Here is a 57,671-nt window from a genome sequence, read left to right as displayed (position 1 = left end):
GGAACCAGGCCGCGCGCCTCCGCACGCCCGTGCTCGGTGAGGGGCACGTCGGTCCTGCCGGTGTGCCGCCCGGACCGCGACCATTCGGTCTGCCCGTGCCGGACGAGAAGGAGGTCACCCATGTCACCCATGTTGGCACGGCGGCACAGGGCGCTCCGCAGTCGGCACTGCGCCAGACGGCCGCTCGTTCCGCCGCCGGGGCCGCCGGCCCGTCGGAACCCGGCCCGCGAGGCCGGCCGTGGCCGGTCCTGCCGCAGAAGCCCGCTCAGCTGCCAGCTCCCGCAGCCGCCGCGGGCCCCGCCGCCGCGGCTGCGGGGCCCGTGGGTCGTGGCGGGTCGGGGCGGCGGTGTTCCGGGGTGCGTGGGGGTCAGGTGCCGGGGTGGACCAGCGTGTGCTCGGTGCCGAGGGCCTTGGTGCCGGTGTCGGCGTACAGCGTGGTCTCGCCGTCGGACCAGCGCACGATCAGGTCGTTGCGGGAGCGGTCGTGGCGGAAGTCGCCGGCCGTCAGCACCTGGGCGTGCTGGAAGAGGCTGTTCGGGCCGAGCACCCGGGACCTGGTGCCGAGCCCCGTGGCCGAGGTGTCGGTGTACGTGTCGAGCGCGCCGTCGGACCAGCGCACCAGCAGGTCCCCGGCGGCCGTGCCGCCGAAGTCACCGCCGGTCAGCAGGGCGGCCTTGGTCCAGGTGCCGTTCGCCGCGATGAGCCGGGTACTCGTGCCGAAGCCGCCGGCCCCGACGTTGGGATAGAGGGTGAGCCTGCCGTCGGCCCAGCGGACCAGCAGGCCGGTGCCCCCGTCGCTCCGGAACGGTCCGGCGGCGAACTGGACGGCGTTCGCCCACGCGGAGCGGGGTGCCGCCATCCGGATCTCCCGGCCGAGGCCGGAGGGGCCGGGCTGCGGGTAGAGGGTGACCTCGCCGTCGGACCAGCGCACCAGCAGGCCGGCCCGGTCGCCGCCGCCGAAGGTGCCGCCGGTGAGGGTCCGGGCGTGCGTCCAGGTGGTGTTGGCCTTCTCCAGCCGCTTCTCGGCCCCGAAGCCGCCCCGGCCGTCGCCGGGGTGCAGGGTGACCGAGCCGTCGGACCAGACCACGAGGAGATCGCCGTGCCGGTCGCCGGTGTAGTCGCCCGAGGCCATGAGCGCGGCCTTGCGCCAGCGTGCCGCGCCGCCCGCCAGCGTGCCCTTCAGGCCCCGGTACGCGGGCAGGTCGGCGGGCGGGGTCTGGTCGGCGACGGCGTCGGCGAGGAGGTTCTCGGCGTCCGCGCCGAACGCGGTGCCGTAGCTGATGTAGTCGACGTTCGCGTCGTTGCCGCCGCCGTTGTAGCCGCCGAGGTTGCCGATGACGTGTCCCGTGCGGGCGTCGTCCTTGTAGTCGGTGATCCACGGGCTGCCGGACACCCCGCCGTAGTAGCCTCCGCAGGTCATGGACAACTGCCGGTAGCCGCGGAGCTGCTTCGTCGGGACGGTGCACTTGACCGCGCGGCCGGCGCTGTTGTGCCGGTAGGCGGGATAGCCGACGACGCTGACGCCCCGGTGGACGTAGCCGGAGGGCCGGGTGAAGGTCAGCCCGCCGCCCACGGCGTCCTGGAGGGAGACGCCGCGCTGGTTCGCGGAGACCCGGGCGAACGCGGTGTCCAGGTCGGAGGACGCCCCCTTGGTGGTCGTCGATCCCCGGTCGGGCTTGTACCGGGGATCGATGAAGACCCGCTGGATGTGGAAGATGCCGTACGGCTGGCGGTCGGGCGCCGCGCCCTTGACGAACTTCGGCACGAAGACGTAGTCGCTCTTCATGCTCAGCGCGCAGTGGGCCGCGGTGAGCACGATGTCGCGGGCCGGGGTGTCGATCACGCTGCCGGTGCAGTGCCAGGTGGTGCCGCCCGGCCCGTCGGAGCCGAAGAACGTGCCGACCAGCCGGGTGCCCTTGAACAGGGTGCCCTTCGGCCGGGCCGCCGCCGCGGCCGCCGCCCCCGGCGTCGACGGCGTGTGCCGCACCGCGTCCAGCGGCCGGGACCCGGCCATGCGCTCGGCGGTCCAGAACCGCGCGGCCTCCCGTGCCTCCTGCCCGGCGGACGGGCCCGGCGGCGACGCCGCTTGCGCGGCCGGCGCCGTGAGCCCGATGGGCGCCGCACACAGCACGGCCACGGCGGCCCGGCGCATTCGATACGAGAACAACGGTGCTCCCCCTGGTCTGCTCGATCGGGACCAGGGGGAGGGACCGCGGCGCGCGCTGGTCGAGGCCATGCGCCGAATGACGTGCGAAGCCCCCCTGGCCGGCCCCACCGCCGGAGACGACGGGACACGTGATCTTCGCACAGGTACGCGAAACAAGCGCGGCCGGACCGCCGCCGAGCCGCCGCTACCGCGCTGCGCGCCCTCCGTCAAGTAACGAGTAGTCGGGGCTGGGGCGCCTCACCGCTCCCGGGAGACGGTGGCAGCCGACCGTCCCCGCGAACCGCCGCCGCGGACGCGAACCGGAAAGGAGACGGGATGTACCGCTGGCTCGGCTCCTGCGCCGCCCGTCGCCCCTGGTGCGTGCTGCTCGCCGCCCTCGGATTCCTCGTCCTGTCGCTGCTCGTCGGCTCGTCGGCGACGGGCCGGCTGAAGACGCAGGGGTACGACGACCCCGCCTCCGACTCCAGCTTCGCGGCCCGGGTGACCGCGCCGTACCAGGGCGTGTCCGCGAACCTGGTCGTCGTCGCGCGGGCCCGCCACGGCGGAGTCGACGCTCCCGCGGCACGCAGCGAGGGACGCGCACTGACCCGGCGCCTGACCGCCCAGCCGTACGTGAGCGACGTCTCCTCCTACTGGAGCGGCGGGCCGGCGGAGCTGCGCGGCCGCGACGGCCGCTCGGCGCTGTTGGTCGCCCACGTCGACGGCGACGGCGACCAGCTCGGCCCGCGCGCCGAGCGGGTGCGCGCGGCGCTGTCCGGCCGGACGGCCCTCACGGTGCACGTGGGCGGCACGGCCCTGGCCGACCACGAGATGCAGGAGCTGGCCGCCTCAGACCTGAAACGGGCCGAGGCCGTCGTCCTGCCCGGCACCCTTCTGCTCCTGGTCCTGGTGTTCGGCAGTGTGATGGCGGCGGCCCTGCCGCTGCTGATCGGCGTACTGGCGATCGGCGGGACCCTGCTGGCCCTCAGCCTCATCGGCGGCGTCACCGATGTGTCGGTGTTCGCGCTGAACCTGACCACCGCACTCGGACTCGGCCTGGGCATCGACTACGGGCTGCTGATCGTCTCCCGGTTCCGGGAGGAACTGACCGCCGGGCACGAGCCCCGCGAGGCCGCCCGGCGAACGGCATGCGCCGCGGGCCACACCATCTTCTTCAGCGCCGCCACGGTCTGCGCGGCGCTGGCGGCGCTGCTGCTCTTCCCGCCGTACTTCCTGCGCTCCTTCGCCTACGCCGGCATCAGCGTGGTGGCCGTCGCCGCGGTCGCCGCCGTGACGGTGCTGCCGGCGCTGCTGGCGCTGCTCGGCCGCCGCGTGAACGCGTGGGCGGTGCCCTGGCGCCGCAGGACCCGGGCCGGTTCCGCCTCGCGGTTCTGGCAGCGGCTGGCACGGTGCGTCGTACACCGCCCGGTGCTCGCCGCACTGCCGGTGCTGGCCCTGCTGGCGGTGCTCGCGGCCCCGTTCACCCACGCGGGCTTCGCGACTCCCGACGACCGGGCGCTGCCCCGGACCACATCCAGCCGCCAGACCGGTGACCTGCTGCGCGGCGACTTCGACCGGGGCAGCGCCGACGCCCTCACGGTGTTCTTCACCAGCCGTACGCCCCGGACCGCGCCCGACTACGCACCCGGGCTGTCCGCACTGCCCGGCGTGGCCGAGATCGTCGGACCGTACGGAGTGTGGCGGCACGGCGTCCGGGTGGCCCCTCCGGGCTCCGCGGCGACCCGCCTGCTGCCGTCCGGTCCCGGCGCTCCCGCGCTGTTCTCGGTGGTGCCGGCGGCCGACCCGCACTCGAACGCCGCCCAGCGCCTCGTCCGTGCCGTCCGCGGGATGCCGACGCCCGCGGACAGCGAGATCCACGTCGGCGGTCCGAGCGCCGCGCTCGTCGACGCGAAGGACACCATCGCCGGGCGGCTGCCCCTCGCCGCGGCCGCGATCGCCGGCAGCACCTTCCTGCTGCTGTTCCTCTTCTCCCGCAGCCTCCTGCTGCCGCTGAAGGCGATCGCGCTGAACTGCCTGAGCCTCGCCGCGGTCCTCGGCGCCATGGTGTGGGTCTTCCAGGACGGGCACCTGCGGACGCTGCTGGGGTTCACGCCCGGCCCGCTCAGCACGACCATGCCGGTACTGCTGTTCTGCGTCGTCTTCGGGCTCTCGGTCGACTACGAGGTCTTCGTGCTGGCCCGCATCAAGGAGGCGCACGACGCCGGACACGACACCGCCGACGCGATCGTGACCGGTGTGGCCCGCACCGGCGGCATCGTCACCACGGCGGGCGCCCTGCTCGCCTTCACGCTCCTCGCCTTCGGTACCTCCCGGGTGGCCCTGCTGCAGTTCTTCGGGATCGGGGCGGGCCTGGGCGTCCTGCTCGACGCGAGCCTCGTGCGCGGTGTCCTCGTGCCGGCGTTCATGCGACTCGCCGGCGGACTGAACTGGTGGGCGCCGTGGCCCTTCGGCGGTCGGTCCGGGCCGGCTCAGGAGCCCTTGCACCGGCCCGCCCCAGGCACGGCACCGGCACACCCGCCGCCACCGCCGCCCGGAGGCCGACGGTCACCGCCCCCGTCCCCGTCCCCCTGTCCGTCCCCGTCCCCGTCCCCCTATCCGTTCCCGTCCCCCCACCGCCCCTCCCGAACCGGCTGCCCGCACCGGGCACCAGAACAGAAGCAGGTCTCCCATGAATGACATCGCCGTCGTCGGCCTCGGCTGCCGCTTCCCCGGCGCCCACGGCCCTCGCGCCTACTGGCAGCTCCTCCTCGGCGCGCGCCCGCGGTTCGCCCCCGTCCCGAAGGAGCGCTGGAACCACGCCGCGTTCCACGACCCCGTCGACCGGTGCGCTCCGGACACCGCCTATACCGACCAGGTCGCCTTCCTCGACGGAGTGGACCGCTTCGCCGCCTCGCACTACGGTCTGCCACCCCGCCGCGCGGAGGCCATGGACCCGCAGCACCGGCTGATGCTCGATGTCACCCGCGAGGCCCTCGACGACGCGGGGCTCGGCCGGGGCGGCTTCGACCGGGACGGCACCGGCGTCTTCTTCGGCCTGTCGGCGTCCGACTACCGGGAGCTGATGACGGCGAGCCTGAGGGCACGCGGCATCGCCCAGGGTTCTTCCGACCCCGCCCTCGCGCGGGCGATCGAGGACCGGGCCGTGGCACGGCTCGCGGTCGCCGACTCCTTCGCCCTTCCGGGAAGCCTGGTCAGCATGGCGCCCGCCGCCGTGAGCCGGCACTTCGGGCTGGGCGGGCCCAGCTTCGCCGTCGACGCCGCGTGCGCCGGCTCACTGATCGCCCTGGAACAGGCGGTACTCCACCTGCGCCAGGGCACCTGCACCACTGCCGTCGTCGGCGGCGTCTACCTCAGTCTCACCCCGGACAGCCTCGTGGGCTTCTCCCGTCTCGGCGCGCTGTCGGCCCACGGGGTGTGCCGCCCGTTCGACGAACGGGCCGACGGCTTCGTCCTGGGCGAAGGTGCCGGCGCGGTCGTCGTACGTCCCCTGAAGGACGCGCTGGCCGCCGGTGACCGTGTCTACGCCGTCGTCAAGGGCATCGGCTCGGCCAACGACGGCGTCACGCCCGGCCCCCTGAGCCCCACGCCGGAAGGACAGCTGCGGGCCCTGCGCCGCGCCTACGCCGACGCGGGCCTGCCGCCCTCGGCCGTCGGATTCATCGAAGCCCACGGCACCGGCACCACGGTCGGCGACCGCGTCGAGGTGGAGGCGCTGCGCCGGCTGCGCGCCGAGTACCCGGACGAGGACCCCAGCCTGAGCTACCTGTCCTCGGCCAAGGCGCTCATCGGGCACTCGCTGTCCGCGGCGGGCATCGCGGGGCTGATCAAGACCGCCCTGGTGGTGCACCACCGTACGGTCGTGCCCCAGCCGGACTACACCCCCAACCCGGCCCTCGGGCTCGACGCCGCCGGCCTGCGCGTCGCCGGCACCGTCCGGCCGTGGCCGGACGGCGGCGCCCCGCGGTGCGCCGCCGTCAGCTCGTTCGGCTTCGGCGGCACGAACGTCCACGTGGTCCTGCAGCAGGCACCCGTCCCCGTACGGCGGCCGGCGCAGGCCCAGGCCGCGCCCGAACCCCAGCTCGCCCTGGTCTCGGCGGGCAGCCCGCAGCTGCTCCAGGAACACATCGGCGAGCTGCTCGCCGCCCTGGAGCACACGCCCGGCGTCTCGATGGCGGCACTGGCCCACACCCTGGCCGGCCGTGCGCCGCTGCCCAGCAGGCTCGCCATCGTGGCCGCCGATGCCGCCGGGTTCACCGAGCGGCTGCGCCGGGCCCGGCAGCAACTGGCCGAGGGCACCCGGGGCGACCTCGGTGACGGTGCCTTCGCCGCCGACGCACCCCTGCCGCCGGCCGGGCGCCGGGTGGCCTTCGTCTTCCCCGGACAGGGCAGTCAGCAGCCGGGCATGCTGCGTGACCTCCACCGGAGGTTCGCCGAGTTCCGCCGCGTCGTCGGCGTGCTGGGCGGCGTGGCGGGGACCGACGTGTCCGGTCTGCTCTACGGCGACCGCCCGCCCGAGGAGGTGCGGCGGCGGCTCGCCGCCACCGAGGTGTGCCAGCCGGTGCTCGGCACCGTGCAGATCGCCGCCCCCCGGCTGCTGGCAGCGTGCGGCGTGGCCCCCGACCTCGTACTCGGCCACAGCCTCGGCGAGTTCGCCGCGGCCGCGGCGGCCGGCTTCCTCACCGACGAGGACACCCTGCGGCTGCTCGCCCACCGGGGTGCGGTGATGCAGGGGGCCGAGGCCGAGTCCCGTGGCGGGATGCTCGCCGTGCAGGCCGACAAGCACACCTGCCGGCGGCTCGTGCGGGGCATCGACGACGTGTGGCTCGCGTGCTTCAACCACGCGCGCCAGATCGTGGTGAGCGGTACCGAGGAAGGGATCGCGGCGCTGCGGCGGGTCTGTGCCGAGGCGGGGATCGCGGCCTCCGTCCTGGAGGCGTCCAGTGCCTTCCACTCGCCGCGCCTGGCCCGGGCCGACGACGCCGTGCGAACGGATCTCGCCCGCCGCCCCCTGGGCACGCCCCGCCTGCCGTTCGTGTCGGCCGTGAGCGGCACGGTGTGCGGCGAGCCGGGGCGGCTGCGGGAACTGTGGGCGCGCCACACCTCCGGGCCGGTCCACTTCGGCGACGCCGTGCGCAGCGCCTACGACGCGGGCGCCCGTGTCTTCCTCCAGGTGACGGGGGGCGGGTCGCTCCTCGCCTCCGTCCGCCGCAACCTCACCGACCACGCCGATGTCCACGTCGTCGCCGGTACCGCGCCGGACGACGCGTGGGGCTTCCCCCGGGCCCTGGCCAGGCTGGCGGTCCTGGGTGTCCCGGTCGACCCCCGGTCCCTGGTGCGGAAGGACGACCGCCGGCCACTGGACCTGCCGGTGGCCCGTCTGGAGGAGCGGTCCTACTGGGTGCGCCGCCCGGGTCCCGGCCGGAAGCCGGACATGGCCCGGCCGCCCGTCCAGACCCCGCCCCGCCCCCGGTCCGCGGCCGACGATCCGGCCGACGATCCGGCCGTCCGGTCATCCGGCCCCGCGACCGACCGCACCGCCGACGCCACCGACACCCCGGCCCAGGAGGCCCCGATGCGCGAACTGCTCGACCTCATCCAGCAGCAGGTCACCGCCCTCAGGCAGCTGAGCGACACGCTGCCCGTCACGGCCACGGCCGACGCCCCGCCCCGGCCCGCGGCCGCCGCTCCCGGGCCACTGTCCCCGCCGGCTCCCTGTCCGGCCCCCGAGGCCGAGGACCCCGTGCTCGAGCACATCGCCCGTGTCAGCGCCTTCCCGGTGGAGCGGCTGCGGGCCGGTCAACTCCTGGTCGACGACCTCGGCTTCGACTCGCTGATGCTGACCGACCTGTTCGCCTCACTGAAGGCCCGCTGGCCCTCGCTGACGATCGACGAGCGGTGCGCCCGGCCGACCGTCGGGAGCGTCCAGGCGATGATCGGGGAGGCCGCCCCGGAGGCCGGCGCCCCGCCGCCCGAGGAGCAGCGGCGCATCGAGTGCTTCCCCGAGGTCACCGCACACCACGCGCGGATCGGCGTGCTCGGTGAACTCCGGCTGCCGAACCCGTACTTCCTGGTCCACGACCGCGGCATGACGGACCGGACGGTCGTCGACGGCCGGGAACTCGTCTCCTTCTCCGGGTACAACTACCTGGGCCTGGCCACGCACCCGCAGGTGGTCGAGGCCGTCAAGGAGGCCGTGGACCGGTACGGCACGTCGGCTTCCGCCAGCCGGCTGCTGTCCGGCACCCGTCCACTCCACCTCGACCTGGAGGGCGAACTCGCCCGCACCCTGGGGGCCGAAGAAGCGATCACCCTGACCGGCGGGCACGCCACCAACGTCACCGTGATCGGGCACCTCGTCGGGCCGGGGGACCTGATCGTCCATGACGCGCTCGCCCATGACAGCATCTTGCAGGGCTGCAGGCTGTCCGGCGCGACGCGGCGGCCCTTCCCGCACAACGACGCGGCGGCCCTGGACGCACTCCTCGCCGGGATCCGCAACCGGTACCGACGGGTACTGGTCGTGGTGGAGGGCGTGTACAGCATGGACGGGGACATCGCCGACCTGCCGGGCCTGGTCGCGGTCAAGCGCCGGCACGCGGCGCTGCTGATGGTCGACGAGGCGCACAGCATCGGTGTGCTCGGTGCCACCGGGCGTGGTGTCGGCGAACACTTCGGCGTCGAGCGCCCGGACGTCGACCTGTGGATGGGCACCCTGTCCAAGTCCCTGGCGGGGTGCGGGGGTTACGTCGCGGCCGGTCGTGCCGTGGTCGGCTATCTGCGCTACACCGCGCCGGGCTTCGTCTACAGCGCGGGCATGACTCCCGCCGACTCGGCCGCCGCACTGGCCGCGCTGCGGCTGATGCGGGCCGAACCGGAGCGCCTCACCCGGCTCAGGGAGAACGCGGCGCTTTTCCTGCGCCTGGCCCGCGAGGCGGGCGTCGACACGGGCAGCAGCGAGGGCACGCCGATCGTGCCGTGTGTCGTGGGAGACTCGGTGCGGACACTGCGGCTGGCCCGCGCGCTCTTCGAACAGGGCGTCAGCGTCAACCCGATCCTGCATCCGGCGGTTCCCGAAGAACTGGCCCGGCTGCGGTTCTTCCTCACCAGCGCGCACACGCCGGAACAGATCCGGTACACGGTGGCGGTGCTGGGGGAACAGCTGCGGAGGGCCGGCGGCGCGCAGATCGCCCCCGCCGCGTGACGGGCGGACACCGCTCGCTCGCGCCGACGGCGTCCCCGTAGCCGCCGGGGGACCGCGCCTACTGCCGGTACCCTCCGAGGAACCTGCCGATCCGGCCGATCGCCGCCTCCAGGTCGTCCGCGTGCGGCAGGGTCAGGATGCGGAAGTGGTCGGGGGAGGGCCAGTTGAAGCCGGTGCCCTGGACCACCTGGATCTTCTCGCGCAGCAGGAGGTCCAGGACGAACTTCTCGTCGTCGTGGATCCTGTGCACCTTGGGGTCGATGCGCGGGAACGCGTACAGCGCGCCCTTGGGTTTGACGCAGGACACGCCGGGGATCTCGTTGAGCCTCTCCCAGGCCACCGTCCGCTGTTCGTGCAGCCTGCCGCCGGGCCGGGTGAGTTCGTGGATGGACTGGCGTCCGCCGAGGGCTGCCTGGATGGCGAACTGGGCTGGGGCGTTGGCGCACAGCCGCATGGAGGCCAGCATGGTCAGCCCCTCCAGGTAGTCCCGGGCGTGCTGCTTCGGGCCGGTGACCACCAGCCAGCCGCTGCGGAAGCCCGCCACCCGGTACGTCTTGGAGAGGCCGCAGAAGGTGAGGACGACCAGGTCGGGGGCGAGCGCGGCGGCCGAGTGGTGGACGGCGTCGTCGTACAGGATCTGGTCGTAGATCTCGTCGGCGAACACCATCAGGCCGTGCCGGCGGGCCAGGTCGAGGATGCCCTCCACGACCTCCTTGGGGTACACCGCGCCGGTCGGGTTGTTCGGGTTGATGATGACCACGGCCTTGGTGCGGTCGGTGATCTTCGACGCCATGTCGGCCAGGTCCGGGTTCCAGTCCGCCTGCTCGTCGCACAGGTAGTGGACCGCCTTGCCGCCGGCCAGGGTCGTCACCGCCGTCCAGAGCGGGAAGTCCGGCGCGGGGATGAGGATCTCGTCGCCGTCCTCGACCAGGGCCTGGACGGCCATGGAGACCAGCTCCGAGACGCCGTTGCCCAGGTAGACGTCGTCCACGTCCACTTCGAGGCCCAGGTTCTGGTAGCGCTGGGCGACCGCGCGGCGCGCGGAGAGGACGCCGCGGGAGTCCGTGTAGCCGTGCGCCTGCGGCAGCATCCGGATCATGTCCTGGAGGATCTCCTCCGGCGCCTCGAATCCGAAGGCCGCGGGATTGCCGGTGTTCAGGCGCAGCACGCTGTGCCCCGCCTCCTCCAGCGCGTTGGCGTGCTCGATCACCGGGCCCCGGATCTCGTAGCACACCTCGCTGAGCTTGTTGGACTGCCGGAACTCCATGCGCCCCTCCGGAAACTCGTGTTACTTGGTTTTACCAAGTGAGAGCTTGGAAAGTCCAACAACATGTCTAGACTGCGTCGCATGCCACCTCGCCGAAGCTACGACCAGTACTGCTCCGCAGCCCGCGCCCTCGACCTCGTCGGCGACCGCTGGACCCTGCTGATCGTCCGGGAGCTGCTCGCCGGTCCCCGCCGCTACACGGACCTGCACGCGGATCTGCCCGGCGTGAGCACGGACGTACTCGCCTCACGGCTGAAGGACATGGAACGGGACGGCCTCGCGACCCGACGGCGACTGCCGCCGCCGGGTGCCGCTTACGTGTACGAACTCACCCCGCGCGGACGGGAGTTGCTGCCGGTGCTCCAGGCGCTGGGCCGGTGGGGCGAGGGGGAGCTGGGCGAGCGCGGGCCCACCGACGCGGTGCGCGCGCACTGGTTCGCCCTGCCGCTGCTGCGCGCCCTGGACGGCGAGGGTGTCGTCGAAGTCACCCTGGAGGAAGGCGAATTCCACCTCCACGTCGGTGCGGAGGGCGGGCCGGTGTACGGCGACGGGCCCGCGCCGGGCGAGCCGGACGCGCGGCTGGCGATGGACGCGGAGACCTGTGAGTCCCTGGCGCGTGGCGAGTCCGGCCTGCGGGACGCGGTGCGGAACGGGCGGGTGACGGTGTCCGGCGACGGCACCCTCGCCAAGGCGCTGCGGGAGGCGTGAACGCCCGGCACCCGTAGAGACGGGAGGCCCGCCGGCGAGCGGGCCTTCCTTCGCGGTCCGCTGCCGGAGGCGTGAACGCCGGCGCGCGGAAAGACGGGAGGCCCGCCGGTGAGCGGGCCTCCCTTCGTGGTCACACCTGCGGTGGCACGTTGCCCGGCCGCCCCGACCCGCGCGTCAGCGCGTACCCGCCGATCCCGGCGAGGGCCGCGAGCACGGCGCCGATCGCGGTCCACACCCAGCGGTCGGACCACCAGCCGGAGGACCAGCCGTCGTCCGAGCCGAAGCTGGAGAGCACCGCGGTCTTCGAATCGTCCCCGTCCGCCTCGGACTTGACGGCGATGCCGGGGACCAGCGGCTTGCCCAGCCTGCCGTCCACGGCCGCCGCGCCGCCGATGTCCTTGGAGTCGACGCGCACCTCGGCGCCGACCGGCTGGCCGAGGTCCGAGGCGCCGAGGCCCACCACCGTGAGCCGGACGTAGTACGTGCCGGGCAGCGGGTCGTTGGCCCACGGCTCTGCCCAGCCACGCACCGTGCGCAGCACACAGGCCAGTTCGACCGAGGAGGCGCCCTGTGCGGCGGTGCGGGTCGCGGCGCCGTACTGGCAGGCCTGGCGGCGTCGCAGCCCGTCGTACACGTCCAGCTGCCAGGTCTGCGAACCGTGCGTGTCCGGGAGCTTCACCGTCGCCTCGACAGTGGGGCGCTGCCCGGTGTCGGCGGGGAAGGACCAGTACAGGTAGTCACCGGCGGAGCCGGAGGCGGTGGCCCGCTGTCCCTGCTCGATCTCCGTCGCCGTACGGAACGAGGTACCCGCCTGGGTGGGTGACTTGCCGTCGCCGGAGGCGCTCGGGGAGGGCGAGGGGTCGGCGGCGGCCGGCCCGGCGGCCAGCCCCAGCGCCAGCAGCGCGGCGCCCAGCACTCGTGTGATCCGCATCAGTTCGTCCTCCAGACCGCGACCCGCCAGCGCGACAGCCAGCCCCACAGCAGACCGGCCAGGAAGCCGATCAGCACCAGCGCGCCGAGCAGCCACCAGCCGCGGCCGAGACCGAAGGCGGCCACGTCGTGGTGCCCCGACGGCCCGTCGACCACGTCGACGGTCATCTCCAGCGGCAGACCGGGCGTGGTCTTCACGCCGGAGGCCGCCGAGAACGACTGGGTGACCTGGAGACACACCGTCTCCGCGGCCGCCGTGTCGTCGCCGCCGTCCGCCTTCGGGTAGCGCAGGCCGGTGGAGATGACGTCCGTGCGGCCGGTGCCCGCGGCCTCACCGCGCACGATCTCGCGGCCGTGCTCGGTCACCGCCCGCAGCAGCACGCCGTAGTGCGGACCGACGGCCCGGTCGTCCGCCACGCTCACCGAGGCGCGCAGCTCCTGGCCGGGCTCGACGGCCACCTTGTACCAGCGCTGCTGCCCGAACTCCTCACGGTCGGTGTACAGCCCGGACTTGAGTGCCGGCGCCTTCTCGCAGCTCTCCGCGCCCTCGGTGGCCACCGGCGTCACCACCGGATCGGCCGCCCGGTCGACCAACTGGCCCACGCGGTCCGACAGTTCCTCCTTGTGCCGGACGTCGGTGTAGGTGCCGCCGGTCGCGTCCGCGATGCAGCTGAGCTGGGCACGGGTCTTGGCGTCCGGCACCAGGCCGAGGGTGTCGATGGTCAGCCCGATGCCCTTGGCCGCTATCTCGCGGGCCACCTCGCACGGGTCGAGCGGCTGGCAGGTGTCCTCACCGTCACTGATCAGGACGATACGACGGGTGCCGGAACCGCCGTTCAGGTCGTCCGCCGCCTTCAGCAGCGCGGGCCCGATCGGGGTCCAGCCGGTCGGCGCCAGGGTCGCCACGGCCGTCTTCGCGTCGGTCCGGTTCAGCGGGCCGACCGGGTAGAGCTGCGCCGTGTCCTTGCAGCCCTCCTTGCGGTCGTTGCCGTGGTAGTTGGCGCCGAGCGTACGGATGCCGAGCTGGACCTCCTCCGGGGTCGCGTCCAGCACCTCGTTGAACGCCTGCTTCGCCGCGGCCATCCGGGTGCCGCCGTCTATGTCACGGGTGCGCATGGAACCGCTGACGTCCAGCACCAGTTCGACCTTCGGGGCGGCCTGTTCCGTCTCGTCGGCGACCGCGCCGGCGGGGAACGCGATCCCGGCCGTCAGGGCGGCGAGCAGGGCGCAGACGCCTGCCGCCAGCCGTTGTCTTCTGATCATCGCCGGATCCTATTGATCAGATACGTCGGACTACAAAACGCCGGGTGACGATCGCACGCGCGCCCCGCCACACCCCCGTCCGGCCCCTGCGGCGCCCTGGTCCCCAGGGCCCCTCGTTTGGATCATGCCGGCTCGCGGGCCCTGGCACCGTGGGGCAGCTGCCCCCATCACCAGACCGCGCTCCCTGATCCGGCCTGATCCAAACGAAAGACCCTGGGCCGCGCGGCCGCGCCGGGCCGTCGCCGGACATGACGCGAAATCAGCCGGTCACCGGGAACGGAGTCGCGCAAGGATGGGGCAGGGCCGTCCAGATGTCCCCGGCGTGGCCGGGCGAGAGCCGCATCAGGGTCAACGCTTTCGCCGGCAGCGGGCCTTCGCGCAGCGCGATCAGGTCCGAGGTGGCGGGAAGGCCCGGCAGGACGGTCTCGAGGGCGGCGGCCAGCGCCGGACCCGAGCCCGCCGTGCCCGCCAGCGCGCCCGCCACCAGGGAGCCGAACAGCTTGCGGCGCAGGGCGGTCTCGTCGTCGGTGATCAGGCGGCCGGTGACGGCGGGCGGGGTGATGCGGTGACGGGCCAGGCGGGCGGGGCTGATCCGGATGTCCGCGAGGTCGCGGTAGACCAGGCGCAGGGGAGTGCCGTCGGGCGACAGGATCACCAGGAGGTTCTGGCCGTGCGCCTCCAGGGCCACGCCGAGATCCAGCAGGCGCAGGCCCACCGTGAGCGCCAGCCGGGCGAACGCGGCCAGCCAGGCGGGGGAGTCGGGCAGGGACGTGGTGGCGAGGGCCGCCACCGGCAGGACGCGTTCGCCGGGAGCGGCGTACACCGCCGGCGACTCCCGCAGCAACGCGGCCAGGTCGGGGGAGTGGGCCGTGACCGCCCCCAGCGTGCGGGTGATGTGCAGCAGCCCGCCGGTGCGCGCGGCCAGGTCCTCGGCGAAGTCGGACAGGGGCGCCGCGACCCGTACCGAGTAGGGGGAGATGTCCCGCACCGACGAGGTCAGCCGGGCGCTGAGCGCGGTCTTCACATGCGGGCCGCCGGGCAGCGCCAGGGTACGCAGCGACATCAGCGGACGGGCCGGCCGCCAGGCGTCGACCGGCCGCCGGAGGACATGAGCGGCCTGCCAGGGGTGCACCGGCAGCAACAGCCGGTCACGGGAACGGAGTTCCGCGGGCCAGTCACCGGACAGCAGACAGTCGGCCGCCGGTACCGGCACCGTGCCCAGAGCGACCACGGGCCTGTGCTCCGGCCCGTACGCCAGCTGCTCCGCCACCGAGAAACCGGGCCGGGAGCGGCAGTTCGGATGGAACGGGTGCCCGTCGACCACTCGTTGCTCCCACTCCCAGTCCTGGTCCGGCCACTCCTTCGGGTGATCGGCGGCCGCCCGGGACAGCGCCAGCGAGGCCACACTCCCGGCCAGTTCCGCCGCGAACGCGGACGCGTGCGGCACCCCGAGCGCGGCCGTCAGCCGAGCCGGATCGTCGTACCGCTCCCGGTCCAGGCGCACCGCGGTGACGTACGCGCTGGTGGCGTACGGGTCCGCGGGCGGCCCGTGCAGGGTCCGGCCGTCGGCGAGGCGCAGGGCGAGGCCGTGCGTCCCCGGCGCCCGGGCGGTGAGCCACGGCAACGGCTCATGGGCCAGCGCCCGCCACAGCCGGGTCAGCACGGCGGCGCGGGCACCGGGCAGCTCCGCCGCGTACCGGGGCAGCAGACCGGGCCGGACGGCGGCCAGCTCCTCGGCGATCTCGGCCTCGGCGATGGGGGGACGGTGCACGGCAGGGCTCCTCGGGTACGCGGGCACGGCACGATAGTCGGGGACTGCCGGGGACGACAGCCATACTGATCATCACCGGCCCCGGACGGCGCACTGGTGTGCGCGGGGACGACCGCGGGCCCTGGACGACGGACGAATGGAACGCGTGGACCTCACACCCCCCACCGGCGAGACCGGCCGCCGCGCCGCCGCGACCAGCGGCGAGGCCGACCGCCGCGCCGACGCGGCTACCGGCGAGGTTGGCCGCAGCGCCGACGCGGCCACTGGCGAGGTTGGCCGCAGCGCCGACGCGGCTACCGGCGAGGTTGGCCGCAGCGCCGACGCGGCTACCGGCGAGGTTGGCCGCAGCGCCGACGCGGCCACTGGCGAGGTTGGCCGCCGCGCCGACGCGGCTACCGGCGAGGTTGGCCGCCGCGCCGACGCGGCTACCGGCGAGGTTGGCCGCAGCGCCGACGCGGCTACCGGCGAGGTTGGCCGCCGCGCCGACGCGGCCACTGGCGAGGTTGGCCGCAGCGCCGACGCGGCTACCGGCGAGGCCGGCCGCCGCGCCGACGCGGCCAGCGGCGAGGTCGGCCGCAGCGCCGACGCGTACGCGGCCGCGCCCCTGCTCAACTGCCTGCTGCGCGAGGTCGCCGAGCCGCTCCCGGACGCGGCCGGGGACCGCCGCGTCCACCGGCTGCCGGGCGGACGCCTGCTGCGGGTGCGCGCCGGGCGGCGCCCCTCGGACCCCGAGCTGTACACGGCCGGGACCTGGCGCCGCATCGGCCACCCGGAGCTGGTCAAACTGGTCGCCGAGGAACTGCGCCGGTACACCGGGCTGCCCGGCGGCGACCTGCCGGCCGAGATGATCGACAGCCGGGACACGGTCGCCGCCCTGCTCACCGCCCGCGCCCGGGCCACCCCGCCCGGGGACCCGTATCTGCGTTCCGAGCAGTCCCTGCTCACCGGCCATCCGTACCACCCGGCCCCCAAGGCGCGCGGCGGCGGCCCGGCCGCCTCCTGGCTGCCGTACGCCCCCGAGGCGCACGCCCGGTTCCCGCTGGCGCTGCTCGGTGTCCGCGAGGACCAGGTGGCCGAGGAGGGCGACACCAGTGCCCTGGACGCGCTCGGCACTGCCCCGCCCGGCTACCGGCTGCTGCCCGCCCATCCCTGGCAGCTCGACCTGACCGCCCGCGAGCTGGCTCCCGCGTTCGCCGACGGCCGGCTGCTGCGGCTCGGCACCACCGCCTTCGACACCTGGCCCACGGCCGCCGTCCGCACGGTGTACGAGCCCCGTCGCGATCTGTTCCTGAAGTTCAGCCTGGACGTCCGCATCACCAACGACATCCGCCGGCTGTGGCGTCACGACCTGCGGAAGCTTCGCCGTACCGACACCGCCGCCAGGCACGCCTTCACGGAGCGCGGCCGGTCCGCGGCCGGGGACGCGCTCGTGGAGCGGGGCCGGTCCGCGGCCGGGGAGGCGCTCGTGGAGCGGGGCCGGTCCGCGGCCGGGGAGGCGCTCGTGGAGCGGGGCCGGTCCGCGGCCGGGGAGGCGCTCGTGGAGCGGAGCCCGTCCGCGGCCTGGCTGAGCGACCGTGGCTACCGCACTGCCGCCTTCGCCTTCGAGGAGCTGGCCGTGCTGGTCCGGGACGGGCTGCGCGGCCACCTCCTGCCGGGCGCCACCCCGCTGCTCGCGGCGGGTCTCGCCGAGGGCTTCGAGGGCAGCCCGCTGGCCGCCACGGCCGATCCGGACGGCTGGTGGGAGGCGTACCTGCGGCAGGTCGTACCGCCCGCCCTGGCCGCGTTCGACGTCCACGGGGTGGTGCTGGAGGCCCACCTCCAGAACACCCTCGTCGCCGTGGACGCGGCCGGCACGCCCGTGCAGGCCCTGTTCCGCGACGCCGAGGGCGCCAAACTGCTGCCGGACGTCACGCGGGCCGCCGGCTGGGAGCGGCTGGTGTACTGCCTGGTCGTCAACCACCTCACCGAGATCGCCGGCGCGCTCGCCGACCACCATGGGCTGGACCCGTGGCCCGCCGCCCGCCGCGAACTCGCCCGCCACGACCTTCCCGAGATCCCCGCCCTGCTCACCGCGCCGACCCTGCCCGGCAAGACCAACCTGCTGCTGCGCTGGACGGGCGCGGACGGCGCGGACGCCCGCTACCTGCCCTTCCCGAACCCCCTGCGAACCCCCTGACCACCGCCGGAGGACAAGGGAAGCGCAACCGGCCACGAACGGCGTCCAGTGAGGCGCCCGCCGCCCCGCAGGGCCGCGTGGAACAGCGCGACCGACCACGACGCGCCCGCCGGGGGACGGCCGGTGTTCAGGAGGGGGCGGCCGGTGTGCAGTGGTACGCGACGCCGATCTCCGCGATCTCCGCGAGGCACTGTGGCGGGGTGGCCGCCGCCCCGCAGGGCCGCGTGGAACTGCGCGACCAGCCACGACGCGCCCGCGGGGGACGGCCGGTGTTCAGGAGGGGGCGGCCGGTGTGCAGTGGTACGCGACGCCGATCTCCGCGAGGTCCGCGAGGCGCCGTGGCGGGGTGGCCGCCGCCCCGTAGGGGCGCGGGGAACTGCGCGACCGGCCACGATGCGGCCGCGGGGGACGGCCGGTGCCCAGCGGTACTCGTGTTCTTCTCCGCGAGGTGCCGTGCCCCGTAGGGGCGCGGGGAACTGCGCGACCAGCCACGACGCGCCCGCGGTCGATGGCCGGTGCCCAGCGGTACTCGCTTCTCGCCGGTGCCCAGCGGTGCTCGGTGTTCCTCTCGCCGGTGTTCAGGCGGTGCTCGGTGATCTTCTCGTCGGTTTTCAGGAGGGGCGGCCGGTGTGTGGTGGTGCTCGGCGTCGGTCTTCGCGAGGCGTCTACCCTGGCCGGTGTGCTGCGCGACGTGACTGCTGTTCGATACGTGACCCCCCTGCGGTCCGGCGGCTCCGTGCCCGGAGTCGTCGAGGCCGACGACCTCGGCACGTACGTCGTGAAGTTCACCGGCTCGGCCCAGGGCCACAAGGCACTGGTCGCCGAGATCATCGTCGGGGAGCTGGCCCGCGCGCTCGGACTGCGCTTCCCGGAACTGGTCCTCGTCCACTTCGACCCCGCCGTCGCCGCCGCGGAGCCGCACCAGGAGGTGCGCGAGCTGCACAGCGCCAGCGCGGGTCTCAACCTCGGCATGGACTACCTGCCGGGCGCAAGGGACCTCACCCCGGACATCGCCCGGGTCTTCCCGGTGGACCCGCTGGAGGCCGGCCGGATCGTCTGGCTGGACGCCCTCACGGTCAACGTCGACCGCACGGTCCACAGCTCCAACCTGATGGTCTGGCCCACGTTCGGCACCGCGCCCCCGCGGCTGTGGCTCATCGACCACGGTGCCGCCCTGGTCTTCCACCACCGCTGGGACACCACCGCCCCGGGCCGCAGGTACGACTTCCGGCACCACGCACTCGGCCGCTACGACCCCGACGTGCGGGCCGCCGACGCCGAACTGGCGCCCCGGGTGACAAAGGAGCTGCTGCGCGGCATCGTCGCCGAGGTGCCGGACGCCTGGCTCGCGGAGGACGCCGGGTTCGCCACACCCGACGACGTCCGGGACGCCTACGTCGGCTATCTGCTGGACCGCGTCCGGCTCTCGCCCGAGTGGCTGCCCACCGACTTCCCGAGCAGCGAGGAGCTCGCGGCCGAGGAGGCCGCCCGCGCGGCGAAGACCGAGGCGGGCCGCCCGGACTGGCTGAAGCGGGTCCCCGACCTGCACGGCAAGCCGGCGGCGGAACAGGACTGGTCGACGCACCTTGGGTGACCCGGCCTCCCGGAGCCCGCGACGGTCGGTTCCCCCGGTAGACGGCCGAGCGGCCCGGGGAAGGCTCCCGGGCCGCTCGGTGAGATCCTCGGCGAGATCCTCGTGCGGGTCAGTCCTCGAGGTCAGCCCTTGAGCTGCTGGTACGCCGGCAGCGTGAGGAAGTCGGCGTAGTCCTCGTCCAGGGCCACCGTCAGCAGCAGATCGTGCGCCTCCTGCCAGTGGCCGGCCGCGAAGGCCTCCTCGCCGATCTCCTTGCGGATGGCGTCGAGTTCCTCGGCCGCGACCTTGCGGGCCAGCTCCGGCGTGGCCCTGTCGCCGTTCTCGAACTCGACACCGGCGTTGATCCACTGCCAGATCTGCGAGCGGGAGATCTCGGCGGTGGCCGCGTCCTCCATGAGGTTGAAGATGGCGACCGCGCCGAGCCCGCGCAGCCATGCCTCGATGTAACGGATGCCCACCTGGACGGCGTTGACCAGGCCGTTGTACGTCGGCTTGGCGTCCAGCGAGTCGATCGCGATCAGCTCGGCGGCCTCGACGCGGACGTCCTCGCGCAGCCGGTCCTTCTGGTTGGGCTTGTCGCCGAGGACCTTGTCGAAGGACTCCATGGCGATCGGCACCAGGTCGGGGTGAGCCACCCAGGAGCCGTCGAAGCCGTCGCCGGCCTCCCGGTCCTTGTCGGCGCGGACCTTCTCGAAGGCCACCTTGTTGACCTCGGCGTCGCGCCGGGACGGGATGAAGGCCGCCATGCCGCCGATGGCGTGCGCGCCGCGCTTGTGGCAGGTGCGGACGAGGAGTTCGGTGTACGCCCGCATGAACGGGGCGGTCATCGTCACCGCGTTGCGGTCCGGCAGGACGAACCTGGCTCCGCCGTCACGGAAGTTCTTCACGATGGAGAACAGGTAGTCCCAGCGGCCGGCGTTCAGCCCGGCGGCGTGGTCGCGGAGTTCGTAGAGGATCTCCTCCATCTCGTACGCGGCCGTGATCGTCTCGATCAGGACGGTCGCGCGGACGGTGCCCTGCGGGATGCCGACGTAGTCCTGCGCGAAGACGAACACGTCGTTCCACAGCCGGGCTTCGAGGTGCGACTCGGTCTTCGGCAGGTAGAAGTACGGCCCCTTGCCGAGGTCGAGCAGCCGCTGGGCGTTGTGGAAGAAGTACAGGCCGAAGTCGACGAAGGCGCCCGGCACCGGCGTGCCGTCGGCGTCGACGAGGTGCCGCTCGTCCAGGTGCCAGCCGCGCGGGCGCATGACGACGGTCGCCAGCTCCTCGTCCGGCCGCAGGGCGTACGACTTGCCGGTGCGCTCGTCGGTGAAGTCGATGTTCCGGGTGTAGGCGTCGATCAGGTTGGCCTGGCCGAGGACGACGTTCTCCCAGGTGGGAGCGGAGGCGTCCTCGAAGTCGGCGAGCCAGACCCGGGCGCCCGAGTTAAGCGCGTTGATGGTCATCTTGCGGTCGGTGGGGCCGGTGATCTCGACGCGCCGGTCGTTCAGCGCGGCCGGGGCCGGGGCGACCTTCCAGGAGTCGTCCGCGCGGATCGCGGCCGTCTCGGGGAGGAAGTCGAGCGTGGAGGTGCGGGCGATCTCGGCGCGGCGCTCGGCCCGGCGGGCGAGGAGTTCGTCACGGCGCGGGGTGAACCGCCGGTGCAGCTCCGCCACGAAGGCGAGCGCAGCGTCCGTGAGGACCTCTTCCTGCCGGGGCAGGGGCTCGGCGTCGACGATGGCCAGCGGGGACGGCGCTGGTGCGGACATGAGCTGTCACTTCCTTCAGCGGTGGCACCGGGTGCCAAGTGGCACGAATAGGACAGTGAGCGCCCACTGTGCGGTCGGACGCTTCTGAACAGTGGATACTAGTTTCCTCATCGTGGAACTTCAATGGTTTGTTGATGTCGAGATTCTCTGGGTCGAGGCAAGGTGGCGCTCGGTGCCACCCCGTTCACTCAAGGTGGCTCAGGTCGGCCTCGGTGTCGATGTCGTACGGCTCGGCGACGTCCCCGCACTCCACGAGCCGGATCCGGGCCTCGTGCGCCATGAGGTAGGCCCGCGCCCCGCGGTCCCCGACGGCCGTCTCCGCGATGCCCGCCCAGTGGGCGGAGCCGAACAGCACGGGGTGGCCGCGTACCCCGTCATAGGCGGCCGAGACCAGCGTTTTCTCGTCCTCGTAGGCGCCGAGTACCCGGCCCGCCGCGGCCGCCCCGATGCCGGGCTGGTCGACCAGGCCGACCAGGGCCGCGTGCACCCCCGTCCCGGCGAGCGAGGCCAGTCCCGCGCGCAGCGAGGATCCCATGCCCTGCGCCCAGTCCGGGTTGTCCACCAGGACACAGCCGGCCAGGCGGGCACGGCCTCGCACCTCGTCCGCCCCGGCGCCCAGCACCACATGGATCCGCCCGCACCCCGCCGCGCGCAGCACGCCGACCGCGTGCTCGACCAGGGGCCGCCCCCGGTGCGTCAGCAGTGCCTTGGGGCGTCCGCCGAGCCTTCTGCCGCCGCCCGCCGCGAGCAGCAGCCCCGCGACATCCCCCTGAAGATCCCGCTTGTCCGTCATGGGTCCTGCATACCCGACGGCGGCGGAACCGGACGGATTTTCCGGGCCCGGTTCCGTTGGGCTGAATTTCGGTCCGCGCTGTGGCGCTCCCGCACGGTGTGGCGTTTACTGTCCCGCGCACGACGGCGTGCCAGGGGGAGGGCTGTGTTGCGGAGCTTGGGGCAGAGGCCGGTGACCGGCAGCGACGAGGACCCGAGGGTGGCGGAACTGCGGAGCGCGGTGGCCCGGCTGCGTCGCGAACTCGCCGCGTTACCGTCCGACTTCCCCGACCGGGGCATAGCCGAGAACGAGCTGGCCTCCCTTGCGGCCATGGCCTCCGGCGGCGCCCCGGAGACGCCGCGCCTGCGCGGCAGCCTGTTACTGATCGCGGCGGCGATCGGCTCGGTGAGTGCGCTGGCCCGGGGCCTCAGGGGTGTGCGCGAGGCGGTGGATCTTTTCGGTGAACCGCCGCGTACCTGAGGGCGTGTGCCGCGCGGGCCCGCTCAGGGATGCGGGAAGCCGCGCGACCGGCCGCGACGCACCCGCACCCGCACCCGCCCGGGAACGGAGCGGACCGCGCTCCCAGGGCCGCTCGTTCGGATCAGGCCGGATCCGAACGAAAGAACCTAGGCGCCCGAACTGGCCAGGGCCTGGGACAGCTCGAGGGCGATCTGCTGGAGGACCGGCACGATCTTGTCGGTCGCGGCCTCGGTGACCCGCCCGGCCGGCCCGGAGATGGAGATCGCCGCGGCCGTCGGAGAGTCCGGCACGGACACCGCGAGGCACCGCACCCCGATCTCCTGCTCGTTGTCGTCGACGGCGTACCCCGTCTGCCGCACGTCCTCCAGCGCGGCGAGGAACCCCTCCGGCGTGGTGATGGTCTTGTCCGTCGCGGCCGGCATCCCCGTACGGGCCAGCAGGGCCCGCACCTCCTCGTCCGGCACCCCGGCCAGCAGGGCCTTGCCCACACCGGTCGAGTGCGGAAGCACCCGTCGGCCCACTTCCGTGAACATCCGCATCGAGTGCTTCGAGGGCACCTGGGCGACGTACACGATCTCGTCGCCGTCGAGCAGTGCCATGTTCGCCGTCTCGCCGGTCTCCTCCACCAGCCGGGCCAGGTACGGCCGCGCCCAGGTGCCGAGCAGCCGGGAGGCGGACTCGCCGAGCCGGATCAGCCGGGGACCGAGCGCGTACCGCCGGTTGGCCTGCTGGCGTACGTAGCCGCAGGCGACCAGCGTGCGCATCAGCCGGTGGATGGTGGGCAGCGGCAGCCCGCTGGTCGCGGACAGTTCGCTCAGGCCCACCTCGCCGCCCGCGTCCGCCATCCGCTCGAGCAGATCGAAGGCGCGCTCCAGGGACTGCACCCCGCCGGCGGCGGAGGGCTTCGCGGAGTCGGTGGTGCTGGCGCTGGACGTCGGCACGGCGCGTTCCTTTCGATACTGACGGGAGGGCAGAAGCCTACCCGGCAGCCGGTTGACTCCCCGCTTGTACATAGCTACGTTCTGCCTGCTGGAATTCTAATTCCGCCTTATGGAAACGTCCAGAGGGGGAGCCCGGTTACCGTGCCCGGGAGTGCGCCTCTTGACGGCGGAGAAGTGGGAGTGAAGACTCCTTCAACAGAACGTTGAATTCCGTTACGTGGGTGTAAGTCCCGTTTCCCGGGCGTACAACGGCGGTGTAGAGAGGGGTTCGGGTGTCCGACGCTGAACTGGTGCTGCGCTCGACGCGCGTGATCACTCCGGAAGGGACGAGGCCCGCCGTGGTCACCGTCTCCGCCGGGAAGATCACGGCCGTCCTGCCGTACGACGCCGGCATACCTGCCGCGGCACGGCTGGAGGACGTCGGCGACCACGTGCTGCTGCCCGGCCTGGTCGACACCCACGTGCACGTCAACGACCCGGGCCGCACCGAGTGGGAGGGCTTCTGGACCGCCACCCGCGCGGCGGCGGCCGGCGGCATCACCACCCTCGTGGACATGCCCCTCAACTCCCTGCCACCCACCACGACGGTGGACCACCTGCGGGTCAAGCAGGACGTGGCCCGGGACAAGGCGCACATCGACGTCGGCTTCTGGGGCGGCGCCCTGCCCGACAACGTCAAGGACCTGCGCCCGCTGCACGACGCCGGCGTCTTCGGCTTCAAGTCCTTCCTGTCCCCGTCCGGCGTGGACGAGTTCCCGCACCTCGACCAGGACCAGCTCGCCCAGTCCATGGCGGAGATCGCCGGGTTCGACGGGCTGCTCATCGTGCACGCCGAGGACCCGCACCACCTGGCCGCCGCCCCGCAGCACGGGGGCCCGAGGTACGCCGACTTCCTCGCCTCCCGCCCGCGCGACGCCGAGGACACGGCCATCGCGAGCCTCGTCGCGCAGGCCCGGCGGCTGAACGCCCGCGTCCACGTGCTGCACCTGTCCTCCAGCGACGCCCTGCCACTGATCCGCGCCGCCCGCGCCGAGGGTGTCCGCCTCACGGTGGAGACCTGCCCGCACTACCTCACCCTCACCGCCGAGGAGGTCCCGGACGGCGCCAGCGAGTTCAAGTGCTGCCCGCCCATCCGCGAGGCCGGCAACCAGGACCTGCTGTGGGAGGCACTGGCCGACGGCACCATCGACTGTGTGGTCACCGACCACTCGCCCTCCACCGCCGACCTGAAGACCGACGACTTCGCCACCGCGTGGGGCGGCATCTCCGGCCTCCAGCTCAGCCTGCCGGCCGTCTGGACCGAGGCCCGCAAGCGCGGCCACGGTCTGGAGGACGTGGTCCGCTGGATGTCCACGCGGACCGCCGCCCTGGTCGGCTTGGACGCGCGCAAGGGCGCCATCGCCCCCGGCCGCGACGCCGACTTCGCCGTCCTCGCCCCCGACGAGACCTTCACCGTCGACCCGGCCGGCCTCCAGCACCGCAACCGGGTCACCGCCTACGCCGGCAGGACCCTGCACGGCGTCGTCAAGTCCACCTGGCTGCGCGGCGAACGCATCGTCGCCGACGGCGAGTTCACCGAGCCGAAGGGCACGCTGCTCAGCCGCCCCCAGTGAGCCTCCCCCCGTTCTCGGCTCCGCCCGAGAAAGGCCCCACCCGCACCCCGCCGACTCCAGAAAGGACCCCCTGATCACCGTGACGGCGATACCCAGCTTCACCGGCGACGCGAACCCCTACGGAGGCGGCGACCCGTACGCGGACTACCGCACCGCCGACTTCCCCTTCACCCAGTACGCCAACCTCGCCGACCGGCAGCTCGGCGCCGGTGTCATCGCCGCCAACGACGAGTTCTTCGCCCAGCGGGAGAACCTCCTGGTGCCCGAGCGGGCCGAGTTCGACCCCGAGCACTTCGGGCACAAGGGCAAGATCATGGACGGCTGGGAGACGCGCCGCCGGCGCGGTGCCTCCGCCGGCCACCCGTGGCCGACCGCCGAGGACCACGACTGGGCGCTGGTCCGCCTCGGCGCGCCCGGGGTGATCCGCGGGATCGTCGTCGACACCGCCCACTTCCGCGGCAACTACCCGCAGGCGGTCTCCGTCGAGGGTGCCTGCGTACCCGGCTCGCCCTCGCCCGAGGAGCTGCTCTGCGACGACGTGAAGTGGACGACCCTGGTGCCGCGCACCCCGGTCGGCGGGCACGCGGCGAACGGCTTCGCCGTCTCGGCCGAGCAGTGCTTCACCCACCTGCGGATCAACCAGCACCCCGACGGCGGCATCGCCCGTCTGCGGGTGTACGGCGAGGTCGTCCCGGACCCCGAGTGGCTCGCGGTCCTCGGCACCTTCGACGTGGTCGCCCTGGAGAACGGCGGCCAGGTCGAGGACGCCTCCAACCTCTTCTACTCCCCGGCCACCAACACCATCCAGCCGGGCCGCTCCCGCAAGATGGACGACGGCTGGGAGACCCGCCGCCGCCGCGACCAGGGCAACGACTGGATCCGCTACCGGCTCGCCGCCCAGTCCCGGATCCGCGCGGCCGAGATCGACACGGCCTATCTGAAGGGCAACAGCGCCGGCTGGGCGTCCGTGTCCGTCAAGGACGGCGAGGACGGCGAGTGGACCGAGGTCCTCCCGCGCACCCGCCTCCAGCCCGACACCAACCACCGCTTCGTGCTGCCCGAGCCGGCGGTCGGCACCCACGCGCGGATCGACATCTTCCCCGACGGCGGCATCTCCCGCCTGCGCCTGTTCGGCTCCCTGACCGAGCAGGGCGCGAGCGGCCTCGCGGCCCGCCACCAGGAGCTGGGCGGCTGATCCCCGTCCACACGCGCGCGTGGGGCGCCCCGGCCGGGACAGCACCGGGGCGCCCCGCGCGTCACCCGTGGTGAACCAGGTCACCTGGGGTTCACCATGTCGCCCGTGGTGAACCTGTCACCTGGGTTCACACACGTCGCCCGTGGTGAACCTCGTCACCCGTGTGAACCCGCCCGCCGTAGCGGAACTCTTCCGTCCACCTCTCGCGTTGTCTCCCACGTGACCCTTCAGCAAGAGATCGTCGGCAACGCCATGCAGATGGCGGTCGTCAACCTGTACCCCGGCCAGACCGTCTACTGCGAGGCCGGAAAGTTCCTGTTCAAGACGTCGAACGTGACCATGGAGACGCGGCTGTCCGGGCCGTCGGACAACGGCGGGCGGCCGGCGAACGGCTCGGGCGGCGGCATGGGCGGCATGCTGCGCCAGGCCATGGGCACCGCCATGCAGGTCGGCCAGCGCATGCTCGCCGGCGAGTCGCTGGCGTTCCAGTACTTCACCGCCCAGGGCGGCGAGGGCACGGTCGGTTTCGCGGGCGTACTCCCCGGTGAGATGCGTGCCCTGGAGCTCGACGGCACGCGCGCGTGGTTCGCCGAGAAGGACGCCTTCGTGGCCGCCGAGTCCTCCGTCGAGTTCGGCATCGCCTTCAGCGGCGGCCGGACCGGCATGAGCGGCGGCGAGGGCTTCGTCCTGGAGAAGTTCACCGGGCGCGGCACGGTGATCATCGCCGGCGCGGGCAACTTCATCGACCTGAACCCGGCGGACTTCGGCGGCCGTATCGAGGTCGACACCGGCTGTGTGGTCGCCTTCGAGGAGGGCATCCGGTACGGCGTCCAGCGCGTCGGCGGCCTCAACCGCCAGGGGATCATGAACGCCGTCTTCGGCGGCGAGGGCCTGTCGCTGGCCACCCTGGAGGGCGACGGGCGGGTGATCCTCCAGTCCCTCACCATCGAGGGCCTGGCCAACGCCCTGAAGAAGGCCCAGGGCGGCGACAAGCAGGGGCCGACCGGGGGACTGTTCTCGACACACTCCGGCTGAGCCGATCAGCTCCGGGCCCCGCGGGGTCGAGCCGTTGACAAGCACGTTCCGGCGGGCCGCCCCGAGCACGGGTCCCGCGCCCTGCAGGACGGGGCCTGAGCCGGCCGCCGGCCGCGGAGACGGCAGGAGGCCCGGCCGCACTCGGGGCCGGGCCTCCAACGGGTCGCGCCGCTCCTCGAACCGGTCCGTGGGGGGACTCAGCAGCCGTAGTCGATCAGGTCGAACGAGGCGTAGTGGTCCGCCGTGTAGTAGTCCTCCTGGCGCTCCTCGCCGGTGACGACGCGGCGCGCGCCGCGAGTGGGGGAGCCCGGCGTGATCACGGTGTACTCGTGGTAGTAGCCGCTGGACCGGCTGGGCAGGACGCCTTCGCGGTTCGAGAAGACGGTCCCGTCCTGCGAGTACGGGTAGGGACCGCCCTGTTCGATCAGCTTCAGCGTGTCGTGCGCCTGGGAGGGCAGGTCGCCGTAGCAGACGCTGCCGACGGACCGGGCGGCGGCGTCCGCCGTGGTGGCGGAGACGGTGCCGCCCACGAGGAGGGCGGAGAGGAGGGCGGCTGCTGCGCCGATGCGTGTTGCGCGTGGGGGGAATCTCATGGCCCTCATGGTGACGCGCGTAGAGCATGGCATGTCAATGACAATCACTCAGGGTTCGCCGGTAGGTCCGATCAATTCTCCGCGCGTTCACCCGAGCCCCATCATCCCCACGCGGTCCCCACAACTGCCCCGGTTCAGCCGGCCCTTCCGACGCTCTCCGCGGCGGCGAACAGAGCGAACGCGAGCACCACGAGCGCGATGCTCGCGTAGACCTCGTAGCCGTCGAGGAAGCCGATCCGCTGCACGACGCCCACCTGCCAGTCGGTGAACTCGTGCACGATGCCCATCACGCCCTGTGCCAGGGCGACGAATCCGAGAAGCTCCAATACCTGTTTCACGCCACGACTCTCGCCCCGCGGCGCCCTTCGGCGCATCGGCCGAGGGAAGAGCGCCCGGCATCGAAAGGCTGCGCTCGCGCCGGCGGGCGGCGCCGAAAGTACACCGCGGTGCGACTTTGGTCGGTGATCCCGGGCGATCGGTCGGCGATCCGGGCCACGGGGCGGCGGCGGCACGCGATCCGTGCGTAGATTTGTCGGCCGTGAGCGATGACGAGCAGGCGCGGGCGCCGAGAGAGTTCACGGGCCGCCGGTGGCTGTTCCCGTCCGCGCTGGTGCATGAACTGGACCCGGACGCCGGGGCCCCCGGCCGACGGCCGCGGCGCACGGCGCGCGACTGGGTCGTCGACTTCTTCTGCTTCCTCCTGGCCGTCGGCATCGGCCTGGCGGCGGCGCAGTCCCTGCCCGAGGAAGCCGGCCTGCCGCACCCCCTTGCCGTCCTCGACCAGACGCTGGGCGCCCTCTCCTGCGGTGCGGTCTGGCTGCGCCGCCGGTGGCCGGTGGGGCTAGCCGTCGCCATGATCCCGGTCGGCCTGCTGTCCAACACCTCGGGCGGCGCGGCGATGGTCGCCCTGTTCACCCTCGCCGTGCACCGGCCCTTCCGGTACGTCGCCTGGATCGGCGGCGTCGGCCTCGCGCTGGCCCCGCTCCTCTACTGGGTGCGGCCCGACCCCGACCTGCCCTACCTCGGCGTCGTCACCTTCACCACGCTGCTCACCGTGTCGATCACCGGCTGGGGCATGTTCGTCCGCTCCAAACGGATGCTGATGCTCAGCCTCCGGGACCGGGCGCACCGGGCGGAGACCGAGGCACGGCTGCGTGCCGAGCAGGCACAGCGCCTCGCCCGTGAGGCCATCGCCCGAGAGATGCACGACGTGCTCGCCCACCGGCTCACCCTGCTCAGCGTGCACGCGGGCGCTCTGGAGTTCCGGCCGGACGCGCCCCGCGAGGAGGTCGCGCGCGCCGCCGGGGTGATCCGGGAGAGCGCCCACGAGGCCCTCCAGGATCTGCGCGAGATCATCGGCGTACTGCGGGCCGGCGAGTCCGACGAGTCCTCCGGCGGGCGTCCCCAGCCGACGCTGGCAGCGCTGGACGCGCTCGTCGCCGAGTGCCGCGAGGCCGGCATGGAGGTCGCCCTCGACCACCGCGTCGCCGACCCGGCCGCCGTCCCCGTCTCCGTCGGCCGCACCGCCTACCGGATCGCCCAGGAGGCCCTGACCAACGCCCGCAAGCACGCCCCCGGGACCGAGGTCGCGGTCCGTCTCACCGGCGCCCCCGGCGACGGCCTGACGGTCACCGTCGCCAACCCCGCGCCGCCCCCCGAGATCCCGCCCGTGCCCGGCTCCGGCCAGGGCCTGATCGGCCTCACCGAACGGGCCACGCTGGCGGGGGGACGCCTGGAGCACGGCACGCGTCCCGACGGAGGGTTCGAGGTGCGGGGGTGGCTGCCGTGGCCCCCCTGAGGGACGCCTCGTCCGCCTGCCCGCGCGCACATCCGGCGCGTGGGGCCGTAGCCCTGAGGGTCGTCGTCTCCGGGTGCGTGCGCGCCCATCCGGCGTTTGGGGCCGTAGCCCTGAGGGTCGTCGTCTTCGGGGGCGTGCGCGCCCATCCGGCGTTTGGGGCCGTAGCCCTGAGGGTCGTCGTCTTCGGGGGCGTGCGCGCCCATCCGGCGCTTGGGCCCGTAACCCCCAGGGACGTCGTCTCCGGGTGCGTGCGCGCCCATCCGGCGCTTGAGCCCGTCGCCCCGAGGGACGTCGTCGTCCCCGCGTGCCCGCAGGCCCGTCCGGCATGCGGGGCCGCCGCCCTGAGGGCCCTCGTCCGCGCCGGCCCGCACGCGGACCCGGTACGCGTGCGCGTGCCGCCCGCCGTAGGCCGAATCCCCCGTCCCCCGCTCCCCGATCATGATTACGTGACCCCATGACTGCGACGCCGATCAGACTCCTCCTCGTGGACGACGACCCCCTGGTACGCGCCGGTCTGGCGCTGATGATCGGCGGGGCCGAGGACATCGAGGTCGTCGGGGAGGCCGCCGACGGCGCCGAGGCCGACGAACTCGTGCGGCGGACCAGGCCGGACGTCGTCCTGATGGACATCCGGATGCCGTCGGTGGACGGGATCACCGCGACCCGACGGCTGCGCGCCAGGCCGGACGCCCCGCAGGTCGTGGTGCTCACCACCTTCCACGCCGACGAACAGGTGCTGCACGCCCTGCGCGCCGGCGCCGCCGGCTTCGTACTCAAGGACACCCCGCCCGCCGAGATCGTCGCCGCCGTGCGCCGGGTCGCCGCCGGAGACCCGGTCCTGTCGCCCGCCGTCACCCGGCAGCTGATGCGGCACGCGGCCGGCACCGCGGCCGACGCCCGGCAGACCCGCGCGCGGGAACGGCTCGCCGTCCTCAACGACCGCGAACGCGAGGTCGCCGTCGGCGTCGGCCGCGGACTCGCCAACGCCGGGATCGCCGCCGAACTCTTCATCAGCGTGGCCACCGTCAAGGCCCACGTCTCGCGCATCCTCGCCAAGCTCGGCCTCGACAACCGGGTCCAGATCGCGCTGCTCGCCTACGACGCCGGGCTGCTGGAGAGCGAGGACGGGCACTAGCCGGACGCCGTACGCGTTGTCCCAATGACGGCCGACGGCCGTGGCCTCGGGCAGGCCCTAGGGGAGGACATGGAACGAGTGATCGACCTGACGGGATCGGCCGACGTACTGCGCCGGGATCCGCACCCGGTGTACGCACGCCTGCGCGAACAGGGGCCCGTGCACCGGGTCCGGCTCGCCATGCCGGGCGGGGACTGGGAGACCTGGCTCGTCGTGGGATACGAGGAGGCCCGGGCCGCCCTCGCCGACCAGCGGCTGGCCAAGGACATCGCCAAGCTCGGCACCGTACCGCTGGACGAGCAACTGATCGGCAAATATCTGCTGGTCGCCGACCCGCCGCAGCACACACGTCTGCGCGGCCTCGTCACGCGGGCCTTCACCGCGCGCCGGGTCGAGCAACTGCGCCCGCGGATCCGGCAGATCACCGACGGCCTGCTCGACGAGATGCTGCCGCACGGCCGCGCCGACCTCATCGACTCCCTCGCCTACCCCCTGCCGATCACGGTCATCTGCGAGCTGCTCGGCGTGCCCGAGATGGACCGCGCGGAGTTCCGGATGATCTCCACGGAGGTGGTCGCGCCCACCGGTGCCGATGCCGAGCACGCCGCGATCGTCCGCCTCGCCGAGTACCTCGACGAGCTGATCGAGGACAAGCGCTGCGCCGGACCCACGGACGACCTGCTCAGCGATCTGATCCGCACCACCTCCGAGGACGGCGACCGGCTCTCCGTGCGGGAACTGCGGGGCATGGCCTTCCTCCTGCTCGTCGCGGGCCACGAGACCACGGTCAACCTCATCGGCAACGGCGTGCTCGCCCTGCTCACCCATCCCGCCCAACTGGCGGCCCTGCGCGCCGACATGACCCTCCTCGACGGAGCGGTGGAGGAGACGCTGCGCTGGGAGGGCCCCGTGGAGAACGCTACGTTCCGGTACGCCGCCGAGCCCCTGGAGATCGCGGGCGTCGGCATCGCGCAGGGCGACGACGTGCTGATCGGCCTCACCGCCGCCCAGCGCGACGGCGCCCGCTACGCCGACCCGGACCGCTTCGACATCCGCCGTGACACCCGCGGTCACCTCGCCTTCGGCCACGGCATCCACTACTGCCTGGGCGCACCCCTGGCCCGCCTGGAGGGCAGGACCGCGATCGGCACCCTCCTGGAGCGCGCCCCCGGCCTCGCCCTGGACGGCGAGCCGGGGGAGTGGCTGCCGGGCATGCTGATGAGAGGCGTGCGGAGCCTGCCGGTGCGGTGGTAACAGGCGCCGGTGGCCCGGTGGCCCGGTGGCCCGGTGGCCCGGTGGCCCGGTGGCCCGGTGGCCGGGTGGCTCGGTGATCGGGTGGTCCGGTGGCCGGGTGGTCCGGTGGCCGGGTGGCTCGGTGATCGGTGATCCGGTGGCCCGTGCCCGGGTGGTGGCCGGGGTGCCGGGTCCGTGGGCGACGCTCAGCCGGGCGCCGGGTCCGTGGGCGACGCTCAGCCGGGCGCCGGGTCCGTGGGCGACGCTCAGCCGGGCGCCGGGTCCGTGGGCGATGCTCAGTCGTGCGACGGCCGGGGCCGGTCCGGGATCTCGGTGAGGGCCACCGGGCGCCGGTTTTGGCGGGAGATCTCGCAGGCCTCGGCGATCCGCAGCGCCTGCAACGCCTCGTGGCCGTCGCACGGGTTGGCGCGTTCGCCGCGGACCACCTCCACGAAGGCGTTCAGCTCGGCCTCGTAGGCGGGCCCGAACCGCTCCAGGAACCCCGCCCACGGCTTGTCCGCCGGTGGCGGCCCGGTCGGTTCGGTGGATGCCAGGGGCGTGCGGTCGTCCAGGCCCACCACCACCGTGTCGCGCTCCCCGGCCAGTTCCATGCGGACGTCGTAGCCGGCGCCGTTCAGCCGGGTCGCCGTCGCCGTGGCCAGCGTGCCGTCGTCCAGCGTGAGCAGGGCCGCGCCCGTGTCCACGTCACCGGCCTCGCGGAACATCGCGGGACCGGCGTCCGACCCGGTGGCGTACACGTCGGTCACCTCCCGGCCCGTCACCCAGCGCAGCACGTCGAAGTCGTGGATCAGCGTGTCCCGGAACAGCCCGCCGGACAGCGGCAGCCACTCGGCCGGGGGCGGGGACTGGTCGCAGGTCATGGCCCGTACGGTGTGCAGCCTGCCGAGCCGGCCCGTGGCCACGGCCTCCCGGGCGCCGGCGTAGCCCGCGTCGAACCGCCGCTGGAAGCCCATCTGAAGGACGGTCCCGGCGGTCTCCACGTCGGCGAGCGCCTGAAGCGTGCCCGGCAGGTCCAGCGCGATGGGTTTCTCGCAGAAGACCGGCAGGCCCGAGCGGGCCGCCCGGCCGATGAGTTCGGCGTGGGCCGCCGTGGCCGTGGTGATCACCACGGCGTCCACGCCCCACTTGAAGATCTCGTCCACGCCCGGCGCGACCGTCTCGCCCAGCCGGTGCGCCAGCGCCTGCGCCCGCGCCGGGTCCGCGTCGGTCAGGATCAGGGAGCCGACCTCGCGGTGGCGGCTGAGCGTCCTCGCGTGAAGGGTGCCGATGCGGCCCGTACCGATGACCCCGATGCGCATGGAAACAAAGTGAGGGCGGACCCCGTACGCTGTCAATGCGTATGTCCGGACAACCGAACTACACGACTTCCCGTCAACCATGCACGGGGCTACGCTCGGCCCGTGCCGAAACCAGATGTGGACCCGACCGTGTCGCTCGACCTCCGTGTGGACCGTAGCTCCCCGGTGCCGTTGTACTTCCAGCTCTCCCAGCAGCTGGAGGCAGCCATCGAACACGGCACCCTCACCCCGGGCAGCCTGCTGGGCAACGAGATCGAGCTGGCCGCGCGGCTCGGCCTGTCCCGGCCGACCGTCCGTCAGGCCATCCAGTCCCTCGTCGACAAGGGGCTGCTCGTCCGGCGCCGGGGCGTGGGCACACAGGTCGTGCACAGCCAGGTCAAGCGTCCGCTGGAGCTGAGCAGCCTCTACGACGACCTGGAGGCGGCCGGCCAGCGCCCCGCGACCAAGGTGCTGGTCAACACGGTCGTTCCGGCCTCCGCCACGGTCGCCGCCGCGCTCGGTGTCACCGAGGGCGGTGACGTCCACCGCATCGAGCGGCTCCGTCTCGCGCACGGCGAGCCGATGGCCTATCTGATCAACCACCTGCCCCTGGGCCTGCTGGACCTGGACACCGACCAGCTGGAGGCCACCGGTCTGTACCGGCTGATGCGGTCCGCCGGGATCACCCTGCACAGCGCCCGCCAGTCCATCGGCGCCCGAGGCGCCACGGCCGCCGAGGCCGAGCGGCTCACCGAGGCCGAGGGGGCCCCGCTGCTCACCATGCAGCGCACCACCTTCGACGACACCGGCCGCGCGGTCGAGTTCGGCGACCACACCTACCGCCCCAGCCGCTACTCCTTCGAGTTCCAGCTGCTCGTCCGGCCCTGAGGGAGCCCCGGCGCTCCTCGCACCGTCCGGACGTCTTTCGTCGCAATGTCCGGACAATGCGACCGGGCGTGGTCCCCCGGTCGTGTCATGCGCGTTCCCTGTGTTCGATACTGGAGCGTTTGGGGCTGGTGAGGTCACCGCCGGCAGGCACCGACGGTGAGGTCGCCCGCCCCTCACGCACGTCGGAGCAGCAAGAGCACAGCAAGAAGGGCACGGCCTCGTGGCACGGTTTCGGACCTGGGTAGGCATAGCGCTGGCGGGGACACTCTCCGTGTCCCTCGCGGCGTGCAGCAGCACCGGAGGCAAGCGGGCGGAGGACGCCCGCAAGGCCGCCGCGGCCCAGGGGAGAGCGGCGGTGAACACCCCGCGCTGGACCTTCGCGATGATCACTCACTCGGGGGACGGCGACACCTTCTGGGACATCGTCCAGAGCGGCGCCAAGCAGGCGGCGATCAAGGACAACATCAACTTCCTGTACTCGCACGACGACGAGGCCCAGCAGCAGGCCCAGCTGGTGGACGCCGCCGTGGACAAGAAGGTCGACGGCATCATCGTCACCCTCGCCAAGCCGGACGCCATGAAGGCCGCCGTGGCCCGCGCCGAGAAGGCCGGCATCCCGGTGATCACGGTGAACTCCGGCTCCGAGGAGTCCAGGGCCTTCGGTGCCCTCACCCACATCGGCCAGGACGAGACCATCGCCGGCGAGGCCGTCGGCGACGAGCTGAACCGGCGCGGCCGGAAGAAGGCCCTGTGCGTGCTGCACGAGCAGGGCAACGTCGGCCACGAGCAGCGCTGCGACGGCGTCGCCGAGACCTTCCGCGGCACACTGCGCAAGCTCTACGTCAACGGCACCAACATGCCCGACGTGCAGTCCGCGATCGAGGCCAAGCTCCAGGCCGACACCTCGATCGACTCCGTCGTCACCCTCGGTGCGCCCTACGCCGACACCGCCGTGAAGGCCAGGACGGACGCGGGCAGCAAGGCCGAGATCGACACCTTCGACCTCAACGCCAAGGTCGCGGCCGCGCTGAAGGACGGCACCCTCGGCTTCGCCGTGGACCAGCAGCCGTATCTCCAGGGCTACCAGGCCGTCGACCTGCTGTGGCTGTACAAGTACAACGCCGACGTCCTCGGCGGCGGCAAGCCGGTCCTGACCGGCCCGCAGATCATCACCAAGGACCAGGCGTCCGCGCTGGCGGAGTACACCGACCGGGGCACCCGATGACCGCGACCGTGGACCGCACCGACGGCAAGACGGCCGACGAGAGGATTGCGCCGGCCTCGGTCCTGCGGACCCTGCTCGCCCGCCCGGAACTGGGCTCGGTCGTCGGCGCCCTGGCCGTCCTCGCCTTCTTCGCCTTCGCCGCCGACGGCTTCCTGCGCGCCTCCAGCCTCAGCACGGTCCTGTACGCCTCCTCGACCATCGGCATCATGGCCGTACCGGTCGCCCTGCTGATGATCGGCGGCGAGTTCGACCTGTCGGCCGGCGTCCTCGTGACGTCCTCCGCGCTGATCTCGTCGATGTTCAGCTACCAGATGACGGCGAACACCTGGGTCGGCGTCGGCGTCTCGCTGCCGGCCACCCTCGCCATCGGCGCCTTCAACGGCTTCGTGCTCACCCGCACCAAGCTGCCCAGCTTCATCGTGACGCTCGGCACCTTCCTGATGCTGACCGGCATGAACCTCGGCCTCACCAAGCTGATCGACGGCACGGTCTCCACCAAGACCATCGGCGACATGGAGGGCTTCTCGAGCGCCCGCGCCGTCTTCGCCTCGACGATCACCCTCGGCGGCGTCGACTTCAAGGTCACCATCCTGTGGTGGCTGGGCCTCGTCGCCCTCGCCTCCTGGATCCTGCTGCGCACCCGCACCGGCAACTGGATCTTCGCCGTCGGCGGCAACGAGGACGCGGCCCGCGCGGTCGGCGTCCCGGTCGCCAGGACCAAGATCGGCCTCTACATGGGCGTCGCGTTCGGCGCCTGGGTCTCCGGCCAGCACCTGCTCTTCTCCTTCGACGCCGTCCAGTCCGGCGAGGGCGTCGGCAACGAGCTGATCTACATCATCGCGGCCGTCATCGGCGGCTGCCTGATCACCGGCGGCTACGGCAGCGCGGTCGGCTCGGCCGTCGGCGCCCTGCTCTTCGGCATGACCAGCAAGGGCATCGTCTTCGCCGAGTGGAACCCCGACTGGTTCAAGTTCTTCCTCGGAGCGATGCTGCTCCTCGCGACCCTGCTCAACGCCTGGGTCCGCAAGCGCGCGGAGGCCACGAAATGACCGAGACCGAGACGCGCCCGGCCCTGGTGGAGCTGTCCGGGGTCGGCAAGCACTACGGCGGCGTCCGCGCCCTGGAGGGAGTCTCCCTCCAGGTCCACGCGGGCGAGATCACCTGCGTCCTCGGCGACAACGGCGCGGGCAAGTCGACGCTGATCAAGACCATCGCCGGCCTGCACCGGCACGACACCGGCACCCTGCGCATCGAGGGCGAGGAGATCCGCCTCGCCTCCCCGCGCGAGGCCCTGGACCGGGGCATCGCCACGGTCTACCAGGACCTGGCCGTCGTCCCCCTCATGCCGGTCTGGCGCAACTTCTTCCTCGGCTCCGAGCCCCGCACCGGCGTCGGCCCCTTCAAGCGCCTGGACACCGGCCTGATGCGCCGCACCACCCGGGAGGCGCTGCTCCGCATGGGCATCGACCTGCGGGACGTCGACCAGCCCATCGGCACCCTCTCCGGCGGTGAACGCCAGTGCGTGGCGATCGCCCGCGCGGTCCACTTCGGCGCGAAGGTCCTGATCCTGGACGAGCCGACGGCGGCACTCGGAGTGAAACAGTCCGGTGTGGTCCTGAAATATGTGGCCGCGGCACGGGACGAGGGCCTGGGCGTCGTCTTGATCACCCACAACCCGCATCACGCGTATCTGGTGGGCGACCGGTTCGTCCTCCTGCGCCGCGGAACGATGGTGGGCAATCACACACGGGACGAGATCACCCTGGACGAGCTGACGCGGCAGATGGCCGGCGGCTCCGACCTGGACGTCCTGCGCCACGAACTGCAACGGGGCTGAGGAGACGGGGGGCCGCGCCGGTGCGCGGTCCCCCGCCACACGGGCGCGATCGACCACGACCGACCGCACCCGGCACGGCTCGCGCACCCCCGCCTCCCGTCCCGTACAGCACCCCTACCGGCGGTGAGGCACAATCGACCAACGATGAGCACCTACCGCGACCTCACCGCCCCCATCGGCTCCCGCCGGGCCCCTGTGCTTCGCACGGTCGGGACACGGGAACGCCGATCCCACCTGACAGCACCCCGTGTGCCCACGGTCGGCATCGACATCGGCGGCACCAAGGTCATGGCGGGCGTCGTGGACGCCGACGGCAACATCCTGGAGAGGCTCCGCACGGAGACCCCGGACAAGTCCAAGAGCCCCAAGGTCGTCGAGGACACCATCGTCGAACTGGTCCTGGACCTGTCCGACCGGCACGACGTGCACGCGGTCGGCATCGGCGCGGCCGGCTGGGTCGACGCCGACCGCAACCGCGTCCTGTTCGCCCCGCACCTGTCCTGGCGCAACGAACCGCTGCGCGACCGCCTCGCCGGCCGGCTCTCCGTGCCGGTCCTCGTGGACAACGACGCCAACACCGCCGCCTGGGCGGAGTGGCGTTTCGGCGCCGGGCGCGGCGAGGACCACCTCGTCATGATCACCCTCGGCACCGGCATCGGCGGCGCCATCCTGGAGGACGGCCAGGTCAAGCGCGGCAAGTTCGGCGTCGCCGGCGAGTTCGGCCATATGCAGGTCGTCCCCGGCGGCCACCGCTGCCCGTGCGGCAACCGCGGCTGCTGGGAGCAGTACAGCTCCGGCAACGCCCTGGTCCGCGAGGCGCGCGAGCTGGCCGCCGCCGACTCCCCGGTGGCCTACGGGATCATCGAGCACGTCAAGGGCAACGTCGGCGACATCACCGGCCCGCTGATCACCGAGCTGGCCCGCGAGGGCGACGCGATGTGCGTGGAGCTGCTCCAGGACATCGGCCAGTGGCTCGGCGTCGGCATCGCCAACCTCGCGGCCGCCCTCGACCCCTCCTGCTTCGTGATCGGCGGCGGCGTCAGCGCCGCCGACGACCTGCTCATCGGCCCCGCCCGGGACGCCTTCAAGCGCCACCTCACCGGCCGCGGCTACCGCCCCGAGGCCCGCATCACCCGCGCCCAGCTCGGCCCCGAGGCCGGCATGGTGGGCGCCGCCGACCTGGCCCGGCTGGTCGCCCGCCGGTTCCGCCGGGCCAAGCGGCGCCGGGTGGAGCGCTACGAGCGCTACGAGCGGTACGCCCAGGCCCGCCGCGACCGGGACAGCGCATGACGCCGTCGCTGCCCCACCAGGGCGGCCCGCCGGACGAGCGGGGACAGCACGCCGAGGACCCGCGCCACAAGGCCAGGCGCCGGGCGCTGACCCTGCTGATCATCGTGCTGCTCATCGGCGTCCCGGCCGGCTACCTGGTGATCTCCGCGAACCAGAGCCGCAACAGCGGCAAGGACAAGGAGGCGAAGTACTCCGCCACCGGCCTCACCGCCGGCTGGCCGTCCAAGGTGCAGCGCCGCCTCTACCAGGTGCCCGTCCCGCTCCCCGCCGACGACATCGCCTACTACGAGACGAACAACTGGAAGACCAGCCGCCTCTACGTCCAGTTCCGCACCAACCCGGCCGGCCTGGACAGCTTCCTGGAGGGCATGGGCCTGCGCCGGGAACAGCTGAAGAAGGACTACGTCGCGGTCGGCGAGCGGGACCGGAAGGTCAGCGGCTGGACCTTCTCCGGCGACGGCCCCTGGTGGGGTCTGACCCACGAGGACAAGAACCCGGCGCCCACCCAGGACGTGGTCGTCAACCTGTCCGACCCGGCGAACCCGACCGTGTTCGTGGTCTCCCGCACGGTCCCGTGACCAGGGGCCCCGACCGGGCCTCGGAGCCGGTTGTCAGACCCCGCCCGTAGAGTCGGAGACATCTGGTCCGACGCACGGGCGGGAGGTGGCAGGACGTATGAGCGGCACGGCCGGGGTGGCCGAGCGCACGGGGGGTTCCCGGGAGACGGAGACCGGGCACCCGGTCCCGGTGCGCCTCGCGTCCGTCTACCTGCCCGCACCCCTGCCCCGCGAGGGCCGACTCGCCTTCTGGGACCCCGAGGGCGGCCCGCTGCCCACGGCCCCCGGGGACGGCACGCAGGAGCTGACGGTCGTCCGCCGCCACGGCGCCGGGGTGCGCCGCCGGCAGGTGCCCGCGCTGACCGTGCCGCTCGCCGAGGCCCTGCCCCTGCTGGTCCGCGCCCGGCGCGACCCGGCCGCCCACCCGGCCACCGCCTGCTGGGGCGCCGCCGCCCTGCACGCGCTGCGGCTCGTCGCCCGGGGCCGGCTGCTGCCGGGCCTGACCCCGGCCGGTCACGACGCCTGGCGGGCCGGCCCGCTGGAGCCCGAGGACATCGCCCACCTGCGCGCGATCGCCGCGGCCCTGCCCCCCGAGGGCCACGCCGTCCCCCTGCCGGGCCCGGGCGTGCTCCGGCTGCCCGAACCGGAGGCACTGGTCCGCTCCTTCCTGGACGCGGTCGCCGACACCCTGCCGCGCACCCCCGCGGCCCCCCACACCTCCGGCCGGCCCTTCGCCGCCCGCGAGCCGCAGAGCCTGCCCGATGCCCACGAGTGGGCGGCCGAGGTCGCCGCCGGCATGGACGCGGGCGTGCGGATCTCGCTCCGCCTGGACCTGTCCGCGTACGACGTCTTCGACGCCGCCGCCGACGACGGCGTCCGAGCCGCCGGAGCCGCCGTCGTGCAGGTGCACAGCCTCGCCGACCCCACCCTGGTGGCCGACGCGGCGGCCCTGTGGGCCGGGGAGGCCGACACGGCGTTCGGCCCCCGCGCACGCGTGGACGCGGCCCTCGCCGTCCGGCGCGCCGCCCGGGTGTGGCCGCCGCTGGACCGCCTCGCCGCGCAGGACGTCCCCGACGTCCTCGCCCTGTCCGAGGAGGAGCTGGGCGAGCTGCTCGGCGTGGCGGCGAGCCGGCTGGCCGCCGCCGGCGTCGCCGTGCACTGGCCCCGGGACCTCGCCCGCGACCTGTCCGCCACCGCCGTGGTCCGTCCGGCACCCGGCTCGGCGACCGACGGCACCGGCTTCTTCGAGAGCGAGGACCTGCTCCGTTTCCGCTGGCAGCTGGCGCTCGGCGGCGATCCGCTGAGCGAGGCCGAGATGGACGCCCTCGCCGAGGCCCACCGTCCCGTCGTACGGCTCCGGGACCGCTGGGTGCTGGTCGATCCCGCGCTGGTCCGCAAGGCCCGCAAGCGCGAGCTGGGCCTGCTCGACCCGGTCGACGCGCTCTCCGTGGCGCTGACCGGCGAGGCCGAGGTCGACGGCGAGAGCGTCGAGGTCGTCCCCGCGGGCGCGCTGGCCGCCCTCCGCGACCGGCTCACCGCGGGCCTGCGCCCCGCCGACCCGCCGCCCGGCCTGAACGCCACCCTCCGCGACTACCAGCTGCGCGGTCTGGCCTGGCTCGACCTGATGACCTCGCTCGGCCTCGGCGGCTGCCTCGCCGACGACATGGGCCTCGGCAAGACCGTCACCCTCATCGCCCTGCACCTGAAGCGGGCCCGCACCGAGCCGACCCTCGTGGTCTGTCCGGCCTCCCTCCTCGGCAACTGGCAGCGGGAGATCACCAGGTTCGCCCCGGGCGTGCCCGTCCGCCGCTTCCACGGCCAGGGCCGCACCCTGGAGGGCATCGACGGCGGCTTCGTCCTCACCACGTACGGCACCATGCGCTCCACCGCGGCCCGCCTCGCCGAGCAGCCGTGGGGCATGGTCGTCGCCGACGAGGCACAGCACGTGAAGAACCCCTACGCCGCGACCGCCAAGGCGCTGCGCACCATCCCGGCCCCCGCACGCGTGGCGCTCACCGGCACCCCGGTGGAGAACAACCTCTCCGAACTGTGGGCCCTGCTCGACTGGACCACCCCCGGCCTCCTCGGCCCGCTGAAGTCCTTCCGCGCGCGGCACGCCCGCGCGGTGGAGAACGGCGAGGACGCGGAGGCCGTGGAGCGCCTGTCCCGGCTGGTCCGGCCGTTCCTGCTGCGCCGCAGGAAGTCCGACCCGGGCATCGTGCCCGAGCTGCCGCCCAAGACCGAGACCGACCACCCGGTGCCGCTCACCCGGGAGCAGGCCGCGCTGTACGAGGCGGTGGTGCGGGAGTCGATGCTGGCGATCGAGACGGCCGAGGGCATGGCCCGCCGGGGCCTGGTCCTGAAACTGCTCGGCGCGCTGAAGCAGATCTGCGACCACCCGGCGCTCTATCTGAAGGAGGACGCGCGCGCCGACCGGCTCGCCGCGCGCTCCGGCAAACTCGCCCTGCTGGACGAGCTGCTGGACACCCTGCTCGCCGAGGACGGCTCGGCGCTCGTCTTCACCCAGTACGTCGGCATGGCCCGCCTGCTCACCGCCCACCTGTCGGCCCGGGCCGTCCCTGTCGACCTGCTGCACGGCGGCACCCCGGTCCCGGAGCGGGAGCGCATGGTCGACCGGTTCCAGAACGGCGAGACGCCGGTCCTCGTCCTTTCCCTGAAGGCCGCCGGCACGGGCCTGAACCTCACCCGCGCGGGCCATGTCATCCACTTCGACCGCTGGTGGAACCCGGCCGTCGAGGAACAGGCGACGGACCGCGCCTACCGCATCGGCCAGACCCAGCCCGTGCAGGTCCACCGCCTGGTCACCGAGGGGACGGTGGAGGACCGCATCGCCGAGATGCTCGCCGCCAAGCGTGCCCTGGCCGACGCCATCCTCGGTTCGGGCGAGGCGGCACTCACCGAGCTGACCGACCGCGAGCTGACCGACCTTGTCTCCCTGCGGAGGACGTCATGACGGGCACCGGCCGGCCCCGCCCCGGCGACGCCGCCCGCGAGGCCCTGCGGGCGGCCCGGGAGCGGGCCGAGGCCGTGCGGGAGGGCACGGCGCGAGCCACGACGGAGGGCGCCCCGACCGTCGCGGAGGAGGGCGACCCGCGTGCGTCGCGTTCCGCGACGGGGGTCGCCGGTGCCGGTGATGGTGCCGGTCGAGGGGCGGTGGCCGGTCCGGCCACGGCGGGCGGCGAGGGCGGCCCGGACGGTACCGATGCCGCCGGTTCAGCTTCAGGTTCAGGTTCAGGTTCAACTTCAAGTTCCGGTTCCGGCGCCGGTGTTGGTGCCGGTTCCGGTTCCGCGTCTGCCGCGGGGCGGCGGCCCGGCGACGCCGCCCGGGAGGCGCTGCGCGCGGCCCGGCGGGAGGCGTTGCGTGCGGAGGCGGCGGAGCCCCGGCCCGAGCGGCGGGCGTCCGCGAGTCCCGGTCGCGCCGCACCGCACGCCTCGTCCGCGCCCGGGCAGGACACCCGCGGCGCCCGGGTCAAGGCCGCACAGGACATGCGCCGCTTCCTGGCGACCGCCTTCCGCATGCCCACGTGGACGGAAACCCCCGACGAGCCGGACGAACCCACCCACGCCACACCGACCCCCACGCCCACCGACGCGGCCTCAGCGACTCCGTCGTGCTCGGTGGAGCCATCACCCTCGGCACCAATGGGCCCGGCCTCCGCGACACCGTCGCCTTCGCCTTCGGCATCCACCGGTCCGGCTTCCGGGAGTCCGTCACGCTTGGTGGAGCCGTCGTCCTCGCCCCTCTCCGGTCCGGCTTCCGCGACACCGTCGCCTTCGCCTTCGGTATCCACCGGTCCGGCTTCCGGGAGTCCGTCACGCTTGGTGGAGCCGTCGTCCTCGCCCCTCTCCGGTCCGGCTTCCGCGACACCGTCGCCTTCGCCTTCGGCATCCACCGGTCCGGCTTCCGCGACACCGGCGCCGTTGCCCTCGGCATCGCCCGCGCCCACCGGCCGGGCCGCCGCGGCTTCGGCGCCCGATCCGTCGGCATCCGTGTCCGCCTCTTCGCCGGCGGTGCCGTTGTCCGGTGCCTCTGCCACCGGCCCCTCGGCTCCGGCGACCACCTCCTCGACACCGCCGGCCGCCCCCTCGCCGACCGTGCCGCCGTCCGACGCCCACGCTCCAGCCCCCGTCCCGTCGGCTCAGGCGATCGTGCTCTCGGCACAGGCGACTGCCTCCTCGGCTTCGGCGGCCACCCCCTCCGTGGGCGGGGCGACGCGTGCCGGTTCCGGCGGACCGCATGTGCCGTCGAGCATGGCCAGTCCGCATCGTGACGGTGAACTCCGTCGTACCTTCCCGGCGTTCGCAGCCCGGGGAACCGGCGGGGCGGGCGGGGCGTTCGCCGGGACCTGGTGGGGCAATGCCTGGGTCGGTGCGCTGGAGCGGGGCGCGCTGGACCCCAAGCGCCTGGCGCGGGGCCGCGGTTACGCGGACCAGGGGAATGTGGACGCCATCACCGTCACGCCGGGACTGGTGCTGGCGTACGTGCGGGGGAGCCGGCCCCGTCCGTACCGTGTGCAGGTACGGGTGCGGACTCTGCGGGACGAGGACTGGGAGCGGTTCCTGGACACCGCGGCCGACCGGGCGGGCCACATCGCGGCGCTGCTCGACAAGGAGCTGCCGCACTCCCTCGCCGACTGTGGTGTCCCCCTGCTGCCCGGCCCCGGCGACCTCGCCCCGCGCTGTAGCTGTCCCGACTCCGGCCACCCCTGCAAGCACGCCGCCGCCCTCTGCTACCAGACGGCACGCCTGCTCGACGCCGACCCCTTCGTGCTGCTCCTGCTGCGCGGCCGGGGCGAGAAGGACCTGCTCGACGCGCTGTCCCGGCGCAGTGCCGCCCACGCGGCCCGCGCCGCGCGGGAACGGCAACCGCACGCCCTGCCCGGGGTACGCGCCACCGACGCCCTGACGCCCCGCCAACTCCCGCCGCCGCCCTTGCCGTTGCCGGTGCCGTCCCACCCCGGGCAGCCCCCCGTCTACCCGTCGGCGCCCGGCGGCCCGGACCCCTTCGCGCTGGACCAGCTGGCGACCGACGCCGCCGCCCGCGCCCACGCCCTGCTCGGCACCGGACGCGATCCGGTCGGCGAGCTGACCCTGTGGCAGGACGCGGTCCGGCTGGCCGCGGCCCGCCCCGGTTCCGGTCTGACCGCGGCCACCCGCACGCTGTACGCCAGGCTCGCCGACGCGGTCGGCCGCACGCCGGCCGACCTCGCGCGTGCCGTCGCGGCATGGCGGCAGGGCGGCTCGGCGGGGCTGGCCGTCCTGGAGGAGCCGTGGGACCCGCCGGCCGGCCGGTTCGACCGGGCCCGCCCGCTGCTGCTCGCCGCTGACCTGCCCGCGTTCCGCCCCTGGCGCAACCGCCTCACCCACCCGCGCGGCCACGTCCAGCTCCGGCTGGGCCGTGACGGCCTGTGGTACGCCTACGAGTCGGAGCCCGGCCAGGACGACTGGTGGCCCCGAGGCACCCCGGACCTCGATCCGGTGGGCGCGCTGACGGGTCTCGGCATCCCGGACGACCTCTGACGCCTGAGGCCGCGCTGACGGGTCTCGGCATCCAGGACGACCTCTGACGCCTGAGGCCGCGCTGACGGGTCTCGGCATCCAGGACGACCTCTGACACCTGCGGCCGCGCTCCCTCACCGCCCTGGGCCGGTACGGCGAGGCCGAGGACGTCGCCGCCGCGGTGGCCTATCCGGCGGGCCCGGGTGGCCGCCACATCACCGGCACCGCCCTCGCCGTGGCCGGGGGATACACCGCCTGAGTCACACCACCCCATGTCGCCCCGTCGCCCGGTCGCCCGACCGAGCCTGTCCGCCGCATTCCGCGGCGGGCCGGTGCCGGCTTCCGGACGGGGGCACAGCACATACCGGAACTGTGCAAGCGTGAATCGCGCGCACTCTTCCGCCGGGCGGACGGTCCCTGACGGCCTGTGACGCGCCTCTGTGAGCAGGCGCAGCGCCGCTGCTCGTACGAGTCCTGGCCGGCGCCTGGGCTCAGGCCGCGGCCGGATGCGTGGTCACCGTGCACTCGAAGGCGAGGGCGCCGTGCTGCTCGACGGTCACCCGGACGCGGCTGTCGTCGAGCGACTCGGCGGCCACCCAGGCCGGTGCGTCCAGCTCGGCGTACCGGTGGAAGGCCGCGTCCAGGCCCGTGGCGAGGACCGGCGCCGGCCCGAGGTGGTGCTGGGTCGCCTGGCGGGCCGCCTCCAGGAGGAGCATGCCCGGAGCGTGGTCGTTCGGGTGGTCGAAGATGATCGGGTGCAGGGTGTGCACCCGCAACTGCCAACGGCCGTCGTCGCCGCGGGGCGAGAGCACCACGTCGTGGTGGCGGTCCCGGCCGACGAGTTCGGGGCCCAGCGGCAGCGGGAGTTCGATGGCGCCGGCCATCGCCTGTTCGGCGTCCGCGTAGGCTCCGCGCAGCCTCCGGTACAGCGCCCTGCCGTGGGAACTGAACGTGGTCGACGCGGTGGCGAGGCGGAGCCCGTCGCGGGTGGCGGTCACATCCATGCGCATCCCGCGCAGGACGCCGGCCCGCTGCTCGACGTCCGAGCAGCGGATGCGCAGCTCCACCTCGGCCGGTGCGGTCCCGGCGCGCAGCGCGGCCGGTTCGAGCGAGACCCGCAGGTCGCGCCATATCTGCTTGTGGTCCATGGGTGCGCCGTAGACCGCGTGGGACAGCAGCGGCACTGTCTGCCGCAGCGTCTCGCTGAACAGCAGCGGGTCGTGGAAGCCCTCGGCGGGGCCGTAGAACGAATGGGCGCGCGGCCACTGGGCCGTGACGGTGCAGGTGTCCCCGTCCGTCTGCCGCCATCCGGTGAGGAACACCTCGGTGACCGCCGCGCGGTGCACGTACTCCTTGGGGACGGTCGTCGTCAACGTGGTCAGTCCCACCGGTGTCATAGTGGGCAGTGCCGCCCGGAAGTCCGTGACCATGCTGTCGATGGGCGCAAACGTAGTCATGTGCCTCTCCCCCTGGGCAGTTGAGAACGGTGTGCTGCCGGAATGCAGGCCGAGCGCAGAGCGAACTCGGGTGGAGCGCGGAACGAGTGGGCGGTTCGCGACGGGCAGTACTGTACGGACTGACCGGTTTTTTTTCCAGCCTTGCCCGACCCGGTGGGCGAGGGGTGCCCGGCAGGGGACGTGGGCGCGCGGCCATGGTGCGCGCAGCGGACCGTGCCATGCGGAACGATTACCCCCGGCTCCCTCGAATGTGCGCCGAGCGTCATCAAATCAACAAGCGGGCTGGTGTGTTGATACATTCCGTTGACATCGTGCAGGACCGTCCGCCGCCTCCGTCCCGTCGCGCCTCGTGGTCCGGACAGAAGGTGCCGGGCAGTTGCGGAGGGCGCCCGAGGTGATCTTGCGGACACTCCGCGTGGACGCCGCGTCCTGGGAAACCGAGACGTCGGAACATGATCCATGGACTATTCGGCGGGGACCGTGTGAAGATCTGGACCGGTCATCAGGTGCACCGGTCCGTCGTGCGCGTCCCGCGCACCGGGGACCGTCCAAAGGGGAGAGGACATCCATGACCGAGCAGCTCGGCAAGCTCCGTATGGCCGCGCTCAACATTGACGGAGTGCTGCTGAACGACACGTTCAGCCCCGTCATCCACCACTTCGTGACCAGCCGGGGCGGCACGTACTCCGCCGATCTGGAGCGAAGGATCTTCTCTCAGCCGCAGGCGGTCGCGGGCAAGGTGCTCGCGGAGACGTGCGGGCTGTCGACCGCCCCGATGGAGACGATCGCCCTCTACCTCCAGGAGAGGGAGCGCTACCTCGCGGACCACCCGGTCCGCATCCTCGACGGAGCCGTGGAACTGCTGCACAGGCTCCGCGCACTGGGCCTGCGGACCGTCTGCTACGGCGGACTGGACGCCTCCCACTTCGAGCGGTACCTGGGCCACTTGTCCGACCTGTTCGACGAGCCCCGGTACGTGTGCACCAACGACATCCGCCCCGGCCTGCACGAGATCGCGGTCGACATCGCCGGACTCGCCCGTGACGAGGTGCTGTTCATCGACGACGTCGCCCGGGTCGCCGAGGCCGCCCGGGACCTGGGCGTCCCGTTCGTCGGGCACCCCAGCGACTTCGAGCACGGCCACCAGCGGCAGCTCATGGCGGAGGCCGGCGTCCGTCATCTCGTCGGCGCCCTCGACGAGATCGACGAGCGGCTCGTGCGGACGATCGACGCCGAGGCGCGGGCCGGCACGCTGTGGGGCCGGGCGGGGAGCGCCCTGGCATGACCGACGGCGGGGGGATGCTGGCCGGCAGGATCATGCTGGTCACGGGCGCGAGCAGCGGCATCGGAGCGGCCACGGCCCGGGTGGGCGCACAGCAGGGTGCCACGCTGGTGCTGATGGCCCGTCGCGTGGCACGACTCGAGGAGCTGGCCGCCGAGTTGCGGGACAAGGGGGCCGAAGTCGCCTGCGCCGGCGGCGATGTCACCAGCGCCGAGGACGTGGAGCGGGCGGTGCGGCTCGCCGTCGACCGGTACGGCAGGCTCGATGCCGCGTTCAACAACGCCGGCACGACGACCGTACCGGCCCTCCTGCACGAGACGGACGACGCCGACTACGACACGGTGCTCGACGTGAACCTCCGTGGCGTCTGGCTGTGTTTGAAGCACGAGATCAGAGCCATGCTCGCGGCCGGCACGGGCGGTGCGATCGTCAACAACAGCAGTATCGCCGGGGTGCGCGCCACCTCGGCGGGGGCTCCCTACGTGGCCGCCAAGCACGCCGTGCTCGGACTGACCAAGACGGCCGCCGCACAGTACGCGGAGCACGGCATCCGTGTGAACGCGCTCGCCACCGGCCTGACCCGCTCGGAGATGTCCGAAGGCGTCTTCGCCCGGGACCCCGCGGCCGAGGACCGTATGCGCCGCCGGAACCCTCAGGGCAGGGTGGCCGACCCGGAGGAGGTCGCCCGGGTCGCGGTCTGGCTCTGCAGCGACCAGGCCAGCTTCGTCACGGGTGCCACCATGGCGGTGGACGGCGGCGCCGGAGCCTGGTGACGCACGGCGTTCAGTCGGGGTGACCCGGCTTGCAAGATTGATAAAGTACCTGACATCTGGTTTCTTTTGCTCCGGCGTGCGTTCGTACGACGGGGTTCGGGTATGCGCGTCAGCTTGAGGGGGTGGCATGGCGCGTACGAGAGGACGAACTCATGGCACAGCAGTTGCGCGCGATCCGGACCCGCGGAGCGATCCTGGACGCGGCGGCGGAGGTCTTCGCGCAGCACGGTTACCACGGTGCCAGCATCGCGCAGATCCTTGAGAAGGCTCAGGTCACCAGGGGCGCCCTGTACTTCCACTTCACGTCCAAGGAGCAGTTGGTGCAGGGCATCTTCGCCCAGCAGGTGACGGAGCAGGGCTATCCGCCGCGCACCTACAAGCTCCAGGAACTGGTCGACGAGGCCATGGCTCTGGCCTGTCGCCTGCCGCAGGAGATCATGCTGCGCGCCGGCGCCAAACTGGCCATGGAGCCGGGGCTCCAGGAACTGGCGGACGGCGGTCCGTGGGAGGCGTGGGCGCAGCGGTTCGCCTCCATGGTGGACGCCGCCAAGAGGCACGGCGAGGTCTACCCGCACGTGGTGCCCGGCGATCTGGGCAGGTTCCTGGTCAGCTCCTGGATCGGCGCCCAGGTCGTGTCGGAGGTGACGTCCGACTGGACGGACCTGGAGGGGCGCATCTCGTCCATCTTCGCCTACACGCTGCCGAGCGTCGCGCTGCCCGCGATCTTCGCGCAGCTGGATTTCGGCCCGGACCGCGGGACCCGGGTGCTCGCCGAGATGCGGGCGGCGGACCAGGAGGGGTCGGAGCTGGTGGCCGGACAGGCGGGCTGATCACCGCATCCGGAAGTGCCCGAAAGCGTCGGGAAGCGCCCGGCTCCCGCGGTCCGGGCGCGCGGGCATCCGGGCCGGCCCCGCGCCGGCCTTCGCTGGACACGGGCACCGGCCCTCGCTCGACACGGACGTCGGCGCGCATGTGAGGGCTCGCGTACGACGACCCACCGCCCGCGCCGACGGCACGGGGCTCTCACCGAGCGCGGACGGCAACGACTTTCGCGGCCCTCACCGGGCGCGGGCGGCAACGACTTTCGCGGCCCTTACCCGGCGCGGGCGGCAACGCCGTTCGAGGCCCCCACCGGGCGCGGACGGCAACCTGTCCCGCGGTCCTCGCTCGGCCCGGACGGCGACGTGTCCCGTGGTCCCTAGGGACAGGAGCCCGTCGGTGCGCGGGAGTCCGGGACCGTGGGCGGGACGAGCGCGGGGAGCACCAGTTCCCAGACGCCGCTCAGCCAGGCGTCCTGGTCGCGGTCGGCGCCCACGGCCTCCTGGTGGAGTGCGAGGGCCAGGGCGAGGTCCGCGACGGACTCCGGTTCGGCGCCGGGCCTGAGGCTGTTGTCGTCGTGGGCGCGCAGAACTGCCCGCCGCAGCGCGGCGCGCCACACGAGCCGGCAGTCCGGGGACCGTCCGGGGGCCCGTCCGCGTTCCCGGGCCAGCCGGAGGCCGGCCCGGGTGAGCGGGTCGGTCGCCAGCCTGTGCACCAGCCGGTCCACCATGTCGCCCAGCGCCCGCAGGGCCGGCGCTCCGGGATCGTCCAGCGCCTCGAGTTCGGAGCGGGAGCGCTCGCAGGACAGGTACTGAACGGCGTCGGCGAGTGCCGACTTGCTGCTGAAGTGGAACGAGAGCGCACCTTTGCTCACCGCGGCGCGGTCGCTGATCGTCGCCAGGGTGGTCCCCTCGTAGCCATCGCGGTCGAATATCTGGGCCGCGGCCAGAAGAAGGGCGTTACGGGTCCCCTCGGCCCTCACTTGTCTCATGCGGCGGACTCATCTCGCGGTATGGGTCGTAGAGACGACTCGGTGGTGTCCGGAATGCAGGGCACATGGAAGCAGAGACCGGGGAACCGGGCGTCCTCCCACCTGTCATCCGCCGGTAACTCCGGCTGGTGACCGGTCGGTCACAGGGGAACCTTAACAGGACGGTTGTCTGTTTATGAGGGTTCGTTCGGCCGGGACGGCTGCTCTCGGCCTGCTCTCAGCCGTGGAGTGCCCGCTCTCGCAACGGCACCTCGGGCCCCTGGAATAACTGGTCAGACGGATGCAGTTGGCGAAGGGGGCCTGCTCGGGCACCGAAGAAGGTTGCCTTGTAAACCGAACCTCCGGTTTGTATTGTGGATCACGGCTCGCGCTTCTGACGCGCCTGTTGGCAGACGTCCTTCTGATGCGGGGGGTAATCATGCGGTTCCGGATGCTCGGTCCCTTGGAGGTCGTCTCCGGCGACCGGGTCATCGATCTGGGGGGCGGCAAGCAGCGCGCGACGCTCGGGTTCCTCCTGTTGCGACCCAATCAGGCGGTGCCGATCAGCAGGCTGCTGACGGCGCTGTGGAGCGTGGGTGAGGCCCCGGCCACGGCCCGCAAGATCCTTCAGAACGCCGTCTGGGGCCTGCGCCGCAAGCTTTCCTCCGACGATCCGGCCGCCGGTGCCGCGCTGCGCACCCAGTCTCCCGGCTACACGCTGGAGGTCGACCCCGAGCACATCGATCTGTACCGCTTCCGGCGGATGGTGGAGGAGGGGCGGGCCCTGCTCACGGCGGGCCGGCTCGACGAAGCGTCCCGCCGGCTGCGGGAGGCCCTGTGGCTGTGGCGCGGCGCCGTCCTCTCCGACCTGGTCGAAGAGGGCGTCCACTGGCCCGAGTTGACCACACTTCAGAACTCGCGCACGGATGTGCTGGAGGACTACTTCGAGGCCGAACTGGAGTGCGGCCGGCACTATTCGGTGCTCTCCGAGATAGAGGCGGTCGTCGAGTGCGAGCCGCTCCGTGAGCGTTCGTGCGGCCAGCTGATGCGCGCCATGTACCGCTGCGGCCGGCAGGCCGACGCGCTCGGCGTCTACAGCCGGCTCCGGGTCGCGCTGGTGGAGGAACTCGGTCTCGAACCGGGCCGCGAACTCCAGTTGCTGCAACAGGCCATCCTCACGCACGATCCGGCGCTCGAACTCGCCCCGCACGCCTCGCCCGTCATCCTGTCCGGGCCGGCCCCGGCGGCCGTCGTACCCGCGACGACGATGGCGACCGCCCTGCGCGCACCGCGGGCGGCGGGCACCGGTGACCAACGGAACCGGACCGCTGCCACCGACCCGGACCGGTGGCCTTCGCCGCGCCCCGAGCGCGCCCCGGCCCCGGCCCCGGTGCCGCAGGAGGTGAGCGCGCTCCTGCTGCGGGTCGGCGTCCACGCGGGGGCGGACCGGCCCGACGACACGGACGCCTTGTTCGACCGGATGGACAGCAGCATCCGGCAGGAGATCGAGAGCCGGGGCGGGACCGTCGTGGCCGCCATGGGCACCGACACCCTCGGGGTGTTCCCGGCCCGGCCGGGCACCGTCGACCACGCCGAGCGCGCGGTGTGCGCGGCGACCGCCCTGCGCGCCGCCTGCGCGCAGGCGGGGGCCGCGCCCGGAGACGTCGTGATCAAGGCCGCGATCGTGACCGGCGAGGCTCTGATGCGGCATCGCACCGAGGAGGACATCGCCCTGTCGCCGTCGGCGGGCGGCGCGCTGCTGCACGCCTGCCAGGCGATGCTGCCGCTCGTCCCGGACGGGGAGATCCAGGTCTGCCCGACGACCCGGGCGGCGACGGAACCCGGCTGCACGTACACCCTGCTCCCCGGTGACCCGCCCCGCTGGCAACTGCGGCACACCGTCCCGGACGCCGGCCCGGCCGGCCGTACGGTCCCCGGCGCGAAGGCCGGGCACGAAGGCGAACTGGAGCTGCTGCACAGCCTGCTGGAGCACAGCACCCGCTGGCACCGGCAGCACCAGGTGTTCCTGCTGGGCGGTTCGGACCAGGTCCGAGCCCATCTCCTCGCGGAGTTCGGCCGCATCGCCGGACAGGACCCGTACGACGCCCTGGTGCTGTCCTGGTCCGGGGCGTCCGCGAGACACGGCGGCCGGTTCGCCCTGCACCGGGCGGTCCTCGCCGCGTACTGCGGCATACCGGCGCAGGACCCGCCCGCCGCCACCCGCGGCCGTCTGGAGGCGACCCTGCGCCGCTTCGGGGCGGACCCGGGGCGGGCCGCCCGGCTCGCCGCCCGGCTCGGTCCCTTCATCGATCCGCCGGCACGGTCCGAGAACGGATTCCGTACGGGGGAGTGGCTGGAGGGCTGGCGCCAGTTCGTGGAGCTGGCGAGCAGGGAGCGTCCGCTGGTCCTGATCACCGACGGGCTGCATCAGGCCGACGACGCGACCTGCGACTTCCTGGAGTCGCTGGCCGACCTGGCACGCCGGCTGCCCGTGCTGGTCGTCGCGGGGGCGGAGTCCGCGTCCCTGAGCCGGCGCGCGCGTCTCGTCGTCGACCGGCACTTCACCACCGTGATCCGGATGGACGCGCGGACGGGACCGGCCGTCGACCGGCTCTCCGACGGCATCGACCTGCTGCGGCTGCCGCAGCTCGCGGGCGCCACCACCGCCACCGCCGCCGCCCAGGAGCTGTGCGGCACCGGTACGCCGTGCGCACCCGCGGCGGCCGTCGGGCCGGACGTGGTACGCCGGCTCAACGTCGCCTGACGACGCGGCCACCACCGTCCCGGCCGAGAAGGACTGATGGAGACCGCCCAGTCCCTTCCCGGCCGGCGTCAGCCCTGGAACAACGGGGGGCGCGACCACCGCGTGGGGGCGATCGATCGACGCCACGGGACCGGATGGGTGTCCTACTGGACCACCCGAGCCGCCAGGGGCGCCGGTGTCGCCTCCCGGGCGTGTCGGTCCCTGGCCCGACGGGCCTTCGACGATGCCGGACTGTTCCGTCCGGAACTCGGTCACCGGGTCGACAACCCGGCCTCCTGCGGGGTGGCCAGGGCGGCCGGCTTTGCGGTGGAGGGCTTGCAACGGCAGAAGCTGGAGTACGACGGTGTGCGCTTCGACGTCGAGCTGCACGCCCGCCTGGCCACCGACGCGGACCCTGACGGCATCACTGTCTCCTGAGCCGGTCACCCACCGGCCGGTATCGACCAGGCGCTGCGGCCTCCAGGGCGCCCTCCGCGGCGCCGCGGGCCTGGCTACAGTGCGAGCAGGCCATCGATTCCTGCCTAGATCTGGTCCTGTGTCAGACCCCGCCCCGCCGTGAGATGTTCGAAGAGGCTCGGCATGAACGGTGCGAGGAGGAGGTGTGCCAGGACCGTCGGGTCCGCATCGGGTCTCACCTGGCGCAGCAGCATGGCGACATGCATGTGCATGGTGAGGTAGGCACCGCTTTCTTGGATACCCATCCGTTTCGTGGTTGCTGTCCTACGCTCACCCGGGAAGGGGCTCTCACCATGAGTGCCAAGGTCGCGGTCATCTACTACTCGTCCACGGGCAACGTCCACCAGCTCGCCAAGGCGGTCGCCGAGGGCGCGGAGAAGGCCGGCGCCGAGGTCCGGCTGCGCCGGGTCGCCGAGCTGGCCCCGGACGCCGCCATCGACGCCAACCCGGCGTGGCGGCAGCACATCGAGGCCACCAAGGACGTGGAGGTCGCCTCGCTGGACGACCTGACGTGGGCCGACGCCTACGCCCTGGGCACGCCCACCCGCTTCGGCAACGTCGCCGCGCAGCTGAAGCAGTTCATCGACACCACCGGCGGCCTGTGGCAGCAGGGCGCACTGGCCGACAAGCCGGCCACCGGCTTCACCAGCGCCTACAACCGCCACGGCGGCAACGAGTCGACGACGCTCGCTCTCTACAACACGTTCCACCACTGGGGCTCGATCATCGTCTCGCCGGGCTACACCGACGCGGTCGTCTACCCGGCGGGCGGCAACCCGTACGGCACCAGCCACCAGGGCGCCGACGCTCCCTCCGCGGAGACCCTGGCCGCCGCCCGCTACCAGGGCGAGCGCCTGGCGACCATCACGGCCCGCCTGCTCGCCGGCACCAAGTGAGGCCCTGAACAAGTCCCGTTCGCCGGCACCGGGTGAGGCCCCGAGCCCACACGCCCGCCGGCACCAGCGAGGCCATGAGCCCCGCACGGCCCCCGGCATCAGCGAGGCCATGAGCCCGCACGCCCGCTGGCGCCAGCGAGGCCCCAAGTCCCGCACGCCCGTCGGCATCAGCGAGGCCCCGAGCCCCGCACGGTCGCCGGCATCAGCGAGGCCATGAGCCCCGCACGGCCGCCGGTCGTACGAGCCACCGCGGGATCAGCATGCTCCTGCGCCGGCCGTACGGCCGGCGGCCGCCGTCTTCCGCCCCTCTCCGGCGCCCCGCACGGGCCCCGCCGCCCCGGCGCTGCTCACACCCTGATGTGAACCTCGCATTACCGCCCGGTGACGGCACCGAGGACCGTACGTTCCCCCCTTCTGTTTGCATGATCGAGGCGGTTGGCCGGCCCTGCCGGTACCCGGCCGCCGATCACCTGATGCCGCCCCAGGGGGAGGACCGATGGCCGTCGACTCCGGACACGGACACGCACCGTTCTGCGTCCTGCTCGGCCCCGACTACGCGGGCAAGTCCTCCGCGCTGGACCGGCTCGGCCGTGCGGTGCCCGGCTGGCGGATGCTCTCCCTCGACGACGCCCACCTCGGCCCCGAGCACGCCGCCCTGATCGGCCGGCTGCGCCGGCACGCCGTCCAGGACGTCGCCGCACGACCGGGCACCTGGTCCCCGGAGTTCTTCGCGTCCCTCCTCCAGACTGCGGTCGTCCATCTGCGCGACCAGCTGGATGAGGGCGACCCGAACACCCCGATGGTCGTCGACTCCTACTACTACAAGCTGCTGGCGAAGTGCCGGCTCGCCGGCGCACCGGACGGGCCGCCGCTCGACTGGTGGCGCACCTTCCCCCAGCCACGCCGGATCGTCTACCTCGACGTACGCCCCGAAACCGCCTGGCGGCGCTGCGGGTTCGGCGCCGAGCTGAACGTCCTGGAGCACTACGGCCCGCAACCGGACTGGGACGGCTTCCGCCGCTACCAGAGCGATCTGGCCAAGATCCTGCACGGCGAGATCCAGCACCTGCCCGTGACCGTGATCCCCGAACGCGACCGCCCGGAGCAGACCGTGGCGGAGATACGAGAGGTGCTCACCCGTGAGTTCCGCTGAACCCTCCACGGCTCCCGGACCGGCGGGCCCCGACTGGACCGACCCCCACCGACTGCGCCGCTACCGCGACCGGGTGCTCACCGAACGCCGCAGGCTGCGCGCCGCGTTCGCCGACCCCGAGGCCGGGCAGCGCCGCGTCCTCGCCGACCTGCTGGAGTTCAACTCCCGCACCGAGTACGGCGTACGGCACGGCTTCGACCGCATCCGCACCCTCGACGACTACCGCAGGGCCGTCCCGCTCCAGACGTACGACGACCTCGCGCCGTACATCGAACGCGCCGCCGCCGGCGAGCCCGAGGTACTGACCGCCGACCGGCCCGCCGTCTTCTTCACCAGCAGCGGAAGCACCGGCGCGCACAAGAAGATCCCGGTCACACCCCGTTTCATGCGCACCACCTTCTTCCCCTTCTACTACGCGGCCTGGGCGCCCCTGATCGAACACTTCCCGGACGTCCTCGCCCACCCGGGCGCGGTCCTCAACCTCAAGCACGACCCCGTCTCCGCCCCGCCCACCACCGCCTCCGGCCGGCCCCATGTCGGCGCCAGCCAGGTCGACTTCGGGCAGGTCTTCGGCGAGCCCCTGTCGGCGGAGCCCGGCACCGGCGCGCCCTGGGCGACACTGCCGGTACCGGTCGCGGCCGGCGACCACGCCGAGAAGATGTACCTCCGGCTGCGGCTGGCCGTGGAGAACGACGTGCGCTGCGTCATCGGGATCAACCCCGCCATGGTGGCCGCCCTGCCGTACCAGCTGCGCCTGTGGTGGCCCCGGATCGTCAAGGAGATCCGCGACGGCACCCTCGGCGGGGTGCCCCACGGCTCCCCGGACCCCGACCGCGCGGCCGAACTGGAACGGCTCGCCGCCCGGCACGGCACCGTCCGCCCGGCCCACGTCTGGCCCCGGATGCGCGCCCTGTTCTGCTGGACCACCGCCGCCGCCTCGCTCTATCTGCCCCGGCTGCGCGAGGAGTACGGCGCCCACGTCACCGCGCTGCCCGCGCCCGTCGCCGCGTCCGAGGGTCCGGTGGGCGTGGCCCTCGACCGGCACCCCACCGCCGGCAGCCTCGTGGTGAACGCGTCGGTGTACGAGTTCGCCGACGCGGACGAGGACCTGGCCCCCGACACCGCCACCCTGCGCCCGCACGAACTGGAGCCGGGCCGCGACTACCACGTCGTCTTCAGCCACGTCGGCGGGCTGTACCGCTACGCCGTCGGCGACGTCGTACGGGTCGTCGACCACCTCGACGGCGTCCCCCGGCTTGAGTACGCCGGCCGCGCCACCCGCTCCGACCACGCCGGGGAACGGCTGCGGGACGCCCAGGTGATCCGCTCCCTCGACACGGCCCTGCGGGCCACCGGCCTCGAACTGCGCGGCGCCACGTGCCGGGTGAACACGTCCGCGCAGCAGACCGCCGCCTACGAGTTCGCCGTCGCCCCGCTCACCCCGTGGAGCCAGGAGGAGGCCGGCCGCTTCACCGGGCTGCTCGACACGGCCCTCGGCCGCGAGTCGGCCGGCTACCGCACGGCCCGCACCCGGGCCCTGCTCGACGCCCCGTCGCTGCACCTGCTGGACGAGGACGCCTTCCAGCGCGACTGGCAGGCCCGGGTCGACAGCGGCATCCGGCCCACGCAGGTCAAGGACCGCATCTTCCGTCAGGACCCGCAGCAGTGGTCCGCTCTCACCGGCCGAACCCCCGCCTGACCCCCGCCCACCGGGTGACCGAGGCCGCCCCGCCCGAACCCCCGCCGAGCACCCGTCCACCGGTGCACCACCCCGACCCGGTCCGAACCCCCCGCCGGGCCCTTGCCCGCCGGTGTACCACCCCCCGATCCGTCCGAACCTCCGCCGGGCCCTCGCCCGCCGGTGTACCACCCCCCGATCCGTCCGTACCCCCGCCGGGCCCTCGCCCGCCGGTGTACCACCCCCGATCCGTCCGTACCCCCGCCGAGCCCCGTCCGTCGGTAGACCACCGCCGACTCGGCCCGACGTCCGCCCAGCCCGTCCGCCGGTGTACCACCCCGGTCCGGCGGCCCGCGGACCGCGATCCGTCACCACCACCCCCCTCAGAGGACTGCCATGACGCCACAGCTGGACGCCGTAGAACGGACCGCGCTGCTCACCGCCGCCCTGCGGGCGGCCGAGACCCGGCGGCCCGACCACCTGTACGAGGACCCGTACGCGGAGCGGCTCGCCGGCGAGATCGGGCCCGGCCTGCTCGCCGAGGTCCGGGCTGTCACCTTCCCGACCGGACGCGAGCGCACCCTGCCCAGCACCCCCGACTACAACGCGATCCGCACCCGGTTCTTCGACGACTACCTCCAGCAGGCCGCCCAGGATCCCGGCACCACCCAGATCGTGCTGGCCCCCGCCGGCATGGACTCGCGCGCCCACCGCCTCGACTGGCCGGACCGCGTCAGCTGGTTCGAGGTCGACCGGCCGGCCGTCCTCGCGCACAAGGACGCGAGCCTGGCCGGCGTCGAGCCCCGCGTCCGCCACCACAAGGTGGCCGTCGACCTCACCGCCCCCGACTGGCCGGACCGGCTCCGGGAAGCGGGATACGACCCCACCGTCCCCTCCACCTGGCTCCTGGAGGGACTCCTCTACTACATCCCCGAACCGGACACCCACCGCATCCTGCGGCAGGTCGCCGAGATCTCCGCCCCCGGCAGCCGGATCGCCGCCGACATCGTCAACGCCGCCGCGCTGACCCTGCCCGACATGCGCGGCCTGCTCGACGTGTTCGCGGGCTGGGGCTGCCCCTGGCTGTTCGGCAGCGACGAACCCGAGGAACTCTTCGACACCTACGGCTTCACCGTGCGCGCCACCCAGCCCGGCGAGGACGGCGCCGACTACGGGCGGTGGCCCGAC

Annotated in this window: 43 protein-coding genes and 1 pseudogene (2 of these 44 running past the window's edge); 29 read left to right on the top strand and 15 right to left on the bottom strand. The window is 73.4% G+C overall.

Going from position 1 to position 57,671, the window contains the following annotated elements:
- Both JK361_RS02805 and JK361_RS02800 read right to left on the bottom strand, forming a co-directional pair.
- Positions 1–122: the 5' end (the start) of a histidine phosphatase family protein gene (locus JK361_RS02805; RefSeq protein WP_201813981.1), read on the bottom strand. Its footprint begins 481 nt before the window's first position; only the first 122 of its 603 coding nucleotides appear in the window; the start codon lies at positions 120–122; the stop codon falls past the left edge of the window.
- A 245-nt stretch (positions 123–367) separates the two neighbouring features.
- Positions 368–2,167: a trypsin-like serine peptidase gene (locus JK361_RS02800; protein WP_236052329.1), complete on the bottom strand. Its 1,800-nt coding sequence runs from the start codon at positions 2,165–2,167 to the stop codon at positions 368–370.
- A 315-nt stretch (positions 2,168–2,482) separates the two neighbouring features.
- On the opposite strand from JK361_RS02800, the gene JK361_RS02795 reads away from it, so the two are divergent.
- Positions 2,483–4,843, top strand: coding sequence for an MMPL family transporter (locus JK361_RS02795; protein ID WP_201813980.1), 2,361 nt, complete (start codon positions 2,483–2,485; stop codon positions 4,841–4,843).
- Positions 4,836–9,368 (top strand): type I polyketide synthase, encoded by a 4,533-nt coding sequence (locus JK361_RS02790; RefSeq protein ID WP_201813979.1) that lies wholly within the window; start codon positions 4,836–4,838, stop codon positions 9,366–9,368. Before JK361_RS02795 ends, JK361_RS02790 begins: the two co-directional genes overlap by 8 nt.
- Before the next feature lie 58 nt (positions 9,369–9,426).
- On the opposite strand, the gene JK361_RS02785 is transcribed toward JK361_RS02790, so the two are convergent.
- The gene (locus JK361_RS02785; RefSeq protein ID WP_201813978.1) at positions 9,427–10,635 is read right to left on the bottom strand and encodes a pyridoxal phosphate-dependent aminotransferase; all 1,209 of its coding nucleotides are present in this window, start codon (positions 10,633–10,635) and stop codon (positions 9,427–9,429) included.
- A gap of 81 nt (positions 10,636–10,716) precedes the next feature.
- On the opposite strand from JK361_RS02785, the gene JK361_RS02780 reads away from it, so the two are divergent.
- Positions 10,717–11,343 (top strand): winged helix-turn-helix transcriptional regulator, encoded by a 627-nt coding sequence (locus JK361_RS02780; protein ID WP_201813977.1) that lies wholly within the window; start codon positions 10,717–10,719, stop codon positions 11,341–11,343.
- Positions 11,344–11,473: 130 nt separating this feature from the next.
- Here the strand turns inward: JK361_RS02780 and JK361_RS02775 are convergent, their stop codons facing one another.
- From JK361_RS02775 to JK361_RS02765, 3 genes are all read right to left on the bottom strand, one after another.
- Entirely contained in the window at positions 11,474–12,274 is an 801-nt protein-coding gene (locus tag JK361_RS02775) for a hypothetical protein (protein WP_201813976.1), read from the bottom strand.
- On the bottom strand, positions 12,274–13,536 hold the full coding sequence (locus JK361_RS02770; RefSeq protein ID WP_201813975.1) for a VWA domain-containing protein: 1,263 nt from the start codon (positions 13,534–13,536) through the stop codon (positions 12,274–12,276). The genes JK361_RS02775 and JK361_RS02770 overlap by 1 nt, the downstream gene beginning before the upstream one ends.
- A gap of 259 nt (positions 13,537–13,795) precedes the next feature.
- Complete coding sequence (locus JK361_RS02765; protein WP_201813974.1) at positions 13,796–15,307, bottom strand: IucA/IucC family protein; 1,512 nt, start codon at positions 15,305–15,307, stop codon at positions 13,796–13,798.
- A gap of 145 nt (positions 15,308–15,452) precedes the next feature.
- On the opposite strand from JK361_RS02765, the gene JK361_RS02760 reads away from it, so the two are divergent.
- Complete coding sequence (locus tag JK361_RS02760; RefSeq protein WP_372448674.1) at positions 15,453–17,483, top strand: IucA/IucC family protein; 2,031 nt, start codon at positions 15,453–15,455, stop codon at positions 17,481–17,483.
- 679 nt (positions 17,484–18,162) lie between these two features.
- Complete coding sequence (locus JK361_RS02755; protein WP_201813973.1) at positions 18,163–19,077, top strand: HipA family kinase; 915 nt, start codon at positions 18,163–18,165, stop codon at positions 19,075–19,077.
- A 122-nt stretch (positions 19,078–19,199) separates the two neighbouring features.
- Here JK361_RS02755 and aceB read toward each other — a convergent pair whose 3' ends face one another.
- Both aceB and JK361_RS02745 read right to left on the bottom strand, forming a co-directional pair.
- Complete coding sequence (gene aceB, locus JK361_RS02750) at positions 19,200–20,825, bottom strand: malate synthase A (protein WP_201813972.1); 1,626 nt, start codon at positions 20,823–20,825, stop codon at positions 19,200–19,202.
- 184 nt (positions 20,826–21,009) lie between these two features.
- Positions 21,010–21,618 (bottom strand): nucleotidyltransferase family protein, encoded by a 609-nt coding sequence (locus tag JK361_RS02745; RefSeq protein ID WP_201813971.1) that lies wholly within the window; start codon positions 21,616–21,618, stop codon positions 21,010–21,012.
- 144 nt (positions 21,619–21,762) lie between these two features.
- On the opposite strand from JK361_RS02745, the gene JK361_RS02740 reads away from it, so the two are divergent.
- The gene (locus tag JK361_RS02740) at positions 21,763–22,077 is read left to right on the top strand and encodes a DUF5955 family protein (protein WP_201813970.1); all 315 of its coding nucleotides are present in this window, start codon (positions 21,763–21,765) and stop codon (positions 22,075–22,077) included.
- Between the two features lie 146 nt (positions 22,078–22,223).
- On the opposite strand, the gene JK361_RS02735 is transcribed toward JK361_RS02740, so the two are convergent.
- Entirely contained in the window at positions 22,224–23,018 is a 795-nt protein-coding gene (locus JK361_RS02735; RefSeq protein WP_201813969.1) for an IclR family transcriptional regulator, read from the bottom strand.
- A 272-nt stretch (positions 23,019–23,290) separates the two neighbouring features.
- Between JK361_RS02735 and allB the strand changes: the two genes are divergently transcribed.
- The 3 genes from allB to JK361_RS02720 all read left to right on the top strand — a co-directional run bounded on the left by allB (position 23,291) and on the right by JK361_RS02720 (position 26,861).
- Positions 23,291–24,631 carry an allantoinase AllB gene (gene allB, locus JK361_RS02730; RefSeq protein WP_201813968.1) on the top strand — a complete coding sequence of 447 codons (1,341 nt, stop codon included), beginning with the start codon at positions 23,291–23,293 and terminating at the stop codon, positions 24,629–24,631.
- Between the two features lie 79 nt (positions 24,632–24,710).
- A complete protein-coding gene (gene alc, locus JK361_RS02725) occupies positions 24,711–25,826 on the top strand; it encodes an allantoicase (protein WP_201813967.1) in 1,116 nt (371 codons plus the stop codon).
- A gap of 219 nt (positions 25,827–26,045) precedes the next feature.
- Positions 26,046–26,861 (top strand): AIM24 family protein, encoded by an 816-nt coding sequence (locus JK361_RS02720; protein WP_201813966.1) that lies wholly within the window; start codon positions 26,046–26,048, stop codon positions 26,859–26,861.
- A gap of 197 nt (positions 26,862–27,058) precedes the next feature.
- On the opposite strand, the gene JK361_RS02715 is transcribed toward JK361_RS02720, so the two are convergent.
- Together JK361_RS02715 and JK361_RS02710 are read right to left on the bottom strand one after the other, a co-directional pair.
- Positions 27,059–27,454 carry a guanyl-specific ribonuclease gene (locus tag JK361_RS02715; protein ID WP_201813965.1) on the bottom strand — a complete coding sequence of 132 codons (396 nt, stop codon included), beginning with the start codon at positions 27,452–27,454 and terminating at the stop codon, positions 27,059–27,061.
- A 134-nt stretch (positions 27,455–27,588) separates the two neighbouring features.
- The gene (locus JK361_RS02710; protein WP_201813964.1) at positions 27,589–27,792 is read right to left on the bottom strand and encodes a hypothetical protein; all 204 of its coding nucleotides are present in this window, start codon (positions 27,790–27,792) and stop codon (positions 27,589–27,591) included.
- Positions 27,793–27,983: 191 nt separating this feature from the next.
- On the opposite strand from JK361_RS02710, the gene JK361_RS02705 reads away from it, so the two are divergent.
- The 3 genes from JK361_RS02705 (at position 27,984) to JK361_RS02695 (ending at position 31,641) form a co-directional block, all read left to right on the top strand.
- On the top strand, positions 27,984–29,252 hold the full coding sequence (locus tag JK361_RS02705) for a sensor histidine kinase (RefSeq protein WP_236052325.1): 1,269 nt from the start codon (positions 27,984–27,986) through the stop codon (positions 29,250–29,252).
- A gap of 454 nt (positions 29,253–29,706) precedes the next feature.
- A complete protein-coding gene (locus JK361_RS02700) occupies positions 29,707–30,387 on the top strand; it encodes a response regulator (protein WP_201813962.1) in 681 nt (226 codons plus the stop codon).
- Between the two features lie 69 nt (positions 30,388–30,456).
- Positions 30,457–31,641, top strand: coding sequence for a cytochrome P450 family protein (locus tag JK361_RS02695; protein WP_201813961.1), 1,185 nt, complete (start codon positions 30,457–30,459; stop codon positions 31,639–31,641).
- A 275-nt stretch (positions 31,642–31,916) separates the two neighbouring features.
- Here the strand turns inward: JK361_RS02695 and JK361_RS02690 are convergent, their stop codons facing one another.
- Positions 31,917–32,939, bottom strand: coding sequence for a Gfo/Idh/MocA family protein (locus JK361_RS02690; protein WP_201813960.1), 1,023 nt, complete (start codon positions 32,937–32,939; stop codon positions 31,917–31,919).
- 129 nt (positions 32,940–33,068) lie between these two features.
- Here JK361_RS02690 and JK361_RS02685 point away from each other — a divergent pair, with 129 nt between their 5' ends.
- From JK361_RS02685 to JK361_RS40970, 8 genes are all read left to right on the top strand, one after another.
- Positions 33,069–33,806, top strand: coding sequence for a GntR family transcriptional regulator (locus tag JK361_RS02685; RefSeq protein WP_201814241.1), 738 nt, complete (start codon positions 33,069–33,071; stop codon positions 33,804–33,806).
- Positions 33,807–34,026: 220 nt separating this feature from the next.
- On the top strand, positions 34,027–35,031 hold the full coding sequence (locus JK361_RS02680; protein WP_201813959.1) for a sugar ABC transporter substrate-binding protein: 1,005 nt from the start codon (positions 34,027–34,029) through the stop codon (positions 35,029–35,031).
- A complete protein-coding gene (locus JK361_RS02675; RefSeq protein WP_201813958.1) occupies positions 35,028–36,080 on the top strand; it encodes an ABC transporter permease in 1,053 nt (350 codons plus the stop codon). The genes JK361_RS02680 and JK361_RS02675 overlap by 4 nt, the downstream gene beginning before the upstream one ends.
- Positions 36,077–36,868 (top strand): ATP-binding cassette domain-containing protein, encoded by a 792-nt coding sequence (locus JK361_RS02670; RefSeq protein ID WP_201813957.1) that lies wholly within the window; start codon positions 36,077–36,079, stop codon positions 36,866–36,868. The genes JK361_RS02675 and JK361_RS02670 overlap by 4 nt, the downstream gene beginning before the upstream one ends.
- Positions 36,869–37,012: 144 nt before the next feature.
- Positions 37,013–38,158, top strand: coding sequence for an ROK family glucokinase (locus tag JK361_RS02665; protein ID WP_201813956.1), 1,146 nt, complete (start codon positions 37,013–37,015; stop codon positions 38,156–38,158).
- Positions 38,155–38,736 (top strand): sugar kinase, encoded by a 582-nt coding sequence (locus JK361_RS02660; RefSeq protein ID WP_201813955.1) that lies wholly within the window; start codon positions 38,155–38,157, stop codon positions 38,734–38,736. The genes JK361_RS02665 and JK361_RS02660 overlap by 4 nt, the downstream gene beginning before the upstream one ends.
- Positions 38,737–38,833: 97 nt before the next feature.
- Complete coding sequence (locus tag JK361_RS02655; protein ID WP_201813954.1) at positions 38,834–41,689, top strand: SCO1167/SCO6262 family helicase; 2,856 nt, start codon at positions 38,834–38,836, stop codon at positions 41,687–41,689.
- A 533-nt stretch (positions 41,690–42,222) separates the two neighbouring features.
- Complete coding sequence (locus tag JK361_RS40970) at positions 42,223–44,256, top strand: SWIM zinc finger family protein (RefSeq protein WP_443732156.1); 2,034 nt, start codon at positions 42,223–42,225, stop codon at positions 44,254–44,256.
- Positions 44,257–44,726: 470 nt separating this feature from the next.
- Here JK361_RS40970 and JK361_RS02640 read toward each other — a convergent pair whose 3' ends face one another.
- The gene (locus JK361_RS02640) at positions 44,727–45,692 is read right to left on the bottom strand and encodes a ScbA/BarX family gamma-butyrolactone biosynthesis protein (protein ID WP_236052323.1); all 966 of its coding nucleotides are present in this window, start codon (positions 45,690–45,692) and stop codon (positions 44,727–44,729) included.
- Positions 45,693–46,260: 568 nt separating this feature from the next.
- Between JK361_RS02640 and JK361_RS02635 the strand changes: the two genes are divergently transcribed.
- The 3 genes from JK361_RS02635 to JK361_RS02625 all read left to right on the top strand — a co-directional run bounded on the left by JK361_RS02635 (position 46,261) and on the right by JK361_RS02625 (position 48,577).
- Positions 46,261–46,977: an HAD family hydrolase gene (locus tag JK361_RS02635; RefSeq protein ID WP_201813951.1), complete on the top strand. Its 717-nt coding sequence runs from the start codon at positions 46,261–46,263 to the stop codon at positions 46,975–46,977.
- Positions 46,974–47,747 (top strand): SDR family NAD(P)-dependent oxidoreductase, encoded by a 774-nt coding sequence (locus JK361_RS02630; protein WP_201813950.1) that lies wholly within the window; start codon positions 46,974–46,976, stop codon positions 47,745–47,747. Before JK361_RS02635 ends, JK361_RS02630 begins: the two co-directional genes overlap by 4 nt.
- Before the next feature lie 152 nt (positions 47,748–47,899).
- Positions 47,900–48,577 (top strand): ScbR family autoregulator-binding transcription factor, encoded by a 678-nt coding sequence (locus tag JK361_RS02625; protein WP_201813949.1) that lies wholly within the window; start codon positions 47,900–47,902, stop codon positions 48,575–48,577.
- A gap of 368 nt (positions 48,578–48,945) precedes the next feature.
- On the opposite strand, the gene JK361_RS02620 is transcribed toward JK361_RS02625, so the two are convergent.
- Positions 48,946–49,557, bottom strand: coding sequence for a TetR family transcriptional regulator (locus tag JK361_RS02620; protein WP_201813948.1), 612 nt, complete (start codon positions 49,555–49,557; stop codon positions 48,946–48,948).
- A gap of 430 nt (positions 49,558–49,987) precedes the next feature.
- Here JK361_RS02620 and JK361_RS02615 point away from each other — a divergent pair, with 430 nt between their 5' ends.
- Entirely contained in the window at positions 49,988–52,300 is a 2,313-nt protein-coding gene (locus tag JK361_RS02615; protein ID WP_201813947.1) for an AfsR/SARP family transcriptional regulator, read from the top strand.
- A gap of 102 nt (positions 52,301–52,402) precedes the next feature.
- Positions 52,403–52,717, top strand: a pseudogene (locus JK361_RS02610) (GNAT family N-acetyltransferase); the annotation flags it as partial.
- A gap of 104 nt (positions 52,718–52,821) precedes the next feature.
- On the opposite strand, the gene JK361_RS02605 reads toward JK361_RS02610, so the two are convergent.
- Positions 52,822–53,001 (bottom strand): hypothetical protein, encoded by a 180-nt coding sequence (locus JK361_RS02605; protein ID WP_201813946.1) that lies wholly within the window; start codon positions 52,999–53,001, stop codon positions 52,822–52,824.
- A 48-nt stretch (positions 53,002–53,049) separates the two neighbouring features.
- On the opposite strand from JK361_RS02605, the gene wrbA reads away from it, so the two are divergent.
- The 4 genes from wrbA to JK361_RS02585 form a co-directional block, all read left to right on the top strand.
- Positions 53,050–53,652 carry an NAD(P)H:quinone oxidoreductase gene (wrbA, locus tag JK361_RS02600; protein WP_201813945.1) on the top strand — a complete coding sequence of 201 codons (603 nt, stop codon included), beginning with the start codon at positions 53,050–53,052 and terminating at the stop codon, positions 53,650–53,652.
- 496 nt (positions 53,653–54,148) lie between these two features.
- Positions 54,149–54,805, top strand: a complete 657-nt coding sequence (locus JK361_RS02595; protein WP_201813944.1) for a hypothetical protein — start codon at positions 54,149–54,151, stop codon at positions 54,803–54,805.
- The gene (locus JK361_RS02590; RefSeq protein ID WP_201813943.1) at positions 54,792–56,504 is read left to right on the top strand and encodes a GH3 auxin-responsive promoter family protein; all 1,713 of its coding nucleotides are present in this window, start codon (positions 54,792–54,794) and stop codon (positions 56,502–56,504) included. Before JK361_RS02595 ends, JK361_RS02590 begins: the two co-directional genes overlap by 14 nt.
- A 375-nt stretch (positions 56,505–56,879) precedes the next feature.
- A protein-coding gene (locus JK361_RS02585; protein ID WP_201813942.1) for a class I SAM-dependent methyltransferase crosses the window boundary here: on the top strand, positions 56,880–57,671 show its 5' portion. It continues 66 nt past the right edge of the window; 792 of the gene's 858 nt are visible here — the first part of the coding sequence; its start codon is at positions 56,880–56,882; the stop codon falls past the right edge of the window.

This window comes from Streptomyces musisoli (assembly GCF_016741855.1).
GTDB classification, from domain to species: domain Bacteria; phylum Actinomycetota; class Actinomycetes; order Streptomycetales; family Streptomycetaceae; genus Streptomyces; species Streptomyces musisoli.
The sequence above is the reverse complement of the archived record's forward strand: the minus strand, read 5'-3'. Positions and strand labels throughout refer to the sequence as shown.

What these genes read in the sequence shown, in the direction of transcription:
- JK361_RS02795 (WP_201813980.1), top strand. Translation starts at nt 2,483, where the DNA reads ATGTACCGCTGGCTCGGCTCCTGCGCCGCCCGTCGCCCCTGGTGCGTG.
- JK361_RS02790 (WP_201813979.1), top strand. Translation starts at nt 4,836, where the DNA reads ATGAATGACATCGCCGTCGTCGGCCTCGGCTGCCGCTTCCCCGGCGCC.
- JK361_RS02785 (WP_201813978.1), bottom strand. Translation starts at nt 10,635, where the DNA reads ATGGAGTTCCGGCAGTCCAACAAGCTCAGCGAGGTGTGCTACGAGATC.
- JK361_RS02780 (WP_201813977.1), top strand. Translation starts at nt 10,717, where the DNA reads ATGCCACCTCGCCGAAGCTACGACCAGTACTGCTCCGCAGCCCGCGCC.
- JK361_RS02775 (WP_201813976.1), bottom strand. Translation starts at nt 12,274, where the DNA reads ATGCGGATCACACGAGTGCTGGGCGCCGCGCTGCTGGCGCTGGGGCTG.
- JK361_RS02770 (WP_201813975.1), bottom strand. Translation starts at nt 13,536, where the DNA reads ATGATCAGAAGACAACGGCTGGCGGCAGGCGTCTGCGCCCTGCTCGCC.
- aceB (WP_201813972.1), bottom strand. Translation starts at nt 20,825, where the DNA reads ATGTCCGCACCAGCGCCGTCCCCGCTGGCCATCGTCGACGCCGAGCCC.
- JK361_RS02745 (WP_201813971.1), bottom strand. Translation starts at nt 21,618, where the DNA reads ATGACGGACAAGCGGGATCTTCAGGGGGATGTCGCGGGGCTGCTGCTC.
- JK361_RS02715 (WP_201813965.1), bottom strand. Translation starts at nt 27,454, where the DNA reads ATGAGATTCCCCCCACGCGCAACACGCATCGGCGCAGCAGCCGCCCTC.
- JK361_RS02700 (WP_201813962.1), top strand. Translation starts at nt 29,707, where the DNA reads ATGACTGCGACGCCGATCAGACTCCTCCTCGTGGACGACGACCCCCTG.
- JK361_RS02695 (WP_201813961.1), top strand. Translation starts at nt 30,457, where the DNA reads ATGGAACGAGTGATCGACCTGACGGGATCGGCCGACGTACTGCGCCGG.
- JK361_RS02690 (WP_201813960.1), bottom strand. Translation starts at nt 32,939, where the DNA reads ATGCGCATCGGGGTCATCGGTACGGGCCGCATCGGCACCCTTCACGCG.
- JK361_RS02675 (WP_201813958.1), top strand. Translation starts at nt 35,028, where the DNA reads ATGACCGCGACCGTGGACCGCACCGACGGCAAGACGGCCGACGAGAGG.
- JK361_RS02670 (WP_201813957.1), top strand. Translation starts at nt 36,077, where the DNA reads ATGACCGAGACCGAGACGCGCCCGGCCCTGGTGGAGCTGTCCGGGGTC.
- JK361_RS02665 (WP_201813956.1), top strand. Translation starts at nt 37,013, where the DNA reads ATGAGCACCTACCGCGACCTCACCGCCCCCATCGGCTCCCGCCGGGCC.
- JK361_RS02660 (WP_201813955.1), top strand. Translation starts at nt 38,155, where the DNA reads ATGACGCCGTCGCTGCCCCACCAGGGCGGCCCGCCGGACGAGCGGGGA.
- JK361_RS02655 (WP_201813954.1), top strand. Translation starts at nt 38,834, where the DNA reads ATGAGCGGCACGGCCGGGGTGGCCGAGCGCACGGGGGGTTCCCGGGAG.
- JK361_RS40970 (WP_443732156.1), top strand. Translation starts at nt 42,223, where the DNA reads ATGCGCCGCTTCCTGGCGACCGCCTTCCGCATGCCCACGTGGACGGAA.
- JK361_RS02640 (WP_236052323.1), bottom strand. Translation starts at nt 45,692, where the DNA reads ATGACTACGTTTGCGCCCATCGACAGCATGGTCACGGACTTCCGGGCG.
- JK361_RS02635 (WP_201813951.1), top strand. Translation starts at nt 46,261, where the DNA reads ATGACCGAGCAGCTCGGCAAGCTCCGTATGGCCGCGCTCAACATTGAC.
- JK361_RS02630 (WP_201813950.1), top strand. Translation starts at nt 46,974, where the DNA reads ATGACCGACGGCGGGGGGATGCTGGCCGGCAGGATCATGCTGGTCACG.
- JK361_RS02625 (WP_201813949.1), top strand. Translation starts at nt 47,900, where the DNA reads ATGGCACAGCAGTTGCGCGCGATCCGGACCCGCGGAGCGATCCTGGAC.
- JK361_RS02620 (WP_201813948.1), bottom strand. Translation starts at nt 49,557, where the DNA reads ATGAGACAAGTGAGGGCCGAGGGGACCCGTAACGCCCTTCTTCTGGCC.
- JK361_RS02615 (WP_201813947.1), top strand. Translation starts at nt 49,988, where the DNA reads ATGCTCGGTCCCTTGGAGGTCGTCTCCGGCGACCGGGTCATCGATCTG.
- JK361_RS02605 (WP_201813946.1), bottom strand. Translation starts at nt 53,001, where the DNA reads ATGGGTATCCAAGAAAGCGGTGCCTACCTCACCATGCACATGCATGTC.
- wrbA (WP_201813945.1), top strand. Translation starts at nt 53,050, where the DNA reads ATGAGTGCCAAGGTCGCGGTCATCTACTACTCGTCCACGGGCAACGTC.
- JK361_RS02595 (WP_201813944.1), top strand. Translation starts at nt 54,149, where the DNA reads ATGGCCGTCGACTCCGGACACGGACACGCACCGTTCTGCGTCCTGCTC.